This is a genomic window from Salinibacterium sp. SWN167 (assembly GCF_015864665.1).
In the GTDB taxonomy this organism is placed as follows: domain Bacteria; phylum Actinomycetota; class Actinomycetes; order Actinomycetales; family Microbacteriaceae; genus Rhodoglobus.
In genome coordinates, this window is record NZ_JADYWU010000002.1 from 57033 (window position 1) to 111477 (window position 54445).

General features: G+C 61.5%; 62 protein-coding genes, 3 tRNA genes and 1 riboswitch (2 of these 66 only partly in view). Of the genes, 37 read left to right on the plus strand and 28 right to left on the minus strand.

Features of this window, described 5'->3' with window-relative positions:
* On the minus strand, positions 1-298 hold the 5' portion of the coding sequence (locus I6E60_RS10145; protein WP_197180180.1) for a multidrug efflux SMR transporter. 26 nt of this gene lie to the left of the window's left edge; 298 of the gene's 324 nt are visible here — the first part of the coding sequence; it begins with the start codon at positions 296-298; its stop codon lies beyond the left edge, outside the window.
* 9 nt (positions 299-307) lie between these two features.
* Positions 308-372: riboswitch (guanidine-III (ykkC-III) riboswitch) on the minus strand.
* 113 nt (positions 373-485) lie between these two features.
* Between I6E60_RS10145 and I6E60_RS10150 the strand changes: the two genes are divergently transcribed.
* On the plus strand, positions 486-1175 hold the full coding sequence (locus tag I6E60_RS10150) for a hypothetical protein (protein WP_197180182.1): 690 nt from the start codon (positions 486-488) through the stop codon (positions 1173-1175).
* A gap of 79 nt (positions 1176-1254) precedes the next feature.
* Here the strand turns inward: I6E60_RS10150 and I6E60_RS10155 are convergent, their stop codons facing one another.
* From I6E60_RS10155 to upp, 3 genes are all read right to left on the minus strand, one after another.
* Complete coding sequence (locus I6E60_RS10155) at positions 1255-1881, minus strand: pyridoxamine 5'-phosphate oxidase family protein (RefSeq protein ID WP_231601498.1); 627 nt, start codon at positions 1879-1881, stop codon at positions 1255-1257.
* A gap of 86 nt (positions 1882-1967) precedes the next feature.
* A complete protein-coding gene (locus tag I6E60_RS10160) occupies positions 1968-2768 on the minus strand; it encodes a winged helix-turn-helix domain-containing protein (RefSeq protein WP_197180184.1) in 801 nt (266 codons plus the stop codon).
* A gap of 332 nt (positions 2769-3100) precedes the next feature.
* Positions 3101-3733: a uracil phosphoribosyltransferase gene (gene upp, locus I6E60_RS10165; RefSeq protein ID WP_197126253.1), complete on the minus strand. Its 633-nt coding sequence runs from the start codon at positions 3731-3733 to the stop codon at positions 3101-3103.
* 43 nt (positions 3734-3776) lie between these two features.
* Here upp and I6E60_RS10170 point away from each other — a divergent pair, with 43 nt between their 5' ends.
* Positions 3777-4229, plus strand: a complete 453-nt coding sequence (locus tag I6E60_RS10170; protein ID WP_307841817.1) for a nucleoside deaminase — start codon at positions 3777-3779, stop codon at positions 4227-4229.
* 15 nt (positions 4230-4244) lie between these two features.
* On the opposite strand, the gene I6E60_RS10175 is transcribed toward I6E60_RS10170, so the two are convergent.
* The gene (locus I6E60_RS10175) at positions 4245-4628 is read right to left on the minus strand and encodes a hypothetical protein (protein WP_197108368.1); all 384 of its coding nucleotides are present in this window, start codon (positions 4626-4628) and stop codon (positions 4245-4247) included.
* 17 nt (positions 4629-4645) lie between these two features.
* Positions 4646-5608 (minus strand): cation diffusion facilitator family transporter, encoded by a 963-nt coding sequence (locus I6E60_RS10180; protein ID WP_197126251.1) that lies wholly within the window; start codon positions 5606-5608, stop codon positions 4646-4648.
* A gap of 23 nt (positions 5609-5631) precedes the next feature.
* Between I6E60_RS10180 and proC the strand changes: the two genes are divergently transcribed.
* A complete protein-coding gene (gene proC / locus I6E60_RS10185; RefSeq protein WP_197180186.1) occupies positions 5632-6459 on the plus strand; it encodes a pyrroline-5-carboxylate reductase in 828 nt (275 codons plus the stop codon).
* Between the two features lie 64 nt (positions 6460-6523).
* Here proC and I6E60_RS10190 read toward each other — a convergent pair whose 3' ends face one another.
* The 6 genes from I6E60_RS10190 to I6E60_RS10215 form a co-directional block, all read right to left on the minus strand.
* Positions 6524-7771, minus strand: coding sequence for a sugar ABC transporter permease (locus I6E60_RS10190; RefSeq protein ID WP_197180188.1), 1248 nt, complete (start codon positions 7769-7771; stop codon positions 6524-6526).
* The gene (locus tag I6E60_RS10195) at positions 7768-8592 is read right to left on the minus strand and encodes an ATP-binding cassette domain-containing protein (protein ID WP_197126246.1); all 825 of its coding nucleotides are present in this window, start codon (positions 8590-8592) and stop codon (positions 7768-7770) included. The genes I6E60_RS10190 and I6E60_RS10195 overlap by 4 nt, the downstream gene beginning before the upstream one ends.
* A gap of 66 nt (positions 8593-8658) precedes the next feature.
* Positions 8659-9735, minus strand: coding sequence for a sugar ABC transporter substrate-binding protein (locus tag I6E60_RS10200; protein ID WP_307784476.1), 1077 nt, complete (start codon positions 9733-9735; stop codon positions 8659-8661).
* Complete coding sequence (locus I6E60_RS10205) at positions 9732-10940, minus strand: ROK family transcriptional regulator (protein ID WP_197180190.1); 1209 nt, start codon at positions 10938-10940, stop codon at positions 9732-9734. Before I6E60_RS10205 ends, I6E60_RS10200 begins: the two co-directional genes overlap by 4 nt.
* A gap of 50 nt (positions 10941-10990) precedes the next feature.
* Entirely contained in the window at positions 10991-11662 is a 672-nt protein-coding gene (locus I6E60_RS10210; RefSeq protein ID WP_197108335.1) for a TrkA family potassium uptake protein, read from the minus strand.
* Positions 11655-13094, minus strand: coding sequence for a TrkH family potassium uptake protein (locus I6E60_RS10215; RefSeq protein ID WP_231601500.1), 1440 nt, complete (start codon positions 13092-13094; stop codon positions 11655-11657). The genes I6E60_RS10210 and I6E60_RS10215 overlap by 8 nt, the downstream gene beginning before the upstream one ends.
* Before the next feature lie 64 nt (positions 13095-13158).
* Here I6E60_RS10215 and I6E60_RS10220 point away from each other — a divergent pair, with 64 nt between their 5' ends.
* From I6E60_RS10220 to I6E60_RS10230, 3 genes are all read left to right on the plus strand, one after another.
* Positions 13159-13641 (plus strand): helix-turn-helix transcriptional regulator, encoded by a 483-nt coding sequence (locus I6E60_RS10220; protein ID WP_197126244.1) that lies wholly within the window; start codon positions 13159-13161, stop codon positions 13639-13641.
* Between the two features lie 150 nt (positions 13642-13791).
* On the plus strand, positions 13792-13986 hold the full coding sequence (locus tag I6E60_RS10225) for a helix-turn-helix domain-containing protein (RefSeq protein WP_129072959.1): 195 nt from the start codon (positions 13792-13794) through the stop codon (positions 13984-13986).
* A gap of 138 nt (positions 13987-14124) precedes the next feature.
* Positions 14125-14223, plus strand: coding sequence for a 30S ribosomal protein bS22 (locus I6E60_RS10230; protein WP_003792170.1), 99 nt, complete (start codon positions 14125-14127; stop codon positions 14221-14223).
* Positions 14224-14308: 85 nt separating this feature from the next.
* Here the strand turns inward: I6E60_RS10230 and I6E60_RS10235 are convergent, their stop codons facing one another.
* On the minus strand, positions 14309-15073 hold the full coding sequence (locus I6E60_RS10235) for an HAD family phosphatase (RefSeq protein WP_197126243.1): 765 nt from the start codon (positions 15071-15073) through the stop codon (positions 14309-14311).
* 18 nt (positions 15074-15091) lie between these two features.
* Between I6E60_RS10235 and I6E60_RS10240 the strand changes: the two genes are divergently transcribed.
* The 3 genes from I6E60_RS10240 (at position 15092) to I6E60_RS10250 (ending at position 15940) form a co-directional block, all read left to right on the plus strand.
* Positions 15092-15355: a glutaredoxin family protein gene (locus I6E60_RS10240; protein WP_197126242.1), complete on the plus strand. Its 264-nt coding sequence runs from the start codon at positions 15092-15094 to the stop codon at positions 15353-15355.
* Complete coding sequence (locus I6E60_RS10245) at positions 15352-15651, plus strand: Dabb family protein (RefSeq protein WP_197108327.1); 300 nt, start codon at positions 15352-15354, stop codon at positions 15649-15651. The genes I6E60_RS10240 and I6E60_RS10245 overlap by 4 nt, the downstream gene beginning before the upstream one ends.
* A 109-nt stretch (positions 15652-15760) precedes the next feature.
* Positions 15761-15940 (plus strand): YegP family protein, encoded by a 180-nt coding sequence (locus tag I6E60_RS10250; protein WP_197126240.1) that lies wholly within the window; start codon positions 15761-15763, stop codon positions 15938-15940.
* A 53-nt stretch (positions 15941-15993) separates the two neighbouring features.
* Here the strand turns inward: I6E60_RS10250 and I6E60_RS10255 are convergent, their stop codons facing one another.
* Positions 15994-16284, minus strand: coding sequence for a hypothetical protein (locus I6E60_RS10255; RefSeq protein WP_197126239.1), 291 nt, complete (start codon positions 16282-16284; stop codon positions 15994-15996).
* An 85-nt stretch (positions 16285-16369) separates the two neighbouring features.
* Entirely contained in the window at positions 16370-17698 is a 1329-nt protein-coding gene (gene aspS, locus I6E60_RS10260; RefSeq protein WP_197126238.1) for an aspartate--tRNA(Asn) ligase, read from the minus strand.
* Between the two features lie 67 nt (positions 17699-17765).
* Between aspS and I6E60_RS10265 the strand changes: the two genes are divergently transcribed.
* From I6E60_RS10265 to ccsB, 5 genes are read left to right on the plus strand one after another with little or no spacing between them, the layout of a single operon-like run.
* Positions 17766-18401 (plus strand): histidine phosphatase family protein, encoded by a 636-nt coding sequence (locus I6E60_RS10265; protein ID WP_197180192.1) that lies wholly within the window; start codon positions 17766-17768, stop codon positions 18399-18401.
* Entirely contained in the window at positions 18398-18988 is a 591-nt protein-coding gene (locus I6E60_RS10270; RefSeq protein ID WP_197126236.1) for a TlpA disulfide reductase family protein, read from the plus strand. The genes I6E60_RS10265 and I6E60_RS10270 overlap by 4 nt, the downstream gene beginning before the upstream one ends.
* A complete protein-coding gene (locus tag I6E60_RS10275) occupies positions 18988-19731 on the plus strand; it encodes a cytochrome c biogenesis protein CcdA (RefSeq protein WP_197126235.1) in 744 nt (247 codons plus the stop codon). The genes I6E60_RS10270 and I6E60_RS10275 overlap by 1 nt, the downstream gene beginning before the upstream one ends.
* 55 nt (positions 19732-19786) lie before the next feature.
* Complete coding sequence (locus tag I6E60_RS10280; protein WP_197126422.1) at positions 19787-21361, plus strand: cytochrome c biogenesis protein ResB; 1575 nt, start codon at positions 19787-19789, stop codon at positions 21359-21361.
* Entirely contained in the window at positions 21358-22359 is a 1002-nt protein-coding gene (gene ccsB, locus I6E60_RS10285) for a c-type cytochrome biogenesis protein CcsB (RefSeq protein WP_307841818.1), read from the plus strand. The genes I6E60_RS10280 and ccsB overlap by 4 nt, the downstream gene beginning before the upstream one ends.
* 122 nt (positions 22360-22481) lie before the next feature.
* Here ccsB and I6E60_RS10290 read toward each other — a convergent pair whose 3' ends face one another.
* Both I6E60_RS10290 and I6E60_RS10295 read right to left on the minus strand, forming a co-directional pair.
* Positions 22482-23096, minus strand: coding sequence for a hypothetical protein (locus I6E60_RS10290; RefSeq protein ID WP_197180194.1), 615 nt, complete (start codon positions 23094-23096; stop codon positions 22482-22484).
* A 65-nt stretch (positions 23097-23161) separates the two neighbouring features.
* Positions 23162-24154: an o-succinylbenzoate synthase gene (locus tag I6E60_RS10295; protein ID WP_197180196.1), complete on the minus strand. Its 993-nt coding sequence runs from the start codon at positions 24152-24154 to the stop codon at positions 23162-23164.
* 42 nt (positions 24155-24196) lie between these two features.
* Here I6E60_RS10295 and I6E60_RS10300 point away from each other — a divergent pair, with 42 nt between their 5' ends.
* The 4 genes from I6E60_RS10300 (at position 24197) to I6E60_RS10315 (ending at position 27883) form a co-directional block, all read left to right on the plus strand.
* Entirely contained in the window at positions 24197-24622 is a 426-nt protein-coding gene (locus I6E60_RS10300; protein ID WP_197157163.1) for a 1,4-dihydroxy-6-naphthoate synthase, read from the plus strand.
* 82 nt (positions 24623-24704) lie between these two features.
* Positions 24705-25676, plus strand: a complete 972-nt coding sequence (locus I6E60_RS10305; protein ID WP_197180198.1) for a 1,4-dihydroxy-2-naphthoyl-CoA synthase — start codon at positions 24705-24707, stop codon at positions 25674-25676.
* 68 nt (positions 25677-25744) lie between these two features.
* Positions 25745-26875, plus strand: a complete 1131-nt coding sequence (locus tag I6E60_RS10310) for an AMP-binding protein (protein WP_197126227.1) — start codon at positions 25745-25747, stop codon at positions 26873-26875.
* Positions 26876-26884: 9 nt separating this feature from the next.
* Positions 26885-27883 carry a 1,4-dihydroxy-2-naphthoate polyprenyltransferase gene (locus I6E60_RS10315; RefSeq protein ID WP_197180200.1) on the plus strand — a complete coding sequence of 333 codons (999 nt, stop codon included), beginning with the start codon at positions 26885-26887 and terminating at the stop codon, positions 27881-27883.
* A gap of 6 nt (positions 27884-27889) precedes the next feature.
* On the opposite strand, the gene I6E60_RS10320 is transcribed toward I6E60_RS10315, so the two are convergent.
* Positions 27890-28240, minus strand: coding sequence for a DUF4229 domain-containing protein (locus I6E60_RS10320; RefSeq protein WP_197126224.1), 351 nt, complete (start codon positions 28238-28240; stop codon positions 27890-27892).
* A 54-nt stretch (positions 28241-28294) separates the two neighbouring features.
* On the opposite strand from I6E60_RS10320, the gene I6E60_RS10325 reads away from it, so the two are divergent.
* The 4 genes from I6E60_RS10325 (at position 28295) to I6E60_RS10340 (ending at position 31976) form a co-directional block, all read left to right on the plus strand.
* Positions 28295-28627 carry a PLD nuclease N-terminal domain-containing protein gene (locus I6E60_RS10325; protein ID WP_197126222.1) on the plus strand — a complete coding sequence of 111 codons (333 nt, stop codon included), beginning with the start codon at positions 28295-28297 and terminating at the stop codon, positions 28625-28627.
* Positions 28608-30323 (plus strand): 2-succinyl-5-enolpyruvyl-6-hydroxy-3-cyclohexene-1-carboxylic-acid synthase, encoded by a 1716-nt coding sequence (gene menD / locus I6E60_RS10330; protein WP_197157171.1) that lies wholly within the window; start codon positions 28608-28610, stop codon positions 30321-30323. The genes I6E60_RS10325 and menD overlap by 20 nt, the downstream gene beginning before the upstream one ends.
* A gap of 71 nt (positions 30324-30394) precedes the next feature.
* Positions 30395-31219 carry a polyphosphate kinase 2 family protein gene (locus I6E60_RS10335; RefSeq protein WP_197180201.1) on the plus strand — a complete coding sequence of 275 codons (825 nt, stop codon included), beginning with the start codon at positions 30395-30397 and terminating at the stop codon, positions 31217-31219.
* Between the two features lie 112 nt (positions 31220-31331).
* Entirely contained in the window at positions 31332-31976 is a 645-nt protein-coding gene (locus I6E60_RS10340) for an arsenate reductase ArsC (RefSeq protein ID WP_231601501.1), read from the plus strand.
* Positions 31977-32008: 32 nt separating this feature from the next.
* Here the strand turns inward: I6E60_RS10340 and I6E60_RS10345 are convergent, their stop codons facing one another.
* Positions 32009-33262 (minus strand): isochorismate synthase MenF, encoded by a 1254-nt coding sequence (locus I6E60_RS10345; protein WP_197180203.1) that lies wholly within the window; start codon positions 33260-33262, stop codon positions 32009-32011.
* Between the two features lie 127 nt (positions 33263-33389).
* Here I6E60_RS10345 and ubiE point away from each other — a divergent pair, with 127 nt between their 5' ends.
* Genes ubiE through I6E60_RS10360 form a run of 3 tightly spaced genes read left to right on the plus strand, consistent with a single transcriptional unit; the run spans position 33390 to position 36717 of the window.
* Complete coding sequence (gene ubiE, locus I6E60_RS10350; RefSeq protein WP_307784473.1) at positions 33390-34199, plus strand: bifunctional demethylmenaquinone methyltransferase/2-methoxy-6-polyprenyl-1,4-benzoquinol methylase UbiE; 810 nt, start codon at positions 33390-33392, stop codon at positions 34197-34199.
* A gap of 26 nt (positions 34200-34225) precedes the next feature.
* Positions 34226-35302, plus strand: coding sequence for a polyprenyl synthetase family protein (locus tag I6E60_RS10355; protein WP_197126214.1), 1077 nt, complete (start codon positions 34226-34228; stop codon positions 35300-35302).
* A 56-nt stretch (positions 35303-35358) separates the two neighbouring features.
* Positions 35359-36717, plus strand: a complete 1359-nt coding sequence (locus I6E60_RS10360; protein ID WP_197126212.1) for an FAD-dependent oxidoreductase — start codon at positions 35359-35361, stop codon at positions 36715-36717.
* 63 nt (positions 36718-36780) lie between these two features.
* Here the strand turns inward: I6E60_RS10360 and cls are convergent, their stop codons facing one another.
* The 3 genes from cls to I6E60_RS10375 are packed head-to-tail and all read right to left on the minus strand — an operon-like array spanning position 36781 to position 40016.
* Positions 36781-38256, minus strand: coding sequence for a cardiolipin synthase (cls, locus tag I6E60_RS10365; RefSeq protein WP_197180204.1), 1476 nt, complete (start codon positions 38254-38256; stop codon positions 36781-36783).
* A 59-nt stretch (positions 38257-38315) separates the two neighbouring features.
* Positions 38316-39515: a sodium:proton antiporter gene (locus I6E60_RS10370; RefSeq protein ID WP_197126202.1), complete on the minus strand. Its 1200-nt coding sequence runs from the start codon at positions 39513-39515 to the stop codon at positions 38316-38318.
* 12 nt (positions 39516-39527) lie between these two features.
* On the minus strand, positions 39528-40016 hold the full coding sequence (locus I6E60_RS10375; RefSeq protein ID WP_197108252.1) for a YajQ family cyclic di-GMP-binding protein: 489 nt from the start codon (positions 40014-40016) through the stop codon (positions 39528-39530).
* A gap of 134 nt (positions 40017-40150) precedes the next feature.
* On the opposite strand from I6E60_RS10375, the gene I6E60_RS10380 reads away from it, so the two are divergent.
* Both I6E60_RS10380 and I6E60_RS10385 read left to right on the plus strand, forming a co-directional pair.
* Positions 40151-40235 (plus strand) — tRNA-Tyr (locus I6E60_RS10380).
* A gap of 55 nt (positions 40236-40290) precedes the next feature.
* Positions 40291-41424, plus strand: coding sequence for an ion transporter (locus I6E60_RS10385; protein WP_197180206.1), 1134 nt, complete (start codon positions 40291-40293; stop codon positions 41422-41424).
* Positions 41425-41444: 20 nt separating this feature from the next.
* On the opposite strand, the gene I6E60_RS10390 is transcribed toward I6E60_RS10385, so the two are convergent.
* Positions 41445-42362, minus strand: a complete 918-nt coding sequence (locus I6E60_RS10390; protein ID WP_197180208.1) for a family 16 glycosylhydrolase — start codon at positions 42360-42362, stop codon at positions 41445-41447.
* A gap of 155 nt (positions 42363-42517) precedes the next feature.
* On the opposite strand from I6E60_RS10390, the gene I6E60_RS10395 reads away from it, so the two are divergent.
* The 4 genes from I6E60_RS10395 to I6E60_RS10410 all read left to right on the plus strand — a co-directional run bounded on the left by I6E60_RS10395 (position 42518) and on the right by I6E60_RS10410 (position 45426).
* A complete protein-coding gene (locus tag I6E60_RS10395; RefSeq protein WP_197180210.1) occupies positions 42518-43318 on the plus strand; it encodes an inositol monophosphatase family protein in 801 nt (266 codons plus the stop codon).
* A gap of 209 nt (positions 43319-43527) precedes the next feature.
* Complete coding sequence (locus I6E60_RS10400; protein ID WP_231601505.1) at positions 43528-45156, plus strand: M23 family metallopeptidase; 1629 nt, start codon at positions 43528-43530, stop codon at positions 45154-45156.
* A gap of 99 nt (positions 45157-45255) precedes the next feature.
* Positions 45256-45327 (plus strand) — tRNA-Thr (locus I6E60_RS10405).
* A 25-nt stretch (positions 45328-45352) separates the two neighbouring features.
* Positions 45353-45426 (plus strand) — tRNA-Met (locus tag I6E60_RS10410).
* Between the two features lie 3 nt (positions 45427-45429).
* Here I6E60_RS10410 and I6E60_RS10415 read toward each other — a convergent pair.
* Positions 45430-46428, minus strand: coding sequence for a site-specific integrase (locus tag I6E60_RS10415; RefSeq protein ID WP_197180211.1), 999 nt, complete (start codon positions 46426-46428; stop codon positions 45430-45432).
* A gap of 46 nt (positions 46429-46474) precedes the next feature.
* Positions 46475-46762, minus strand: coding sequence for a hypothetical protein (locus I6E60_RS10420; RefSeq protein ID WP_197180213.1), 288 nt, complete (start codon positions 46760-46762; stop codon positions 46475-46477).
* Positions 46763-47005: 243 nt separating this feature from the next.
* Between I6E60_RS10420 and I6E60_RS10425 the strand changes: the two genes are divergently transcribed.
* Complete coding sequence (locus I6E60_RS10425; RefSeq protein WP_197180215.1) at positions 47006-47872, plus strand: TIR domain-containing protein; 867 nt, start codon at positions 47006-47008, stop codon at positions 47870-47872.
* A 331-nt stretch (positions 47873-48203) separates the two neighbouring features.
* Here the strand turns inward: I6E60_RS10425 and I6E60_RS10430 are convergent, their stop codons facing one another.
* Positions 48204-49277: a replication initiator gene (locus I6E60_RS10430; protein ID WP_197180217.1), complete on the minus strand. Its 1074-nt coding sequence runs from the start codon at positions 49275-49277 to the stop codon at positions 48204-48206.
* Positions 49278-49603: 326 nt separating this feature from the next.
* Between I6E60_RS10430 and I6E60_RS10435 the strand changes: the two genes are divergently transcribed.
* The 4 genes from I6E60_RS10435 (at position 49604) to heR (ending at position 52183) form a co-directional block, all read left to right on the plus strand.
* A complete protein-coding gene (locus I6E60_RS10435) occupies positions 49604-50173 on the plus strand; it encodes a GNAT family N-acetyltransferase (protein WP_197180218.1) in 570 nt (189 codons plus the stop codon).
* Positions 50174-50224: 51 nt separating this feature from the next.
* Positions 50225-50572: a LysR family transcriptional regulator gene (locus I6E60_RS10440; protein ID WP_197126183.1), complete on the plus strand. Its 348-nt coding sequence runs from the start codon at positions 50225-50227 to the stop codon at positions 50570-50572.
* 159 nt (positions 50573-50731) lie between these two features.
* Entirely contained in the window at positions 50732-51295 is a 564-nt protein-coding gene (locus tag I6E60_RS10445) for a GNAT family N-acetyltransferase (RefSeq protein WP_197126181.1), read from the plus strand.
* A gap of 84 nt (positions 51296-51379) precedes the next feature.
* On the plus strand, positions 51380-52183 hold the full coding sequence (heR, locus tag I6E60_RS10450) for a heliorhodopsin HeR (protein ID WP_197180228.1): 804 nt from the start codon (positions 51380-51382) through the stop codon (positions 52181-52183).
* 110 nt (positions 52184-52293) lie between these two features.
* On the opposite strand, the gene I6E60_RS10455 is transcribed toward heR, so the two are convergent.
* Positions 52294-53298 carry an NADP-dependent oxidoreductase gene (locus I6E60_RS10455; RefSeq protein ID WP_197126172.1) on the minus strand — a complete coding sequence of 335 codons (1005 nt, stop codon included), beginning with the start codon at positions 53296-53298 and terminating at the stop codon, positions 52294-52296.
* 51 nt (positions 53299-53349) lie between these two features.
* Positions 53350-54054 (minus strand): type 1 glutamine amidotransferase domain-containing protein, encoded by a 705-nt coding sequence (locus I6E60_RS10460; protein WP_197126170.1) that lies wholly within the window; start codon positions 54052-54054, stop codon positions 53350-53352.
* A 125-nt stretch (positions 54055-54179) separates the two neighbouring features.
* Here I6E60_RS10460 and I6E60_RS10465 point away from each other — a divergent pair, with 125 nt between their 5' ends.
* Positions 54180-54445: the 5' end (the start) of a TetR/AcrR family transcriptional regulator gene (locus tag I6E60_RS10465; protein WP_197126168.1), read on the plus strand. It continues 340 nt past the right edge of the window; only the first 266 of its 606 coding nucleotides appear in the window; its start codon is at positions 54180-54182; its stop codon lies beyond the right edge, outside the window.

The following is a 54445-nucleotide window of genomic DNA, read 5'->3' on the forward strand; positions in this document are numbered from 1 at the left end:
GCCCGACAACGCACCCCACAAGCCCCATGAGTAGCAGGATCTTGATCCAGGAGACGGGCTCGCCGCCGAAGATCATGGCGTAGGCCACGGTCAGCGCTGCGCCGATGCCGACCCAGATGGCGTAGGCGGTGCCGATGGGGATCTCGCGCATGGCGTAGCCGAGGCCACCCATGCTGGCGAGAATCGCGACGCCGAACACAACGGTCGGCCAGAGCTTCGTGAAGCCCTCCGACTTGCCGAGGGCAGTGGCCCAGACAGCTTCGAGCACACCAGAAAGAATCAAAACAAGCCAGTACACAACAGTCTTCTTGGCCAGTCTTGTCGCGTACCCGGTACTGATCCGTCGTCGGGAGCCGACTATTGCGGCTACTCCGCCACACTATCAAATCCCCCACGTCAGGCCGGAACCGCAACGGGGCATCGGCCGTCTCGCGCGGCCCGTTAGTGGGGTAGCGCCGCCGTGATTACTCAGCAATGCTCAGTTAGTGAGAATCAATTCGTTTGTTGATGCGAGGCCAGTCCAGATCGGCTACGTGATCGGTTCGGGGGGCTTCGCCGCGTTCGCCGTCTACTTTGTCGATTTCCGCACCAGCTTCTGGATGCTCGGAGCCCTGGTTCTTCTCTATCTGGGGCCTGTGGGGCTCGCGACGGTGCTCACTCTAGGGGTCGCGCTGTACGCCACCGCTCTTTTTCTCGGGGACGCTGGACCACTCGTTGTGGTTGTCGTCGCGGTCGCGGTTGCGGCCGTGAATGTGTTGATCGTGCGGCGCTTTCGGTCGGAGGCAGCACGTTACTCCACCGTTGTCGCCCTGCTCGACACCAAGGAAGTGAGGGAGCGAGCGCTGGGTTTCATAGTGTTTGCGTATGCGGGTTGCGCCTTCATCGTCCTCTGCTACGTTGCGGGGCTCACCGCACTGGACGGCCTTGCTTCCGGCTCGCACAACTGGTGGATCACCGGAATCGACCGCCAGACGCTGAGCTCCGACTACCTTTCGTTCTCCTCGATCGTGATCTGGCTAAGCGCGCTTGGCGTGGCACTTGCTGGCCTCGCAGCGTGGGTGTTTCTAGGGGTGCAGCGCAAACCGCTGCTGCGATGGGCGATCGCCGATCTCGCTGTCATGCTCGCCTCCATCGCGAGCGTCTCTCTAGCTAGTGCGCTGTGGAGCATTAACTAGCTTCGCCGCTCAGCGTCTTCTTTGGTGCCCCGGCTAGGTTTCCGCGCCCGGATCCGTCTGGGAGAACCGACGACGAGGCCTACTCGAACGCCTGAACAGACCTAGGCACGCGGATGCCGGAGCGCAGGTCGGGCGTGGCAACAACCTCAACGGCTCGAGCTCCCCACCGCACCTGCCCGCCCCACGCGTCGCCCGCGATATCGGCGTCGGTGTCATCGGGCCAGTCGTCGGAGGTGCGCAACGACCATTCCGCGATCGGCAACGCAAGCACGAGGGTTGCGGCAAGTTCTTTCTTGCTATTCGGGCGCACTTCGGTCAAGCGACCGGGGATCAGCTTCTCGGTGATGGCATTGACCGCGGCAGCTTTCTCCTCGCCCTCCAGCACGCGGAACGAACCGAACAGTACGGCGCTGCTGTAGATCAACGAGGACTCAAAGGCGGAGCGCGCGACGACAATGCCGCCGACTGCCGTGACCGAGATCGCGACGGGCGCACCAGAAACGAGTCGCATCCAGCGTGAACCGCTCGAGCCGTGCACGATCAGCTCATCGCCGAGGCGTGCGACCCCGGTCGGCAGAACACCGGGCGTTCCGTCTTCTTGGACATAAGCGACGTTGCCGACAATCTCCGAGTCGAGAAGAGCGTCAAGGGCCGCCCGATCCCGTGACATCTTCTCGGGCATCCGGGTGGCATCAGTCGTTGTCATCCGGTCAGTGTGACACGCGCCAGCGCTGAACCTCTACGCCGAGCGAGAGTGGTTCTGCGCGCACGCGAGGGCCGTGTGAGCTGCCGTTAGATGAAGTCGGGGCTGGGGGTTGAGGCGAAGCGCACCGAAACATCAGGATGACGGTCGTAGCGGTAGCCGATGCCGCGAACTGTACGAACTACATCTTCGTACGCGCCGAGCTTGGAGCGCAGGCGTCGGATGTGCACGTCGATGGTGCGCTCGTTGGGGGCTTCGTCGTCTTCGGCGGACCAGAGAGTCGCGATGAGCTGCGCGCGGTCAATGGTCTGCGATTCGCGCAGAATCAAGAACTGCAGCAACTCGAACTCTTTGTACGTGAGGGCAGCGGGCTCGTCATCAATGAGCACGCGCTTGCGGGAGAGGTCAACGACCACGCCGCTCGCGGGCTTCTCTTCGGGCTCCTCGGCCTGGCGGTGCTTGGCGAGAGCCGAAGGGTCCTGCAGGGCGAGGCGCACGACGTCAACGTCTCGTCCACCAGCGCCGACGGGGGCGAGCGCCACGGCGGCGTGAGTTTCGGAGTTCGGCACGAGCTGCTGCGTGAGCTGCTTGAGCTGTTCCACAATCGCGCTCAGATCGGTGCCAGCGGCGGCGGCCTTCAGCTCGTCGATGCCGACGTAAAGCACGAAGCCGCGGGCTTCGGTTCCCTGAGGAACAGCGCGCAAGTGCGGCGCGTCAGCAGCGGGGGCTGCGGGAGCAGCGACCGGAGTGGCCGGGCGTGTGTCTCGCGCCGGCTGCACGGCGAGCGAAAGCTCGCGAGCAGTGTGGGGTGCGGCGTGCGGTGCCCGGCGTGCGGGAGCCGCTGCGGCGAAAGAGGTGCGAGTGGTGCGTTCGATTGTTGCAAGTGACATGGGTCCAGAAATCCTTGGAGAAGGGGTGAAGGGCCTCTGATGATGAGGGTGTGATCCTTCGGAATAAAACAAGTGTGACGAGCTAGATAGACGCCGTTATGAGGACGAAGATCTGGGGACATTCATTCTGGTGAGAATGTCCGGCGCAAGGTTGGCCGACTAGGCACACATTCGACAACACGAAACGTCGCTAGCCACCGCAGTGCTCGTAAGCATCGCGTTAGCGGTCCTGGAAGCCACGAGGGCGGTCAGGTCGCGAGTTTGTACAGTCATGGTTGCAATGATGTTTCATGCAGCGCGCCCCTGTCAAGTTGCGCGCGAAAATTGTGCTGCTAGACGAGACCGTACAGGCGGTCGCCAGCATCGCCGAGGCCGGGCACGATGTAGCCGTTCTCGTTGAGGCGTTCGTCGAGTGCGCCGAGCACGATCGTGACGTCTTTGTCGCCCATGGCCTTCTCGAGGGCAGCAAGGCCTTCAGGGGCGCCGAGGATGCAGACCGCGGTGACGTCAGTGGCACCACGGTCGAGCAGGTACTGAATCGCTGCGATGAGCGAGCCTCCGGTTGCCAGCATGGGGTCGAGCACGAAGCACTGGCGGTTCGACAGATCGTCGGGCAGGCGCTCGGCGTAGGTGTCTGGCTGCAGCGTCTCTTCGTTGCGCACCATGCCCAAGAAGCCGACTTCGGCGGTGGGTACGAGCTTGACCATTCCCTCGAGCATTCCGAGCCCGGCCCGAAGAATCGGCACCACGAGAGGCTTGGGTGAGCTGATTGCCACACCCTTCGTCGCGGTGACGGGGGTCTCAATGTCGACCTCTTCAACGCGCACCGAACGGGTCGCTTCGTACGCCAAAAGCGTGACTAGCTCCTCCGTCAGCGCCCGAAAAGTGGGGGCGGCGGTGTTCTTGTCGCGCAGCACGGTGAGCTTGTGCGTGATGAGCGGGTGGTCGGCAACGTGAACTCGCATAGGCTAAATCTACTTGAGGTACGGACCACTTGGAGAACCGATCGTGACAAAGTTCGATCAATGGATGACGCGGGCCATCGCCGAGGCGAAGCTCACGGCCGATTCTGCCGACGTTCCAGTCGCCGCTCTCGTCTTCGATCAGAACGACAATCTCGTCTCCGTTGGGCGCAATGAGCGGGAGCTCACGGGCGACCCCACGGCGCACGCCGAGGTAGTGGCAATCCGGGCCGCGGCCGCGGCCACCGGTTCGTGGCGCCTCGACGAGATGACTCTCGTGGTCACCCTTGAGCCGTGCACGATGTGTGCTGGCGCGATTCTGCAGGCCCGCATCCCGCGCGTGGTGTTTGGGGCGTGGGACGAAAAAGCCGGCGCATCAGGCAGCGTGAATGATCTACTGCGTGACCGCCGGCTTCCGCACAAGGTCGAGGTGGTGGCGGGCATCCAAGAGGCTGAATGCGCTGCGCTGCTGACGGACTTCTTCGAAGCCCGTCGCTAGCCCGCTAGGCCCGGCTTAGTGCCAGAGCACCGCAACGAACACGTTGATGAGCGCGCCCATGCCTGCAAGGTGCAGGAACGGCAGGGTGGCTTTCTTTTCGCTGGTGCCCGCGCTGAGGGCCTTGGCCTGGCGTGAGCGCGCGATCATGACGGCGACGAGCACGACGATCGCGAAGATCAGCTTCACGGCGATCTTGGCGTTGTTGACGTCTTCGTCGTTCATCTGCACGAGGCCAACAAGGATGAGTCCGGTGACGAGCTGCGTGATGGCACCGATCAGCATCGTGCCCAGTTCAAAGCCTTCTTTGCGGCGCAGCTGAAGAGCGAATGATCCGATGATGAGCGCAAGCCCCAGAATGTGCAGCGCGAGCACGGTGTGAATGATTGGTTCGAAGTTCATGGTTTCGGGATCCTTCTTTAGTCGTTGCCCACGATGACAATGGCATCGGTGGGTGGTGCCGCTTCGGCTGGGCGGCGGTAAACGTCGGGTTCGATGTAGATCACGCGCGCCATCGGTTCAGCTGTACGAATGTCTTGTTCGACACTATCGATACTCGCCGCCACATCGCTCAAGCGAGTTTGCGCTCCGAAGTCGACCTTGGCAGCGACCAGGAGCTCTTCCGGGCCGAGGTAGAGCGTCTTCATGTGGATGAGCGAGCGAACGTCAGGGTGGGCGTTGATGGTGTCGCGAATGAGGTTGCGCTGCTTGGTGGTTGCACCCTCGCCGACGAGCAGGCTCTTGGTCTCGATGCCCAGAATGATCGCGACGATGATCAGCAGAATACCGATGGCAATCGTGCCGATGGCATCCCAGGTCGAGTCGCCCGTAATGACGGTGAGACCGACGCCGAACAGAGCGAGCACGAGACCGAGTTCAGCGGCAACGTCTTCGAGTAGCACTACGGGAAGCTCGGGAGCTTTCGCGTGACGAATAAACGCGATCCAGCCCTGCTTGCCGCGCACGAGATTCGACTCTTTCACGGCGGTGCGCAGCGAGAAGCCTTCGAGCACGATCGCGATGAGCAGAACGGTAATGGGCAGCCACGCTTGCTCAAGCTTGTGCGGATCTTGCAGCTTATGAATGCCCTCGTAGAGCGAGAACACGCCACCGACCGAGAACAGGATGATCGAAACGACGAAGGCGTACACGTAGCGCTCGCGGCCATAACCGAACGGATGCTCGGCATCCGCGTTCTTCTTGGCTTGCTTGCCACCGAGCAACAGCAGCGCCTGGTTGCTCGTGTCTGCCACGGAGTGCACGCTCTCCGCGAGCATCGAACTGGACCCCGAAATCAGAAACGCAATGAATTTGGTGACAGCGATTCCGCCGTTCGCCACCATTGCAGCGATGATTGCCTTAGTTCCGCCTGACGCGCTCATACGATCGATTCTAGGATGTTCACGTGACTACTTCTCTTCCTAGCATTGCAATTGTCGGCGCCGGATCAATGGGAGGTGCCATCCTGTCGGGTTTGCTTGACCCCTCGGTGACTGTAAGCGGGGGAATCCGCGTCACAAATCGCACCGAAGCTAAGGCTGCTGTGGTGCGTTCTGAGGGCGTGGAGTCCTTTGCGCTGGAGAATACTCCTGATGGCAATGCGCGCGCTGTGAAGGGGGCGAAGGTCGTGATGCTGGGGGTAAAGCCCGCCATGATCCCCGACACCCTTACCGCCCTTGCCCCATTCTTAGAACCCGATGCGATCATCATCAGCGTTGCTGCGGGTGTAACAACCGCACGGATGGAAGGCATCGTCGACAACGTTGTGTTGCGTGCCATGCCCAACACTCCCGCTATCGTCGGCAAGGCCGTGACGGGACTCAGCGCTGGGTCGCGCGCCACCGCGGATGACCTCGCCCTCGGCCGCGCCGTGTTTGAGACGGTCGGCACCGTCGTCGAAACGCCGGAATCGCAGATTGATGCGCTCAGCACCATCTCGGGTTCCGGCCCGGCCTACGTGTTCTTGATTCTCGAAGAGTTTGCTCGCACCGCCGTCGACATGGGCTTCACGCCCGAGCAGGCACTGACCCTGGTTGCCGGAACGTTTGAAGGATCGCTCGCACTGCTGGCGTCATCCGATAGTTCACCGGCGCAACTGCGTAAGCAGGTTACGAGCCCTAAGGGCACGACCGAGCGTGCGGTTGAACAGCTGCAGGCTGCCGATCTGAAGGCAATTTTTGACAAGGCGACCGCTGCGGCGCTCGCTCGGGCCACGGAGCTCGCTGCCGGCTAATCGCTCTTACCCGTTCGTGCGGCCCCATTCGTGCCGCCTCGCGCATGCGGCTGCGCGACCGCTTTTAGAAGCGGCCGTGCAGCGCGCGCGAACGACGAGACATCGAGTCGATGATCACGGCGAGCAGTAGCACCGCTCCCGTGACCATGTAGCGCACCGAGGAGTCGAGGCTCAGCAGCGTGAGGCCGCTCGAGATCGACTGAATGACGACAATGCCCAGCAGGGCAGACCAGGCGCTTCCGCGACCGCCGAAGAGGCTTGCACCGCCGATCACGGCTGCTGCGATGGCAGTGAGGTTGGTGTCGCCCCCGCCGCTGCTCTGGTTGGCGGCGGCCAGTCGTGATGCCGCCAGAATGCCACCGAGCGCTGCAAGTGTCGCACTCACTACGAACACCGAAATGTAGACCCGATCAACCCGGATGCCTGCCCGCCGGGCTGCTTCGACGTTGCCGCCGACCGCATAGATGGAGCGCCCCCAGCGCGTGCGCTTGAGCGCAAAGTTGACGGCCATCACGAGCACAACGAAGAGCAGGAACATGAGGCCGATGCCGCGGTCGGTGTTGAGGTACCAGGCGCCGAACAGCAGAGCGACGATCATGAGTGCGCCGCGAAGCAGGATCGCGGTGCGCGACTCGGGCAGCAGGCCAGCGCGGATGCGGCGGTTCGCTAATGACAGATGTGTTCCAACGTAGGCGAGAGTCGCAAGCCCGGCGAGCACGTACGAGAGCCACGCAGGCAAGAACATGAGCTGGGCGAATTGCACGATCCCTGAGTCGAAGGGGATGTTGATCGAGCCGAGCTTGCCGAGCACCCACAGTTGGAGCCCGAGCACGCCGAGCAGGCCCGCGAGGGTGATGACGAAGCTGGGAACGCCGAAGCGGGTCAGCAAGAACCCGTAGAACCATCCGAAGAGTGCACCAGCGGCGAGCGCGGCAAGAATCGCGAACGGCAGCGGCCAGTTCAGCTGGGTGAACGTGACCGCCAGAATCGCGGCCGCGAGTCCCGAAAGCGACCCGACCGAGAGGTCGATTTGGGCGAGCAGCAATACGAGCACTACACCGAGCGCGATCGTGCCGAGCGCGGCGGACTGCATCGCGAGGTTCACGAGGTTGGCGCTCGACAGGAACGTGGGGTTCAGGATCTGGAAGATGGTCCAGATGAGGGCAAGACCCACGACAACGGGAATCGCCCCGAGGTCGCCCCCTCTGACGCGTGACCGGAACGCGGCCCAGGATTCTGCGAGTCCTGACGCGGGCGGAAGTTCGACCGCGGGGGTGTTGTTCGTGGGCGGTTGCGTGTCGGAGGTGCTCATGAGCTGAGTCCTTCCTTGATGCGGGTGAAGGTCGCGCCGGTGAGGCCAGCGCGCCGGCTCACCGCGTTATCCGTTGCGCCCGTAATCGCCGCGATGATGTCTTCGTACGTCACGTCGACCACCGCAAAGTCACCGTTATTGCGTCCAAGACGCAACACCACAACGCGGTCAGCGACGGCCTGCACGTCAGCCATGTTGTGGCTCACTAAGACGATGCCGTGACCGCGCTCGCGGAGGTGCTCAATAAGGTTCAGCACCTCAGCAGTTTGAGCGACGCCGAGGGCAGCGGTGGGCTCATCCAACACCACAATCGACGGATTACCAATGAGCGAACGCGCAATGGCAACGGTCTGGCGTTGCCCGCCCGAGAGCCCCGCAACGGGAGTGCGCACGGAAGGAATCTTGGCTGATAGCTGCCGCAAGAGCGCCCAGGTCTGCTGCTCCATCTCGACCTCGTCGAGCGCCCGAGTGCCCAGCTCGCGGCCCAAGAACAGGTTCGACACCACATCGAGGTTGTCGCATAGCGCCAAATCCTGAAACACCGTCGCGATGCCGAGATCGCGGGCATCCGTCGGGTTCGACAATGACACTTCGTCACCGCGATACGAAATAGTGCCCGAGCTGGCCGGATGCACGCCCGCGAGCACCTTCACGAGCGTCGACTTTCCCGCACCGTTGTCGCCGACGATCGCCACAACCTCGCCGGGATAAATGTCGAGCGACACATCGCTCAGCGCCTCGATCGCGCCGAACTGCTTGCTGATTCCACGCAGCGAAAGGATCGGCTCATCGTCTGAGGTGGCCGGAGTGACATCAGTCATAGTGGCTCTCTTCCCTGAGTTCATTGACCGTACTGAGTTCGTTGACCGCTCTGGTGTCGTTGGGCATTACTGAATCCCCGCCGCCGCACAGGCTTGGGCGTATTCGGCCGTGCAAATCTGCTCAACGCTATAAAAACCATCAGCGACGACGGTCTCCATGATGTTGTCGATTGTCACGATCACGGGAGTCAGCAGCGTTGTCGGAACGCCGTTGGTTTCTTCGCTTTGCCCCACAAGTTGCTTGCCGTCGAGCAGCGCCACCGCGTGCGTCGCCGCGATCTCAGCTTCTCGCTTCAGATCCTTGTAGACGGTCATGTACTGGTCGCCACTCACGATGCGTTGGATGGCGGTGAGTTCGGCATCCTGACCGGTGACGGGAGGCAACGGGGTCACCCCGCCAGCCTTGAGCGCAGCGATCGCACCCCCGGCCGTTGCGTCGTTGGCGGCATAGACGCCGATGAGGCTGTCGCCGAACTGGGTGACTTGGCTTGCCATCCACTCCTGGGCCTTGTCTGGGCTCCAGTCGGGAGTGTCGAATTCGGCGACGACGGTATAGGCGCTGCCATCGATCACGCTGTGCGCGCCCTTCTTGAACAGGCGCGAATTGTTGTCGGTGGGGGAGCCGTTGATCATCACAATGTTGCCCTCGGAGTAGCCCTCCTCGGCGAGGCGCTCGACGAGAGCTTTGCCCTGCAGCGCTCCGACCTTTTCGTTATCGAACGACACCCAGAAGGCCAACTCGGGGCTGCCAATCAGGCGGTCGTACGAAATCACGGGAACCTTGTAGGACTGGGCCGTCGCCACGATTGTCACCGCAGCCGAAGAATCAACGGGGTCGAGCACGAGCACGCTAATGCCCTGAGCAAAAGCCGACTCCGCCTGCTGTTGCTGCTTCGCCGGGTCCTGATCGGCATTCGCATAAATCACGTCGCACTCGGGGCACAGCTCAGCAACTTTGGCCTCGAAGAAAGGGCGATCGTAAGCCTCGTACCGCGCCGTCTTCGACTCCGGCAGCAGCAGAGCAATCGTGCGCGAACCATCATTCGAAGCGCCGGGCTCCATCAAGGCGCAGCCCCCCAGAGCGAGCACCGCCACAAGCGCAAGAGCGATCAGTCGCATCATTCGCGCACGGACGGAGGTCACGAAGCCTCCGCCTCTGCAGGTTCAGCACTCAACGTGGCATCAGCACCAATCGTGATCTGATCAATCGCAAAAGCGATCGACCCCAACAGCTCACTGCGCGGCCCCAGTTGGCTCTGCACCAGATCGGCAGCCTGCCCAGACCCCACGATGACCGAACGCTCCATCGCGTGCCGCATCGGGCCCAATAAGAGTTCGCCCGCCTGCGAGAGCTCGCCGCCCACCGCAATGCGCTCCGGATCGAAAACGTTACTGAGGTTGCCCGCGGCGATGCCGAGATGCCGTCCGGCGTCGGCAATGGCCCGGATGCACGCGTTATCCCCAGCGATTGCGCGAACAACCACATCGTGAAGCTTGAGACCGCGACGGCCAGTGCGCACCGACTCAACGATGGCCTGACCACCGGCGAGAGTTTCGAGGCATCCACGATTGCCGCAGCGGCAGAGCGCGCCATCTTCGTCGAGAACCATGTGACCGAATTCACCGGCTGTGCCGTGGTGGCCGCGGAACACCGCCCCGTTCAGGATGAGGCCCGCGCCAATACCGTCGTCGATGCTGACATAGAGAGAGTTGGGCTTGCCCCGCAGTGCGCCCGAACGGTACTCGGCCAGCGCGCCCATGTTGGCGTTGTTGTCGACATACACCGGGCTGTTGAGGCGGATGCCGAGAGACTCTGCGACAGGAACGCCGTCCCAGCCGCGCAAGATTCCTGTGCGCGAAATGATGCCGGTTGACTGATCCATGGGCGCGGGCATCGCGAGGCCAACCGCGAGGATCTCGTCGTGAGTGGCGTCGACCGACTCGAGCATGTCGGTGATGAGTTGGGCGGCCCGGTTGAGTTCGTTGTCGGCGCGATGGTCTTTCGCGAGCGGCATGTGGTGCTCAGCAACGACGGTGTGCGCAACATCGGAAAGGGCAACGCGCATGTGGCGTTCGGAGAAGTGAACGCCGGCGACGAGGCCAAGCGCGCGAGCAAGCGTGACCTGATGGGCGCGACGACCACTGCGCGTGCTCATCGTGGTCGCGAGCACCCCGGCGGTGACGAGCTCTTTAACAATGTTGGAGACCGTCGCGGGCGAAAGACCCGTTACCCCGGCCAATTCGATCTGCGTGAGGCCACCATGGTGCTTCACCGCGTCGACGATGCGAGCGCGGTTAGCTTCGCGGAGCGAAGTTTGCGACCCCGGGGTCGCCCGTTTTTTGCTCACGGAATCAAGATACAGGTAGCCGGTGCGCGCGGATCAGTCCACGAACGGGGCTACGTTGCGAGTGTCGCGAACTTTTCGATGTCGACGGAGTTGCCGCTGACGATCACGAGGTCGTGGTTCGAGATCACCGTCTCGGGGGTTGCGTAGGTAAATTCCTTGCCGGGCGACTTCACTCCGACCACCGTGATGCCGTACTTGCGGCGCACTTGCGACTCACTCAGCGGGAGCCCGCGGATGGGCTTCGGCGGATACATCTTCACGATGGCGAAGTCATCATCGAACTCGATGAAGTCGATCATCCGGCCCGAAACCAGGTGAGCAACGCGCTCGCCGGCTTCTGCCTCGGGGTAGATCACGTGGTTGGCGCCGATGCGGTTGAGGATTTTGCCGTGGGAGCGGCTGATCGCTTTCGCCCAGATTTGCGGAATCTTGAGGTCAACGAGGTTGGCCGTGATGAGCACGCTGGCTTCGATCGACGAGCCGACAGCCACGACGGCGATCGAGAAGTCTTGCGCGCCGATCTGCTGGAGAGCGTCGAGGCTGCGAGCGTCCGTCTGCACGGCGTGAGTGACGCGTTCCGACCATTTTTGTACGAGGCTGAGGTCAGCATCGATCGCTAAAACTTCGCGGTCGAGGCGCTGAAGCTGACCGGCAGTGGCCGCACCGAAGCGACCGAGCCCGATTACTAGCACCGGGGCATTGTGGGCGATCTTGTCAACCAACGATGGGCCTCTCTTCTGCTCTCGTGAACAATTGACGGCGCTGACTGGCCGCAAGGGCTGCCGCCAGCGTAACCGTTCCCACTCGTCCAGCCCACATTGTGGCGGCGAGGATGTACTTGCCGCCGTCGGGCAGCGTTTCGGTGAGCCCCGTAGAGAGCCCACACGTGGCAAAGGCCGAAATCACGTCAAAAAGCACCCTGTCGAGGGGCTCCTTGGTTATCTGCAAGATGGCGATGGTCGATATGGCGACGATCGTTGCGCCCCACAGCGTGACGCTGACGGCGAGGCGAAGTACGTCGGTGGGGATACGACGCTCGAAGGCGTGCATGTCGTTGTCACCGCGAGCTTCCGCAAGGGCAGCCAAGAACAGCACAGCGAGAGTCGTGACTTTGATGCCACCCGCGGTGGAGGCAGAGCCGCCGCCCACAAACATCAGCATGTCGAAGACGAGCAGCGTCGACCCATTCAGCTCATTGATGTCGATGGTGGAGAACCCACCCGAGCGTGTCATGGTCGATAAGAAAGTGGATGTCAGGGGGCGCGAGATCAGGCTTTGCCCACCGATGGTGTTGGTGTTGTTCCATTCCAGAATGAGCACTGCTAGTGCCCCGAGGAAGATCAGCAGCACCGTCGTGAAGAGGGTGAGGCGTGCGTGAACCGAGAGGCGGGCGCCGTCTTTGAGGTTGCGGACTACAGCGAAGATCACGGGGAAGCCGAGGCTTCCTAGGAACACACCGACGCCAATCGCGCCGAGCATCCAAGGATCTTGAGCGAAGGCTTCCATGCCACTGACCGCCGGCACAAAACCGGTGTTTGTGAAGGCCGATGCCGCGAAGTAGAAGCCCTGCCAAATGGCGGGCCACACGTCGAAACCTTCCACAAGCAGGCGCGGGATGATCACGAGCGAGAGCACGACCTCGATGGCCAGCGCGCTGATGGCTACGGTCGCGAGGAGCCCACCAATTTCGCCAAGACGAATAGCTTGGGATTCAGAAACAGGGCCGACGTGGATGCGCGAGGGGTTCGAGTCGCTCGCGGCGATGAGTCGTTGGCGCAGCCCGAGGCGGCGCGACACGACGAGGCCCAGCATGCTGGCCAGAGTGAGCACGCCGATTCCGCCGACTTGCAGACCGATGAGGATCGCGGAGTTGCCGAAGGCTGACCAGTGCGTCGACATGTCGACGGTGGTGAGGCCGGTCACGCAGATGGCGGAGACGGCGGTGAAGAGTGCATCCACGAGGGGGGTGGCTTGGCCATCCCGAGCCGATATGGGCAACACGAGAATGGTCGTGAGCACCACAACGAGCGCCGAGAAGATGGCGATAGCGAAGCGCGCGGGAGTCGCAGCGGCGAAACGATCGATCACATCACGGACGCGGGCGAGGATGCTGCGTTCACGCGGGTGCGCACGCATAGGTGCCCAAGAGCTCATAAATTTATCTCCCCACGCACAGGAGGCCATGGTACTCCTCAGAAACGCCCGGTACCCTATTGCAATGGCCGACATCTTTGACGTAGTAGCCGATTCAACGCGGCGTAGCCTTCTGACCGTGCTGCTTGAGCAGTACATCGCCTCTGATTCTCCGAGCGGCGAGCTGAGCGTAAGTGAGATTGTCGAAAAACTCGATTTGAGTCAGCCGACGGTCTCCAAGCACCTGAAGGTGCTGCGCGATCACGGGTTGGTGTCGGTGCGTGAAGACGGCCAACACCGCTATTACCGCCTCGATTCTTCTCCTCTTGAAGAGATTGAAGACTGGCTGATCCCGTTCTTGAGCGCGGACTTCCAAGAAGACTTTGACGAGGAGCTGCTCGCCTCGACCGGCGCTTTCTCGGCCTGGTCGGGAGCAGATGTCGGAGACAACTTGGGCCGCCAGGTTGCGGATCGCGCCTACCGGGCTCGCACCGCGCTGCACGACGTCGCGGAGGCTGCAAAGCACCTGCCGAGCAGCGTTCGCTCTCGCATCTTCCGCAAGGATTAAGCGGGAGGCGCGCCGGGCGCGCACCTTGAGGGGTGGACAGCGAGTCACACCAGCCCCTATTGTTACCGTTTAGCACTTCAGTCACATGCTGGGTGCTTTGTGCAGTCGTTTCGTGCGTTCTGCAGTTGGTGAAACTAAGGGGCTGGTCCGATGTCACGGGATCTATCTGAGATGCGTTTTCTCACCGTCGCTGAGGTGGCGGACATGATGCGCGTCTCAAACATGACCGTGTATCGTCTGGTTCACTCCGGTGAACTCCCGGCTGTTCGTTTTGGCCGTTCATTCCGCATCCCGGAATCGGCTGTAGCGAGCGCCGTTGCACCCCCAATCTCTGAGGTTGGATAGCGGCGAATCGTCGCTGAGGGTTCATTCCCAGTTCATCGAGACTTTTAAACCCGCCCGGTGCGGTAAACTCTTCCGGTATGTCTTTCCGCGGTTCTGAATCGGACCGGGTCGGTTCGTTCAGAAATCAGTGAGGTTCCTATGGGTTCAGTCATCAAAAAGCGTCGCAAGCGTATGGCAAAGAAGAAGCACCGCAAGCTGCTTCGTAAGACACGCCACCAGCGTCGCAACAAGAAGTAACTAGTCCCAATGACTAGGGGCCGTCTTCCGAGACGGTCACAACTCGAACACCCGAACGTTCATCTGAACGATCGGGTGTTCGGCGTTAACGAGCGTTTTTGCGCACAATCTTGGCTTGCTGCTTCACGCGGCGCCGGGCTTCTTTGAGGCCGGCGCGGCTGAGCGGCAGTACTGGCCAGCCCATTTTTTGGGCATAGTGGGTGAGTTTCACATCCGCGTTCACGGCCACACGATTGCCTACGGCGCTCAGTAGCGGGATGTCGTTGCTGGAATCGGAGTATGCCCAGCAGTCTGCCAGGTTGGCCCCGAGCCGCCCAGCGAGCTCTGTGGCGACGGCAGCCTTCTCTGGCCCGTGAAGCACGTGGCCGTCGAGTTCTCCCGTGAGAAAGCCGTCTTCGGCGCGCACGCGGGTTCCGAGCGCGCCCGTAAGGCCGAGTCGCTCGGCGATCACTTGCGCCACAAACTGGGGCGTTGCGGTGATGAGCCACACTTCGTGGCCCTTCGCGAGGTGCTCTTTGGCCAGATCGACGGTTTCGGGCCACAGGTTGGGCAGAATGTCTCGCTCGTAGATGGTCTCGGCGAGATCGATGAGCGTCTGCAGGGAATGTCCGCCCACGATCTCAAGCGCCCGTTCCCGCGCGGAGGTCATGTGCTTGTGGTTTTCTCCCACAGCGACGAACCGAAACTGGTGCCAGGCAAAGCGAGCAATATCTCGCCAGCCCACGATTCCGCGCCGCCAGGCTTCCTTGCTCAAATAGAAAGCACTCGCACCACGCATGAGCGTGTTGTCCACGTCAAAGAAAGCCACAACGGCGTTCTGGCTGGGCGGGGGCGACGTTACCTCGTGCATTCGCATTATTCTAGGGTCGTGCCCACGAAACGTCTCACTTTAATTGGCAAACCCGGTTGTCATCTTTGTGACGATGCCCGCGAAACGATCAATCAGGTCGTCGCGGCACTGGCCTCAACCATCGAGATCGAACTCACTGAGCAGTCGATTCTGGAGGATGAGCAGTTGAACGCGAAGTACTGGGACGAGATTCCTGTTGTGCTCATCAACGACCGCGTACACACCATTTGGCGTGTCGAACCCGAGCGCCTCAGCGCTGCTCTTCTGGAGGAAACAGAATGATCCGTCACGTTGTTATGTGGAAGCTCATCGCCGAAGATCCCGCAGACCAGAAGATCGCAGCGGATGCGATGGCTGCTGCGCTGGAACCTCTCGTCGGCAAGATCGATGGTCTCGAAGCGCTAACCGTGCGCCCGGATGTGGCAACCGTCGCCGGAAATTGGGACGTCATCCTTGTGTCTGATCACACTTCGGTTGAGGCCCTTGCGGCGTACGGAACTCATCCGTTGCACGTGGAAGCGGGTGCTGTGGTGAAGGCAAACACTCGTGAACGGGCCTGCGTCGACTTCGAGCTTTAAGCGGGGGAACGACGCCGCCTCTTGTCGGCTGCTCATGCGCCCGCATTAGGATGTGGGGCACTTACCGCGCTCTCGCGTGGTCCCGAAACGAGGATCGAAAGAGGAAACTATGAAGTTTCAAATCGTCAAAGGCAAGAGCGAGACGCAGCCATTCTTCTGGCGCATCGTTGCGAGCAATGGCCAAACTCTCGCGGTGAGCGAGAATTACGTGGCGAAAGCATCAGCGAAGAGTGCTGTGGAGTCGGTCATCAAGAGCGCCGGTGGAGCCAGCATCGAAGACCTTACGTAACACAGGCGTTCAGTGATCGCGGGGGATCCTCGCGAGCACGACTGTGTGGCCTGCTACTTACTAACTTCGATCGGGCCCGTCATGTGGTTCTTGATCGAGTCGCGTTCAGCGGCCAGTGATGCCAGCGTTCCGCTGTCGAGGCCTGGCTGCAGCATGTCATCGAAGGGATTGCCCATTCCACTCTTGGAGTGCACTGCTTCGGCGTAGGCCGTTGCTGCTGCCGCTACCTTTGCGCTCGCGCGTTGAGCCTTCTTGAGCGAGACAGCACTGCTGCCCACAACCTCAGCATGCTTATTCAGTGCCTTCTTCAGGTCTTTGAGTGCCGAATCAATTTTCTTTGACATGAGGTCATCCTGTCCTAATTGGCTATGCGCTGGCTATGGGTTCGGTGTGTCGAACTGTGAGGCCCTCGCGAGCCCCACAGGGCGGCTACGGAGTGAGGCGGGTTGGTCCGCGGAACAGATACGTCGCTTCGCGCAGGTTGGGCAGACCGAGGAGCAACATCAGCACGCGCCCGAGGCCCATGCCGAATCCACCGTGCGGCGGTACGCCGTAGCGGAAGAAGTCGAGGTAGAAATCGAGCTCGGCCGGGTCCATGCCCTTGTCGCGAATCTGTGCTTCCAGCACGTCAACGCGGTGCTCGCGCTGGGCGCCAGTGGAGATCTCGACGCCGTTGAACACGAGGTCGTAGCTGTTCGTGAGGCCCGCATCATCCGCGTGACGCATGTGATAAAACGGGCGGATGCTGGCGGCGTAGTCGGTCAAGAACACGAAATCATGGTCGTACGTTTCTTTCACGTAGGCGGCGATCTGGCGCTCGCCCTCCGGGTCCATGTCGGCGTCGGCGCGCGGCACCGTGTAGCCGCGGTCGCTGACGATCTGCTTAGCCTCGGCAAGCGGGATGCGGGGGAAGGGGCGAGTCGGCACCGTCATTTCGATGCCGAACAGCTTCTCGATCTCTTCGCCGTGCTTGTCTTTGACAGCCTGGAAGCCGGCAACCATGAGCTCTTCGTGCAGGTTCATGACGTCTTCGTGGCTGGAGATCCAGCTGATCTCGCTGTCGACCATCGTGAACTCGGTGGCGTGACGCGACGTGAAGCTGGGGTCGGCACGGAAGCTGGGGGCGATCTCGAAGATCTTGCCGAAGCCAGCGGACTGCGCCATCTGCTTGAAGAACTGGGGGCTCTGCGCCAAGTAAGCCTTGGTGTCGAAGTAGTCGACCTCAAACAGTTCAGCCTTCGACTCGCTGGCGCTGGCCATGAGCTTGGGGGTGTGAACCTCGATGAAGTCGTTCTCGACCCAGTAGGTGCGCCAGGCGTGCTCGAGCGTGGTCTGGATGCGGAAGATCAGGTTGTTGCGCGGCACGCGAAGGTCGAGGAAGCGCCAGTCCATGCGCTTGTCGACGCTGGTGTCTTCAGCGATCGGGGTTTCAGCGATTGCCTCGCCAGCAAGTTCGATGCCGTCGAGCTTGATCTCAACGCCGCCGAGCTTCACGCGCTCGTCGTGCTTCAACTCACCGGTTGCGGTGAGGAAGGTGCCCTGAGCGAGGCCCGAAATGATCTCGGCGAGGGGATCCTCTGCCGCGGTGCCGTCGTCGTTGAACGAGCGGGGGTGAACAAGCTGCACCGCACCCGACTCATCGCGCAGCACGACAAACTGCACCTTCTTTTGATCTCGAACAGTGTCGACCCACCCCGAAACGGAGGTTGCTCCATCGCTTGCGGCGGCCAGGTTCTTAGTGAGGGTGCGTGTAGTCACAGCGCCGAGTTTACAAGGGATCACGCAAGAGAAAGTGCGGCAGGGCAGCAGACGTAGACTGAATACCGTGCCAGCAGACCTCATCCATCTCGTTCGCCATGGTGAAGTGCACAATCCCGACCGCATTCTCTATGGCCGTCTCCCCGGGTATCACCTCAGTGAACTCGGTCATAAAATGGCGGATGTCGCCGCCGCAAGCTTCGCGAAGCGGCCCCTCACAGCGCTCTATGCGAGCCCCCTGCAGCGCGCTCAAGAGTCAGCGCGACCCTGGTCGGAACGCTACGGCCTCCCCATCACGACCGAAGAGCGCATCATCGAACCCCACAACTGGTTTGAGGGCGGTCGCTTGCAGTTTCCGAAAGTTCTCACGCAGCCACGCGCGTGGCCGCACCTGATCAACCCGCTCAAGCCCAGTTGGGGTGAGGCATACGTGAGCATCGAAGCGCGCATGCTTGCCGCTATTGATGAGGCGTGGGCCGCTGCCGAGGGCGGCGAAGTCGTCATGGTCAGCCACCAGCTGCCGATCGTGATGGTCGCGCGTTCCGCCAAGAAGATGCGGCTCGCCCACGACCCCCGCCACCGTCGCTGCACGCTGTCGAGCATCACGACTCTCGCTCGCGAGGGAGACCATTTCGTCGAGGTTGACTATCAGGAACCTGCGGGAGACTTGCTCGCAGCATCCATCGATCTAGGAGCAGTGTGAACCGCCGTCTTATCGCCGCTGTTGTGGCGAGTCTCGCCCTGTTTACTGTGTCGTGCTCCGGCACCACCGAAAGTCTCGCGCAGCAGTACGAGAACGGATCAGAAGAGGGCTATATCTCCGGCGACGGTTCGACGGTCGAGATTCCAGCCGACAGTCGCGACGAACCCGTCACTTACGAGGCAACTCTCGACACCGGCGAGACCGTGTCGAGCGATGACTTCGCCGGTTCCGTTTATGTCGTGAACTTTTGGTACTCGAGTTGCCCGCCGTGCCGCCTCGAAGCGCCCGACCTCGCCGCGCTGAGCGAGCAGTACACCGAGGTTCCCTTCTTGGGCGTTAACGTATCCGACACTGCCGAAACGTCGCTCACCTTCGCTGACGAGTTCGGCATCCCGTACGCCTCCGTCGTGGATGCCACGACAGCGGGCGTGCAGCTGGCGTTCGCCGGTTCCGTGCCACCGAACGCGGTGCCCACCACTCTCGTGGTCGACCGTGAAGGGCGCGTTGCCGCACGCATCAGCGGTCTGGTGCGCGACCCCAGCATCCTCGCAGCGATGATGGACTCCGTCATCGCTGAGGAACAGTAGTGTCGAGTCCGGTCGGGGAGCTCATTCTCGGCGGCAACCTCCTTCTCGCGATTCCGATTGCGCTCCTTGCAGGCCTAGTCTCGTTTGCCTCACCCTGTGTTCTGCCTCTCGTGCCTGGCTACCTTGGTTACATCGGCGGGTTCACGAGCGCAGAGGAGAAGGGCAGCACGAAGCGCCTTGTTCTCGGCGTGAGCCTCTTCATCCTGGGTTTCACCGTGGTCTTCGTGGCCTTCACGGTACTGTTTGGCACCGCCGGTCTTCTGCTGCGGCCCTGGCTTGATCTGATCACCCGCATCGCCGGGGCGCTCGTGATCGTGATGGGTGTCGTGTTCATTGGGCAGGTCACCTTCGCGCAGCGCACGATCAAGCCGAAGTTCAAGGTCGCAACCGGCCTCGCTGGTGCACCGCTGCTTGGCGTCGTTTTCGCCCTCGGCTGGACCCCGTGCGTTGGTCCCACCCTCATCGCCGTCGGAAGCATGGTCTTGGATGGCGGAGACCCCGGCCGGGCCGCTATCGTCGGCATCGCCTACAGTCTCGGTCTCGGCATCCCGTTCCTGCTGGTGGCTCTTGGATTGAACTGGGCGACCGGTTCGGTGGCGTGGATGCGCCGCCACATCCGTCTTATTAATCTGATCGGCGGAGCACTGCTCGTGTTGATCGGTCTACTCATGGTCACCGGTGTGTGGCGTGCAATCGTGACAAGTTTGGGGGCGGTAATCGGTGGCTTCGACACACTCCTCTGATTCAGAAGCTGGCGATTCGGTAACGGGCGGGGATGCCACGCGTCCCAGCGACCACATGGACGCGCCAACGCCTGCGCCGGAAAGCAAGATCACGCAGCCGAAGCTCGGGCTTGCGGGCTACGGTCGCTTTTTCTGGCGCCAGCTCACGAGCATGCGCACGGCGTTGTTCCTGCTGCTTCTCTTGGCCGTTGCGGCAATCCCGGGCTCTCTCGTGCCGCAAATCACGTCGGACCCTAACGGCGTTATTGCCTATCGCAACAACTATCCAGACACCGCAGCGATTCTCGACTTCTTTCAAGTCTTCAACACCTACTCCTCGGTGTGGTTCTCGTCGATCTACCTCCTGCTCTTCATCTCCCTCATCGGCTGTGTGCTGCCGCGCACCAAACATCACTTCGATGCGCTTCGTGCTCGCCCACCCAAGACTCCAGCGCGTCTCTCGCGGTTGCAGGGTTTCACCACCCGCACGACAGAGGCGGATGTCACAACGACGATCGATTCAGCACGTGGCCTGCTGCGCTCGCAGCGGTACCGCACCGAGCTGTATGGCGATTCGGTCAGCGCTGAACGCGGCTACCTGCGCGAAACGGGAAACCTCGTCTTTCACGCCGCTCTCGTCGGCGTTCTCGTGACAGTGGGGATCGGCGGCGGCTTCGGCTACACCGGGCAGCGCGTAGTCGTAGAGGGCTATGCATTCAGTAACTCGCTCGCCAGCTATGACTCGTTCAACCCGGGCCGGTTCTTCAGCGATGACGCTCTCGACCCGTACACCGTCGCGCTTGACTCTTTCGAGCCGGTCTACGAAATCGAGAACCAACAGGCGATCGGTCAAGCGATTGACTTCACCGCCAACGTCACGACCACGGTGCGCGGCGACGAGCCTCAGCAGTCTCAAATCAAGGTCAATGAGCCTCTCAGCCTGAGCGGCACCAACCTGTATTTGCTCGGCAACGGCTATGCCCCGGTTATCACCGTGCGCGATGCGGACGACAAAGTCATCTGGTCGCAACCAACGCCGTGCCTGCCGTTCGACGCCAACCTCGGCAGCACCTGCATCATTAAAGTGCCCGACGGACTCGATCAGCAGATCGGGATGCTCGGCTTCCTGTATCCGACCGCCGGAACCCTCAGCTCCGGAGCACTAGCTTCCGTGTATCCCGACCTGGTGTCACCCGTGCTCACGTTGGAGGTGTACGAGGGCGACCTCGGTCTCGACAACGGGCAGGGCACCAACGCCTATTCGCTCAACACTGACTCTCTCGAGCAAATCGCGGGCCGGAGTTCCGACGCTGAAACCTTGCGCCTCACTCCCGGCGACCGGCTCGAACTGCCCAACGGTTTGGGCAGTGTCGAGTTGACGAGCATCCCGCGCTTCGTCTCCCTCGATGTGCACCATGATCCGTCGCAACTGCCGGTGCTGTTGTTCGCCATGCTGCTCTTTGGCGGCCTCATTACGAGCCTCTTCGTGCCCCGTCGCCGCATGTGGGTGGCCGCCACGACTGACGCCGCTGGCGTGACAACAGTTGAGTATGCCGCGCTGGCTCGTGGCGACGACCCTAACCTCGAAGCGGCAGTCGCCGACTTTGCCGATAAGCATTCCCAGCAACTGAGAGTTAGGGTGGAATCGTGACTGAGACCCTCGTGTCGTATTCGCTGATTGCGGTTTATTCAGCGATGGCGATCTATACCTTTGCGTTCATAATGTTCGCCGTCGATTTGGCACGCCGCTCGGCGGAGTCGAGCGATGCTTCCGCAGCGAGTGCAACCGGGTTGGCTGCGGCATCCGCCCAGCAGGCATCTGTCATGCAAGCGGCAAGTTCTGGCGGTACGGCAACGCTAACCGCGAGCCCCGCTTCGACGGGTGATGCCGCTATTGTTCACTCGCCCAAGTCGTTGCGAATCGCCATGGCGCTGACCGTAATCGCGTGGGTGCTGCACGTGAGTGCCGTCATTTTCCGCGGGGTTGCCGCGGGCCGCGTTCCGTGGGCGAATATGTTTGAGTTCACGCTCACCGCAACAGCCCTGATCGTCGGCGTTTTCTTGCTGGTGCAGTTCTGGCAAGACCTGCGCTTCCTCGGCTCATTTATTACCGGGTTCGCATTGCTCGCGCTCGGCGTCGGCACCTCAAGCTTCTATGTGGATGTTGTGCCCCTGCCGCCAGCGCTGCAGTCGGCCTGGTTGGTTATTCACGTCTTCGTCGCAAGCCTCAGCACCGGGTTCTTTGCCCTCGCCGCCGGACTTTCGGTGGTGCAGCTCATGCAGTCGCGTCGCGAAGCGGGCAAGGCGCTCAAGTTGCGCTTCCTTGACACTCTGCCTGCGGCCGACCGCCTCGAGACTCTCGCCTACCGCCTGACCGTGGTCGGCTTTGTGATGTGGACCTTCACTCTCATCGCTGGCGCTGTTTGGGCCGAGCGGGCCTGGGGTCGTTACTGGGGCTGGGACACCAAAGAGGTCTGGACCTTCATCATTTGGACCATCTATGCCGGTTACATTCACGCCCGGGCAACCCGCGGCTGGCGCGGATCGCGGTCAGCATGGCTTGCGATCGTGGGCTTTGCAGCCGTTATCTTCAACTTCACCGTCGTGAACCTCTTCTTCAAAGGACTTCACGCCTACTCCGGCCTGTAAACGACTGCTGCGGGCGGCGCCGATCGCGGCGCGCCCGTGGCGAAGAAAAACGCTGGGGCCGCACCGAGCTGCACCCCAGCGTTTGATTGGGGAGAGCCCCTTCGGGCTCACGGTAGTAGTGACTAGCCGGCGGGCGTGAGTTGCATCGGCACGGTGGGGTTTCCCTCTCCCGTGGAGAAGTGGATGATCGGGCCATCGTCACCGCATTCATACGGTGCTGAGTTGATCGGGGCATCCGCCAAGAAGCTGTTTGTGAGATCAGCGCCATCCATGGTGACCCCCGAGACCGTCACGCTGACGGCGATGTCGCTCACCTCTTGTGAAGTCGTAATCACGGTGTCAGTGGCGGTGTAATCGCCGCTGATGCCGCCAGTGATGGCTCCCGTGCCCTCAGTGCCGGCAACCTGCAAGAGGATCTCGAAGTCGGGAGTGTAGGTGTAGGTCGCGTCGGTGAAAGCGAGCCCGGTTCCACCCTCGACTGAGATGTCGAGTCCGTCGTTAGAGCCACTGACAGCGGAGTAGAAGCCCTGCATCTGATCCTCGGCGATGTACCAGTCTCCGATGAGGCACTCGGGGCCGGTGGCAGCGTCCTCTTCGACTTCCTCGGGGGCTGCGGCATCCGTCTCCACCGTGGGAGTGCTTGGTTCGTCGGCCGGCGCCGAGCACCCGGTGAGTACGGCGAGGCTGAGCAGACTCACGGCGGCGATGGCACCTAGACGGCGCGATTCAAGACTCATGTGTACTCCTCGGAAGTGATTGCCCTCGGAGACAACCAGTTCGTCCACCCTACTGAGCGGCCGCGTTACTGTGCTGAGTAGTTTTTACCTAGTTCGTGACAGCGGACGAGGCGATCTCGCCACCACTGCGTACGTTCGGGATTAGCGGCCCAGCGAGTGAGCAGCGCCTCGTCGGCCTCGATGCGGCGCACTTCGAGGTGCCCGTCGCGAGCGCGCAGGGGAGCAGCGGTAACGTCGGCGGCGAGCAAGGATGCCGTGGCGAGTCCGCAGTCATAGTCGAGGGGATCGATGGCGGCAGCCAAGTGCGCGCCCATCGCGAGCCCCACCGAGGTCTCGAGGGCGCTGGAGACCACAACGGGCAGCCCGGCATCCTTCACGATCTCCAGAGCGCGAGAGACGCCACCCAGAGGCTGTGCCTTGATGACGAGGAGGTCGGCGGCGCCCGCGCGGGCGACCGCGAGCGGGTCGGCGGCTTTGCGCACACTCTCGTCAGCCGCGACGGGGATGCCCATATAGGCAATGCGCGTGTGCAGCTCACCGAGTTCTTCCACTGTCGCGCACGGCTGCTCGACATACTCAAGGTCGAATCCGGCAAGGGCATGCACAGCACGCTCGGCCTCATCGACCGTCCACGCGCCATTCGCATCAATGCGGATGCGGCCAGTCGGCCCCATGACGCGGCGCACTTCGGCGACGCGGGCAATGTCATCCTCGAGGGTCTGATCGGGCTCGGCAACCTTCACCTTGGCGGTGCGGCAGCCATGGAAACGTTCGAGAACCGCTTCGACCAGCTCGGCGGGAACAGCGGGCACGGTGGCGTTAACCCAAATACGATCGCGCACGAGGGGTGGCATCTCGTTGTAGGCATAATCGATCGCGGCCAAGAGCCACGGGGTTGCTTCGACATCGTCGTACTCGACGAATGGTGAGAACTCGCTCCACCCCTGCGGGCCGCGAAACAGGAGTGCTTCGCGTTGATCGATGCCGCGAAAACGGGAGGTCAGGGGCAGGGACACCACGTGAGCGGTGTCGAGAATGTCGTTCGCTGAAGGGAACATGTTCCCAGTCTGACAAGTTCCACTGTCAGTTAGGGTAATTGCGTGACTAATCCGGGGGATATCGAGCGCATTGCGACCAAAGTGGTGCCCTATTACGTCGTAGGTGTTGTCGACGACGAAGAAACTGAGCTGCCCGCCGACGGCGAGCACGAGCCAACCCCCGACGCCGAAGAGGTGCCAGTCGCGCGGAGATCACGCCCGCGGTGGCTGGGCTTTGTTGCCGCAGCACTCGGCGTCGCCACTCTCGTCTTGTTCATCATCGCGATGATCGTCTCTGCTGGCGGGGACTACCCGAACGGCACTGCTCTGGCGTATGCCGCGATCGTGGTGTCAATCTCGGCCGCCATTACCGCCATGCTGTGTCTCATTTTCGGCCTGCAGCGCCGCTGGGCAGCATTTGGGCTTGCCGTCGCCGTTCTCTCGAACCCACTCATCGTGTTGTACGTGTTCCGCTTCTTTGGCAGCTAAAGGGTTCGTCGCGACGAACGAAAGCCGAACATCCCCGGTTCGGCATCAGCCTGCTCTGCACCCCGATGGTTAGGGTGGAGCCATGGCGCCTGTTTCTGAAATTTTCGACGAGAAGTTGTGGCGATCGGTCGCCGGGTTCGATGACCTCACCGACATCACGTACCACCACGATGCGAGCGGAACGATTGCGCGCATCGCCTTCGATCGTCCCGAAGTGCGCAACGCCTTCCGGCCACACACCGTCGACGAGTTGTATCAAACACTGGATGACGTGCGCCAGAATCCTCGCATCGGCGTCGTGCTGCTCACGGGCAACGGCCCGAGCGAGAAAGATGGCGGCTGGGCGTTCTGCTCTGGCGGCGATCAGCGCATCCGTGGCCGTGCTGGTTATGAGTACGAAGGCCAAGAGGGCGCAACGAATCCGACCGCTGCCGCCGGGCTCTCCGCGGCTGAGGCCGAGGCCGATGCTGCCGCCGCTGCGGGAAAGCGCCGCGCCGCCGCCGGACGCCTGCACATTCTTGAAGTCCAGCGCCTCATCCGCTTCATGCCCAAGGTCGTTATCGCGGTCGTTCCCGGCTGGGCTGCCGGGGGAGGGCACTCGCTGCACGTGGTCTGTGACCTCACGATTGCTAGCGCCGAGCATGCCCGCTTCAAACAGACGGATGTCGACGTCGGCTCCTTCGACGCCGGTTACGGCAGTGCCTACTTCGCTCGCCAAGTAGGCCAAAAGTTTGCCCGTGAAGTGTTCTTCCTGGCCCGCGAGTACGACGCGCAACGCGCCCTCGACGCGGGAGCGATCAACGCTGCCGTGCCCCACGCCGAGCTCGAAGCCACCGCCTACGAGTGGGCGCAAACCATCATGACGAAATCGCCGACCGCTATTCGCATGGTCAAGTTTGCCCTCAACGCGGTTGACGACGGCCTTGTTGGTCAGCAAGTTTTTGCGGGCGAAGCGACGCGCCTCGCCTACGGCACCGACGAAGCTGTCGAAGGCCGCGATTCGTTCCTGCAGAAGCGCGAACCCGACTGGTCGCCCTTCCCCTGGCAGTACTAACGCCTAGGCAGCTCTAACGCCCAGACAGCCCTAACGCTCCCGCAGTTCTAACCCAGAGAGGTTTACCCGTGACCGCTGACACCACTTCGACCCGAGAACTCTGGTCTATCGACGCCCGCGATCCCCGCAAAGTCTGGGCGGCGCTGAAGCCGGCACTCGACGGAACGGGAGCCGCGATTCTGCCGCACCCGGCCTCCCCCTCTGGCCTGCCAGAAACCGTGCCCGCGAACGTCGCGGTGATCGTAGAAACGAGCGGATCGACCGGCCGACCCAAGCGCGTGATGCTGAGTGCTGACGCCCTGAAGGCGAGTGCTGCGGCATCCGATGAGCTGCTGGGTGGCCAGGGGCAGTGGCTTCTCGCCGTGCCCGCGCACTACATTGCCGGTATCAATGTGCTGGCTCGCTCCTATTTTGCGGGCACCGAGCCGATCATGATGTCGACGCGTGACTTCACCGCGACCACCTTCGTGGAGGCGGCAGCTCAGCTCACGGGGGAACGGCGTTTCGTGTCACTCGTGCCCGTGCAATTGGCGCGTCTTCTCGAATCGGAAGAGTCCATTGCGGCGCTTTCCACCTTCCAGCAGATTCTGGTCGGCGGCCAGTCGATCCCCGTAGCGTTGTTGGCGGCAGCCCGCGCTCGCGGTCTCGCCGTCTCGACCACGTATGGGTCGAGCGAAACCAGTGGCGGCGCTGTCTGGGACGGCATACCGCTGCCCACCGCGCAGGTGCGCCTCGTTGATGACCGCATCGAAATCGCTGGACCCATGCTCGCCGAGGGCTACCTTGACGACCTGCGGCGCAGTGCATTCTCCTTCCGCGTGCAGGATGGCGTGCGGTGGTACCGCACCGACGATGTCGGCGAGCTCGTCGACGGCGTGCTGCGCGTGCGCGGACGAGCCGACGACATGATCATTTCCGGTGGAGTGAAGGTCTCCATTGCCGAGGTGGAGACCGCTGTGCGCACGCTACCCGGCCAAGACTCAGCCGTTGTCGTTGCCGCTCCCCACCCCGAGTGGGGTGAAGCCCCCGTGGTGATCACGACGCGGGCGATCGCTCTCGATGTGGTGCGCCAAGCGGTGGCAACTCAGTTGGCTTCGGCTGCTGCCGCACCTGCGCGCGTGATGCTGATCGATGAGATTCCTCTGCTTTCGACAGGAAAACCCGATCGACTCGCCTTAGCCACAGTCGTGCTTAAGTAGAATCCCTCCGTGGCCTCTCCTAAAAAGCAACGCATTGACCCCGCAACCGTTTCGACCGCTGCGGCGAAGAAAAAGAGCGGACGTCCCGGTGGGCGACCGCCCAAGGCGCCCAAGATTGCGAAAGCCACCGCGCGCGACTGGATCAGTGGCGCCCGCATCCAAACCCTGCCGTTAGCTTTTGCGCCTGTCGCGCTCGGCACAGCGGCGGCCTACGTGCTTCCGCACGACGTTGATGGGGCCGGCTGGCACTGGGTCCGCGCGCTGCTCTGCCTCGTCGTTGCGGTCTCGCTGCAAATTGGCGTGAACTTTGCCAACGACTACTCCGACGGAGTGCGGGGAACGGATGACCACCGCGTCGGCCCTCGTCGCCTCACCGCTTCGGGTGCCGCTCGCCCGCGCACCGTCATCACTGTTGCCTTTGCCTGGTTCGGTCTCGCCGCCATCGCCGGACTCGTCATCGTCGTGCGAACCGGACACTGGTGGATGCTTGCCGTCGGCGCCGCGGCCATCATCGCCGCCTACTTCTACACGGGAGGCAAGCGCCCCTACGGCTACCTCGGCCTCGGTGAAGTGTTCGTCTTCATCTTCTTCGGCCTCGTCGCCACCGCCGGCACCACGTTCGTGCTCGCCGGCACCGTAAACCTCGAGTCGTGGCTGGCAGCCGTTGCTGTCGGGTTATTTGCTGTTGCAACTCTCATGGTCAACAACATCCGTGATATCGCCCAAGACAAGATCGCCGGAAAGCGCACCTTGGCCGTGCGGATGGGCAATCTACCATCGCGTATTTTCTACGTCGTCGCGATGCTCGTGCCGTTCGTCATCCTGGGCGTCTACTCGTTGCTGTACTTCAACGCCTATCTCGTGAACTTCGTCTTGCTCGTGGCACTGCCCGCCTGCGTGATTGTGCTCACCGCAAAAACGCCAGCCGAACTGATCTTGGCGTTGCGCCTCACCGGGCTCACCGCGCTGCTGTTCGGCCTAGGGCTCGCGGCAGCAATCGCGTTCTAATCGTTGTTACTGGGCGTCGTTACGAGGCGCAGGTGTAGTGCTCTGATCGGCGGATGACGCGCTAGTTTCCGCTTCTGCGTCAGCACCGGCATCCGCTTGCTCCTCGGCAGCATCGTGGTCGACAGCGGCATCCTCGGCGTCACGGTCAGGATCGTGGCTGGGGCGCCCGCGACGCGAAGCAAGGTCGAGCGCCACCGCATCCCGAAGCTTCGAGAAAAACACGTACGAAATGGCAAATCCCAGAATTGCGGCGATGAGGGCGGCGATCCACGGCTCAACGTTCGCGATCATCAGCACGGTGAAGGCTGCGGCGAAGACTCCGACGCGGAGAAGGGAGTAGGAGATCCAAGGTTTCACGGCAACAGTCTAGGCTCGCAACCCGCGTGCAGACTGCGAGCGTAGAATGGTCGCATGCCTCGCCTATTGGTAGTCCTCGCTTTCGCGCTCGTTGCGGTAGACGTGTTCTCCATTGTGGATGTGATCCTTACCGAACGCAGCCGGGTTCGCGCGATGCCGAAGGTGTTGTGGATCATTGTGATTCTGCTGCTACCGGTCATCGGTGTTGTGCTCTGGTTCATGCTCGGCAAGGCACGTAGTGCCAGTTCTGGCCACACACGCAGCGTTGCCCCCGACGATGACCCTGACTTCTTGCGCAAGATGCGCCGTCAGGAAGAACAAGATGAGCGCATTCGCCGCCTCGAACAGGAACTAGCAGATCTCGACGATGACGATAAGACCAACTAACTCTCCAGCCACCAACTACTCGGTAGCCCTTCTCGAAGAGTTTGTTCGTCTCGGCGTTCGAGATGTTGTGCTGAGCCCCGGCTCGCGCTCGCAGGCTCTCGCGTTGGCGGCTGCCGAATTCGAGAAGCAGGGACTGCTGCGGTTGCGCGTGCGCATCGATGAGCGCGTTGGCGCCTTCCTCGCGCTGGGCCTTGCCGTCGAAACAGGTTCGCCCGTGCTGGTTATCACCACCTCGGGCACTGCCGTCGCCAACCTGCACCCTGCGGTTCTTGAAGCGCACCACTCGGCCGTTCCGCTGATCATTATTAGCGCTGATCGCCCTGACTCGTTGCGCGGTATTGGCTCTAACCAGACCACCCAGCAGCCCGGTATTTTCGGCACCGCTGTGCACAAGACGTGGGACGTTGAGGCGCCGACCGGTGCTGCTGGCGAAATGGATGCCGCAGCGCAACTCGCTCGCGATGCGATCGCCGCGGTCGATGGCCCCGTGCACCTCAATCTCTCGTTTGACGATCCGCTGTCGGCCCCGTTCGTGTGGGAGCCCACTGCAGCAGACGTGGCCCCCGAGCCGGCAGGCACTCGCGAACCCGTCTTCCCTGACCTTTTTAGTGACCTCGACCCCGTCGTGGAGAACACCACTCACCAGTCGCCGGGTGCGCCTACGACTCTCGCTATCTCACCGTCGCCCGCCACCGTCGTTATCGCGGGCACCGGCGCTGGTCCCCGTGCTGAGCAAGTGGCCCGCGAACTCGGTGCACCGCTCATCGCGGAGGTCGCGAGTGGGGCCCACTTCGGGCCCAACTTGGTGGTCGCCTACCGCGAGCTGCTGAACGCCGCCAACTTCGGCGACCGAGTCGCACGGGTGATCGTGTTTGGGCATCCGACTCTCAGCCGAGAGATTCCCGCGCTCATTCAGCGTCGTGGGGTGCAAACCATTGTGGTGCGGCATCCTTCGGCCGACGACTACAACCCTGGCCGTTGCGTTCGCCTCTTCGTTGACGAGGTTTCGGTCTCGGGCGAAGCCACCGATCGCGCGTGGTTGGGTCGCTGGGTGATGTCGAGCCGTCAGTTGCTCGAAACCGAGAGCATCGCTCCTGATATCGAGGCGGATGCCGGAACCCACGCCAAGTCAGAACTCGCCATCGTGCGCACCCCCGTTGACCGGCGGATGCTCGCCGAAGCCGTTTGGCGCGCCACCTGGCCGCACGACCGTCTGGTCCTTGGCGCGTCACGGTTGATCCGCGAGGTCGACCGTGTGGTGCCGGGCAAGAAGATTTCGGTGCACTCCAATCGTGGCCTCGCCGGTATTGACGGCACGATCTCGACCGCTCTCGGAATCGCGCTCGCGAGCCAAGCCGAAGTCGGCAATGAGGGCGTCACTCGGGTGCTCCTTGGCGATCTGGCGATCTTCCATGACGTGGGCGCGCTGATGTTTGGCGTCGGCGAACCCCGACCGCGCATCCAAGTCATTGTCGGCAACGACAACGGCGGCACCATCTTCGACGGCCTCGAGGTGGCGAGCCAGGCTGGCGACAGCTTCGACCGGGTGTTGCTCACGCAACAGAATGCCTCCATCGAGGCGCTCGCTGTCGCGTACGGCTGGCGGTATGTTTCTGCGGCAACGCGAGGAGAACTCGATCAGGCATTGTCTGCTCACCCCGAGCCGACCATCATCGAGGTTCCGCTCGGGCGCTAACGCCCGAGGTCCTGTCTGCAGTCGAGCACGGTTTCGGTGGTGAATAGAAGCGTGCCGAGTAGCCTTGGGGCATGAGCACACTCACGCCTGTCACCGCCGATTTCGAGCTTGCCAGCATCGATCCGTCCTCCACTCCTGAGTTTGATGGCAGCAAAAAGGATGCCGAAAAAGCTCTCGAGAAGAACGGCGAACGTCTCGCTGCGCTTCAAGAGCGGCTCTTCGCCGAGAGCAAGTTCGGCGGCGAGCGCCGCGTTTTGCTCGTGTTGCAAGCGATGGATACCGCGGGCAAGGGCGGCATCCTGCGTCACGTGATCGGTGGGGTTGATCCGCAGGGCGTGCAGATTCATGCTTTCAAAGCGCCGACCGATGAGGAGAAGTCACACGACTTCTTGTGGCGCATTCGCAAGGAGCTTCCTGAGGCCGGGTTCATCGGTGTCTTTGACCGTTCGCACTATGAGGACGTGTTGATCCACCGCGTGCGTGGCTTCTCGACGCCCGAGACGGTCGAGGAGCGCTACGGCATCATTCAGGAGTTCGAGAAAGAATTGATCGCGCAGGGCACGACGATCATCAAGGTCATGTTGCACATCGGCGCCGACGAGCAGAAGGACCGCCTGCAGGAGCGCCTCGATCGCCCCGAGAAGCACTGGAAGTACAACCCGGGAGACGTGGACGAGCGACTGCTGTGGGATGACTATCAGGAGGCTTACGAGATCGCGTTGCGCCGTACGACGACCGAGAACGCTCCCTGGTACGTGATTCCGGCGAACCACAAGTGGTACGCGCGCTGGGCTGTTCAGCAGCTTTTGCTTGAGGCGTTGGAGAGCCTTGACCTGCAGTGGCCGAGCGCCGACTACGACGTTGAGGCGGAGAAAGTGCGACTCGCGAATAGCTAGTCGGCAGGCGTGAGGCTGGCGGTTCGTGAACAGGAAATGAATCTGCTCGCGAACACTCGAAAATACATAGACGTTCATCTATGCTTTGAGTGTTCAATCGAAACGAGGAATCATGCGCACCCCACCTTCTGGTCAAATGCCGCTTACTGACCCCAACGACGTTCTTCGCCGCGGCGCTGAACGTCTTGCGGTGCAGTACGGCGGCCTCGTGAGTGAGGAAACCATCGAGCGAGTTCTCTTCGAGTCTTACGCTGCGCTCGCGCGCACCGCGAAAGTCTCGACGCACCTCGCGAGCCTCTCCTACCGCTTTGCGCACGACCGTCTCGCTGCTCTCGCTCAGGCTAAGGGCGTGATTCCGAAGACGGTGCCCGAGGTGCTCTTTGTCTGTGTGCAGAACTCCGGGCGCTCGCAGATGGCCGCAGCGTGGCTGCGCGAGCTCGGCAAGGGGCGCGTTCATGTGCGCTCCGCCGGATCAGAGCCGGGCGCGAGCATCCTGTCTCTTGTCGTGGACGCCATGGCAGAAGAGGGCATCGCCCTTACCGACGATTTTCCCAAACCACTCACCGACGATGTCGTGCGTGCTGCGGATGCCGTGATCACGATGGGCTGCGGCGACGCCTGCCCGATTTACCCGGGCAAGCGCTACCTCGATTGGCAGCTCACTGACCCTGCCGACCTCGACCTCGACGGAGTTCGACGGGTGCGCGATGAGATCCGCGCGCGTGTGGAAGAACTGCTGCGCGAGATCGCGCCGTAGCTTTCGGCAGCGGCAGCGGGTTGTCCGCGTCGCTACCCGAAGGCTTCGACGATGGGGCGGAACTTCAGTTCAGTCTCCGCAAGCTCTTTCTTGGCGTCAGAGCCCGCCACGATTCCCGCTCCGGCGTAGGCCGTGATGCGCCTGTCAGTCACTTGGGCACAGCGCAACGCAACAGCCCATTCGCCGTTGCCGTGGGCATCCACCCAGCCAACCGGGCCGGCGTAGCGCCCGCGATCGAAGCCTTCGAGTTGATCGATGATGCGGATGGCGTCGGGTGTTGGGGTGCCTGCGACGGCCGCGGTCGGATGCAGAATCTCGATCAGGTCGAGCGCGCTCGCGTGCTCCCGGAGCCGGCCATCGATGTCAGTCGCAAGGTGCCACAGGTTGGGCAGCTGAAGTGTGAAGGGCGCGGATGCCGCATGCAGTTCGCTGCTGAGCGGTGCGAGCGCATCCATAACGCTGGCAAGAGCGAGCGCATGTTCTTTCTGATCTTTGGGGGAGTTCATGAGGCTTCCGGCGGCTCGCCCGTCGGAGATGCGGTCCCCGCCGCGCGCGGCACTGCCAGCGAGCACGCGCGCACTGACGGCACCGTTCTGCACTCGCACGAGGGTTTCGGGGCTGGAGCCGATGAGGCCGTCGACGGCAAACGTGAAGGTATCGGGGTAGCGTGCGGCAAGGGCGCTGAGGGGGATTCGCAGATCGGCGTTCTCGGGCAGCTCAGCATGCTGGTCTCGCGCAATGACGATCTTCGCTGCCGCGCCGTGGGAGATTTCGCGCAGTGCCGCTTTGACGGTCTTGGTGAAGCCTTTTGCGCTCATCTCACCGGGGGTGAAAACGATGTGCACGGGGTCCCCGGCGGCCGCTCGAGGATCAGAGGGCAGACCATCGGAGGTCACGGGCAGGCCGCTGGCTTCTCCGGCGGTAATGGTGGTGACCCACTGGATGCCGTCGCGGCTCCCGACAACAATGCGGGGAATGATCAGCACACTCACGGCATCCGAAGAATCGGCGAATGCGAAGCTGCCGAGGGCGATCAGGCCGGTGCCAGCGCGCTTCACGCTGTCGTGAATGATTGCGGTGCGCGAGAGTTCGTTCCAGGCGGCCGCGGCGTCGGTGAATCGGGTGGCACCTCGGAACTCGAGTCGCAGCAATTCGCCAATGCCGACAAGGCCTTCGCCGTCGCGAATGAAGCCGAGAGGATGCTGCGGGGTGATCCAGTCGAGTAGTCGATCGACGGATGCGGTTGGGCGCGTAACACTGCTCAGGACGGCATGGGTGCTAGCCATGGCACCTTCTCCGATTCTGCCCGTGACCGGACGGCTTTTGCCCCAACAATGTCTCCCAAGTATCAGAGTACCTGTCAGTTGCGGGCAGGAAAGTGAGCATCCGCTCTGAGCGCCCTAGACTAGAGGCGTGGGTAAGGCTGACATGAACAAGCGACCGGAAGACGTAGCCGGAATGTTCGATGGTGTCGCAAAACACTACGATCGCACCAATAACGTCCTTTCCGCCGGAAATGCGCTGCTGTGGCGCGCTGCTACGGTGCGTGCGGTTGCCCCAGAAGCGGGCGAACGCATCCTCGATATTGCGGCTGGCACGGGCACAAGCTCGGCAGCTTTGCACCGCAATGGTGCTCGCGTTGTTGGTCTCGATTTCTCGACCGGCATGGTCGAGCAGGCGCGCAAGCGTCACAAGAAGATCGAGTTCATTCAGGGCGACGCTCAGCAGTTGCCGTTTGGCGACAATGAGTTTGACGCCGTCACGATCAGCTTCGGTCTGCGCAACATTAACGATCCGCGCGCAGCGCTCTCGGAGATGTACCGCGTTCTCAAGCCTGGTGGCCGTCTGGTGATCACCGAATTCTCTAAGCCTCCCGTCGCGATCGTTCGTGCCGGTTACTTCACCTACTTGAACCGCGTCATGCCGATCATTGCTGATCGCTCAAGCTCGAACCCTGAGGCCTACACCTACCTCGCCGAGTCGATTCGCGAGTGGCCCGACCAGGGCGAACTCAGCCAGTGGATTCGAGCTGCCGGATTCACTCGCGTTGCGTACCGCAATCTCACCGCAGGCATCGTTGCCATGCACCGTGGCCAGAAGCCTGTTGATGAAACAGTGCTGGCCTCCGTCGCTAAGCGCAAGGGCAATGCCACTCGTCCGATCAAGACGATCACTATGCCCAAGACGCCCAAGACCTCTTCTGATAGCACACCGAAGCCGTAGCGCTTCGCAAAAGAAACCGGTTGATAGTGAACCCGAGTGTTCCGTCTGCTCGCCGCAGCAACACCCTGAGCTCCTCTCTGGGCTTGGGCGAGAAGCTCTTTGCCTCGAGCGATGAGCGTCGTTTCGCTGCCGCGATCGAGGAAGGTCTCAATCAGGTAGAGGTCGGCTTGCTCGATCAGATGGCCTTTGCCGACGAAGTTGCGGATGCCACGAGCCGCTACTTGCTCGAAGCTGGCGGCAAGCGCGTGCGCCCGGTGCTGGCACTGCTCACTGCTCAGCTGGGTGACGGCAATAACGCTGACGTCGTCACGGCGGCTCAGGCTGTAGAGATCACTCACCTCGCGTCGCTTTACCACGACGATGTCATGGACGAAGCGCAGTTGCGCCGCGGTGTTCCGAGCGCTCAGAGTGTGTGGGGCAATTCCGTGGCGATCCTCACGGGCGATCTGTTGTTTGCCCGGGCCAGCAAGCTTGTAGCGGGTCTCGGCGAAGAGGCGCTTCTCTTGCAGGCGAACACGTTTGAGCGGTTGTGTCTCGGGCAGTTGCACGAAACTCTCGGCCCGAAGCCGGGCGAGAATCCCGTTGAGCACTACTTGCAGGTATTGGCTGACAAGACGGGCTCGCTTATTGCGACCGCTGCCGAGGTTGGCGTGATGTTCTCGAATGCCCCGGCGGAATACACGAAGCCGGTTCGCGAGTTCGGCGAAAAGGTGGGCATCGCGTTCCAGCTCATCGATGACGTGATTGATCTGTCTGATGAGACTGGCAAGACGGGCAAGCAGGCAGGAACCGATCTGCGCAGTGGCGTTGCCACGCTGCCGTTGCTGTACTTGCGCGAGCTCGCCGTCACCAACAGCGATGCTGCCGAGTTGTTGACCCGCATTGAGCGCGACGTGAATGCCAACTTCTATGGTGAAGGCGACGAAGAGGCTCTCGATGCCGCAGTGACCGAGCTCCGCGAGCATCCCGTCACGAAGAAGACTCTCGACGAAGCCCGTCGTTGGGGTCGCGAAGCTGTTGACGCGCTTGCGCCGCTTCCCGATGGTCCCGTCAAGAAGGCACTCACGCGCTTCGCCGAAAACGTCGTCGAACGCTCGAACTAACTACTCCCCACTCGCCCGCGCCCCGGGCGCCCCGAGATGAACGGAAACGACAACTGATGAGCAAACTGCGACTCGCCATTGTTGGTGCAGGACCTGCCGGAATCTATGCCGCCGACATCCTGCTGAAGGCAGAGCGACAGTTCGAAGTGTCGATTGACCTCTTTGAGCAACTGCCGGCACCGTACGGTCTTGTTCGCTATGGCGTTGCGCCCGATCATCCGCGTATCAAGGGCATCGTGAATGCGCTGCGCGACGTGCTCGACACGGGCAACATCCGCCTCTTCGGCAACGTCACGTATGGCCGCGACATCACGCTCGACGACCTCAAGAAGCACTACAACGCGGTGATTTTCTCGACCGGTGCTGTGCGGGATGCCCCGCTGCCGATTCCCGGAATCGAGCTGCCAGGCAGCCACGGCGCCGCCGACTTCGTCAGCTGGTACGACGGTCACCCTGACGTGCCGCGCGAGTGGACCCTCGATGCGAAAGAGACCGCCGTCATCGGCAATGGAAACGTCGCGCTCGACGTCGCCAGAATGCTCGCTAAGCACGCGGATGACCTGCTGCCGACAGAGATCCCCGCCAACGTCTACGAGGGCCTCACAGCGAGCCCTGTGACTGACGTGCACGTCTTCGGTCGCCGTGGACCGATGCAGGTGAAGTTCACCCCGCTCGAACTGCGGGAACTCGGCGAACTCAACGACGTCGACCTCGTCGTCTACGAAGAAGATTTTGACTATGACGCTGCCTCCAAAGCGGCCATCGAATCCAATAAGCAGATCATGGTGCTCGACCGCATCTTCACGAAGTGGCGCGGCGAAGAAAAGGGCACGGCGTCACGTCGCCTGCACTTGCACTTCTACGCTGGCCCCGTTGAGGTGCTCGGCACCGATCGCGTTGAAGGCTTCCGGTACGAACGTACGAAGCCCGATGGTGAAGGCGGAGTTGTCGGCACCGGCGAGTTCCGTGAGGTTGCGGTGCAAAGCCTGTATCGCGCTGTCGGCTACTTCGGGTCGCCGCTTGACGGCATCCCGTTCGATGACCGCCGAGGCGTGATCCCCAACCGCGAGGGTCAAGTCATCGACGACAACGACGAACAGGTCAATGGTGTGTACGCGACCGGCTGGATCAAGCGCGGGCCCGTCGGTCTCATCGGTCACACCAAGTCAGACGCGATGGAAACCATCAGCCACGTCATGAATGACCAAGCCAACTGGTGGGCTCCCGAGCATCCCGACGAGCAGTCCGTCATCGACCTGCTGAAGAGCCGGGGCATTGACTACACCAACCTGGCCGGCTGGCAGTCACTGGATGCCCACGAGATCGCTCTGGGCGAGTCTGAAGGCCGCGCGCGCATCAAGCTGGTTGATCGCGACGAAATGATTGCGGCATCCAAGAAAGCCGACGCCAGCTAACAGCAAGCTTCGTGCTGCTCGTTGCGGGTTGCAAGCGACGGGCGGTTAGCTGCAGATGCTGAGCTACTGAACCGCTGCGGTGAGCCGCGCGATATTGTCGAGCACTTTGGAACGTCGGGGCCGCTGCATCCACTCATCGAGAGTGAGTTCGCGGCTGACGGCTCGGTACTCGGATTCGAGTTCGCGCATGTCGGCGATGAACTCGGCGCCGTGCACCATCACCGAAATCTCAAGGTTGAGGCTGAACGAACGCATATCCATGTTGCTCGAACCGATGACCGCGATCTCGTCGTCAATCGTGAAGTGCTTCGCGTGCAGCACGGTCGGTGTGGGGAACAACCAAATCTTCACGCCGGCCCGCAGCAGGGTTTCGTAGTAGCTGCGCTGGGCGTGATACACCATCGCCTGGTCGCCGACCTCTGAGACGAAGAGTTGCACGTCGAGGCCGCTCTGGGCTGCCGTTGTGATGGCATAGAGCATCGAGTCATCCGGCACAAAATAGGGGCTCGTGATGATCACGCGTTCTTGGGCGGCATAGAGAAGCGAGTTGAACAGCCGCAGATTGTTTTCGCCCTCGAACCCGGGGCCGCTCGGAACAACTTGGGCATCGAGAACGGCGTCGGGAGCAGTGGGCTGCGCGAGTGCCCCCTCGCGCACGAGAAGCTCATCGGTTTCGCTGTACCAGTCGGTGATGAAAAGGGCGTTGATTCCCGCCACGATGGGCCCCTCAAAGCGCACCATGAGGTCTTTCCACTTCAGCCCTCGCTTGAGGTTGGAGCTCTTGTTATACGAGGCATCCACCATATTTTGTGACCCCGTGTAGGCGACCAAGCCGTCGATGATCAGTAACTTGCGGTGGTTGCGAAGGTCGGGGCGCTGGAACTTCCACTTGAGCGGTTGAAAGGGCAACATGACTTGCCATTCGACGCCAATTTTCTTGAGATGCCGAATGGTTGTGAAATAGCCGGGGGCACGCAGAGACGCAAGGTGATCAAGAAGCACGCGCACGCGAACGCCGCGCTCGACCGCGTGCTCGAGGGCGTCGAAGAACGGTGTCGTTGTGGCGTCGAGGCTCAGAATGTAAAACTCGACATGAACATAGTTTTGGGCGGTGCCAACCTCGGCGGTCATGGCATCCAGCGACTCTTGGTACTCCGAGTACAGTTTCGCGGAGTTGCCGCCCACGAGCGGCATCGCGCCGAGCGTGCGGTTGAGCTCAACAACTGGTTTGAGCCAGACCGGCCACGGTTGCTCCGCGCTCACCTGGTCCATCCCCTCAGTGGTGTCGAGGATGAAGTTGTTGATCTCGCTCTGCTTGTCGCGGCGGCCCTTCGGCAACTTTCTGCTGCCCAGAATCAGGAAAAGCAGGATGCCGACATACGGAATGAAGAAAATGGCCAGCAACCACGCCATGGCGGTCTGCGGTCGCCGGTTACGCGGCACGTAGATAAGAGCGAGCACGCGAATTACAAAGTCGAGCAGCACCAAAAACGCGGCAAGCACTGCCGTAAAGCTGAAGTCAATGCCGCTCAGGTCCATGGGCGAAGTCTACCGAGTTCTCGCTACTCGCCCGCTGCAGGGCTGCTCTGACGAGAGGGCTACCAGCGCGGGGGAGGGCCCTGCCAAGCGGGGGTCTCATCGGGCTTCACGAACGATCGAGCGACCACGACATCCGTGGACGAATGGGCGACGATCGACATCGCAATTGTGAGCGCCACGATGTGGAAAATCAGGTCGCCAGCGGGGATGTCGGCCGAGACCACGACGAGCACGTACACGACCGATGCGAATCCCTTGGGCCCGAACCACATCGCCGCAACCTGTTCGCGCATCGACAAGCCGGAGCCGAGGAACGAGAAGTACAGCGCGATCGGGCGAGCAGCGATGAGTGCGAGCACGGCGAAGAGCCAGCCCGTCCACGCGATTTCGCCCAAGAACTTGAACGACAAGAGGGCGCCGAACACCATGAGCGCGAGTAGCTTGAGCAACTCGGAAATGATCTCGCCGAACTCCTCGAAGGCTTCGCGTTCCTTCTGACCGATTGTTGCCACCATCACGCCAGCAGCAAACGCCGCCAGGAAGAGGTTGGCGTTGGTGTAGCTCGCCAATGCGAACACGAGCAACCCGATAGCGATCGGCACAATCGGCTCAAAGACGCCGGCAGCGGCAAAGAGGCGGGTGTGGAGCGCCTTGATGACGATCCACGGCACAGCGACGCCGATGGCGGTGCCCGCGAGAAGCTCTATTCCTAGCTCGCCCAAGTGCAACTCATCCGAGCCCGAACTGACGGCCAAGAACACGACAACGAAAGGCAACGCCAATCCGTCGTTGACGCCCGACTCCACATTGAGCAGCTGACGCAACCGCTCCGGCACCTGTTTGTTGCCGACGAGAGCCGCCGCGAACACCGGGTCAGTGGGAGCCAGGATGGCGCCGATCAGTAACGCTTCAGGCCAATCCAGCCCGAGCATGAAATGCGCCAACACCGCGGTGATAGCGAGAGTGAGAGGCAATCCCCACCCGAGAGCGCGACCGGGAAGACGCCACGCCTTGCGCAGGTCGGCCCAGCCCATCTTCATGCCATCCGTGAAGAGCACCACAAAGAGGGCGATCTCGGCAATCGTCGAGACCTCAGTCGACGACGAATCGAGATCGAGGATGCCCGTGGTCTCCGAGCCGATCGCAAAGCCGACAGCCAAGAACAGCACAGCCGCCGACAACACTGTTCGCCCCGCGAGCGCAGAGAACAGCACCGCGACTAGCAGGGTCGCAGCAAAGATCAGCAGGAAGACATCCATGCCGGGGGAGTCTTAGCGGAAGTTCACAAACTGGAGAGCGACTTCGATGTCTTTGCCCTTCAGCAGTGCCATCGTGGCCTGAAGGTCATCGCGGCTCTTTGACTGCACGCGCAGCTCATCGCCCTGAATCTGCGACTTCACGCTCTTGGGGGCCTCGTCGCGGATGATCTTGGAGATCTTCTTGGCATCCTCAGACGAGATGCCGTTCTTCAGACTGATCTCGATGCGGTACTCCTTGCCGCTGGGGAACGGCTCGCCCGCGTCGAGGCTGCGCAGTGAAATGCCGCGCTTGATGAACTTGGCCTCGAGCACCTCGAGAACCGCCTTCACGCGCTCTTCAGCGCTTGCCTTGAGGAGCAGGCTCTCGCCGGTCCACTCCACCGAAGCTCCTACGCCCTTGAAGTCGTAGCGCTGAGCAAGCTCCTTTTGCGCCTGGTTGACGGCGTTTTCCGCCTCCATTTGGTCAACTTTGCTCACAATGTCAAACGAAGAATCAGCCATGCGCCCATGTTACCCGGGCTCACCCCTGAACTCCCACAGGGCAGTTTTCGGGAAGTGGTCACGTGAGCCCCAGATTCCTTGTATTCTGGTTCAGCGCGTTCGGTCAGATGAATACATGTGGCCGGAGGCGTCTTGGCGAGTTACCCAAGTGGCCAAAGGGATCTGACTGTAAATCAGACTGCTTCGCATTCGGGGGTTCGAATCCCTCACTCGCCACCACTTATCCGAAAGGCCCCGTGCGCACAGCATGGGGCCTTTCGTGAATAATGGGCGCGTGAATCTATCTACTCCACCCGAGAGTCCATCGTTTCGTCGCCGGCTGGCTCAGTTTGTTGACTCAGCCCTCGTTCAGAATTTCGTTCTCGCGGTCATCGTGATCAACGCCGTCATTATTGCCCTGATGACGGCAGCGGAACAGGGAACAGCGACCTACGACGTCTTGCACGCTCTCGACTCGATTGCTCTCGTAATCTTCGTCATTGAGTTGGTTCTCAAGCTTGTTTCCTACGGACCGAAGCGGTTCTTCACCGACGGCTGGTCTGTCTTCGATTTCATTGTTGTGGGCATTGCCCTTGTGCCCAGTGCTGGACCACTTTCGGTTCTTCGTGCGCTCCGGGTGCTGCGTATTTTGCGAGTTATCAAGTTCATGCCGCAGGTGCGGATGGTCGTTGAAGCCCTCATCCGTTCATTTCCGGGCATCGGCGCCATCGCCCTGCTGATGTCTCTTGTCTTCTTTGTAGCCTCAGTGATGTCGACGGAACTCTTCGGCGATCAGTTCCCGGAGTGGTTCGGCAGCATTGGAAAGTCGACGTATTCGCTATTCCAAATCATGACCCTCGAAAGCTGGTCGATGGGGATCGTGCGCCCGATCATGGAAGTGATGCCGTTGGCGTGGCTGTTCTTCGTGCCGTTCATCCTGATCGCCGCGTTCATCACCCTGAACTTGTTTATTGCCGTCATCGTCGACACGATGTCATCGCTGCGTGTTGAGCGCGAAGAGGCAGATCACGCCGAGCAAGAGCGTCTCGCTCCCTCCGTTCAGTTAGATCTGAGCGACGACGAGCAATCGCTGCTCTCGCTCGGGCTCAGTCGACTACTCGCGCCAGCAGCTGCCCAACCAGACCTGCTGCGGATGTGGGGCGTTGACACTGCCGAAGCATTGCACGAGGACATCCAACGCCTTCAGATCGCCCTCGCCGCTGGGGGCGAGCACTCCCCAGCAGATTGGGCTCGCATCGTGTTCGCGGCAGACTTAGCGTTGATGCGGAGTCAACCCGGCGGTGCGACTAGCGACGAGCTGGCTTCAAGCGACGCGAAAGCCCTAGCGATCTCACGCTCCCTTCGGGCGCGACTCGACGCGCATGAGGGAATGTCCGCCGGCGCATCCGTCGTCACCGTTGAAGCGTGATCGCTTGGGCTGGGAACGCGTCAGGCTGAGAGCTCGTACGCCCTGATGTAATCGAGGCGGTATTCCTGCGGCTGCCTGATGCCATCGGAGATGTCGCCTCCGAAGCTGCCGCCGACCGCCAGGTTGACGAGGAGGAAGAAGGGTTGATCGAAGACCCAGGGGTTCGGTGCCACATCCGCCGGCACAGCCTCGTGGTACACGGTGCCATCGACTTCCCACACGATTCGCCCGGGGGACCACTCCACCGCGACCTCGTGCCACTCGTCGGCAACCGGGGTGCCGAGGTCGTAGACGCCACCGAAAGACTCTTCGCCGGAATAACCGGGACCGTGAAGCGTTCCGAAAATCTGGGTCGGTGAATTTCCCACGAACTCCATGACGTCGATCTCGCCCGACTGCGGCCAATCGACATCGGAGAGGTCTTCGCCGAGCATCCAGAACGCCGGCCACACGCCGCCCGCTCCAGGAACCTGGATGCGCGCCTCTACTCGCCCGAACTCCACGGTCACCTTGTCAGCCGTGATGAGACGAGCCGAGGTGAAAGAGCACGGTCCGTACCAGCACGTCTGATCTGACGAGAGGGGATCGAGAGCCCGAGCGGTGAGGACGAGATTGCCCGCTCCATCAAGCGCGGCGTTCTCTGCGCCCTCCGTGTAGAACTGCAACTCCTCGTTGCCCCAGCCGTCGCCTCCGACTTCGTTGCTCCAGTTGTCGGGGTTGGGCGGCGAGCCCTCCGGTCCATCGAACTCGTCACTCCACACGAGGGATCGATCCGGCGGCAGGGGGCTGGGTGGCGAGGGCACGAGGCCATCAGACTCGTCACTTGTTACGGGGGAACGGCCCGCAGAATCACCCGTCTGGGAAACCAGCAGCACACTCACGAGCAATGCGACGGCGAGCAGTGTGAAGGCGAGAAGGATGACTCGTTTGCGGTTCATCCTGCACCTTGGTCTCCCCACCGAATCGACCTCGGACGGAATGTCATGTTACAGGCGCAGGCGGGACCTGCACCACGATTCGCTGCTCGCATCGGCCTCGCCGAAAAGGCTCTGCTCCGGAGCTTGCTTCCCCTGCCGCACCCTAGGCTTGAGTAATGCCTCACGACGAACTTCTTGACCTTGCTCGTTCTGTTGCGACCCAGGCTGCAGAGCTTGCCGCGCGACGCCGCATCGAAGGTGTTGCCATTGCCGATCGCAAAACGTCGTCAGTGGATGTCGTGACCTACGCCGACCGGGAGAGCGAAGAACTCATCCGCAGCCTGATTGCTGCTGCGCGGCCCAACGACGGATTCCTGGGCGAAGAGGGCGAAGCCAACACGGGCACGAGTGGACTGACCTGGGTCGTCGATCCCATCGACGGCACCGTGAACTACCTCTACGGCATCCCGCACTATGCCATCAGTGTCGCCGTTGTTGAAGGCGAACCTGACCCCACGACTTGGCGGGCGCTCGCCGGAGCCGTCGTGAATCTTGGAGCCCAGGAGACCTACACCGCCACTGCTGGAGGAGGTTCGCACCTCAATGCAAATCCCCTGCGCGTGGCCGAATCGGTAGACCTCTCGCAGGCGCTAGTGGCAACAGGATTCTCCTATTTGCAGGAGTTGCGGGTGAAACAGGGGCGAGTGGTTGCCGGCCTGCTTCCACAAATTCGGGACATTCGCAGAATGGGCACCGCATCCCTCGACCTCTGCATGGTGGCCTCGGGACGCGTGAACGCGTACTACGAAGAAAGCCTGAACCCGTGGGATCATGCGGCTGGTGCGTTGATTGCTCGGGAGGCTGGGGCCACAGTGAAAGGCCGCGGAGATCAGGCAGAGGGAAAGGACTTCATCCTTGCTGCGGAACCAGCTGTTGCCCAGAAACTTGAGGCAGCATTGATGCAGCTGGACGCGTGAACTAGACCACTTTGAAAAGGTGTGGCAACTAGACCACTTGCGCGCTAGCCTTTATGAATCTGTTACCTGCGTGCAACCCGTACGCGCGTGGGTTCATGCCCGAATTATGCATTCACACCTAGCAGGTGAATCGCGTGGAGGAGAAGAATGTCACTGACGAGCGCCTGCGCCGCAGCGACTTTCTCCTCCCGCCCCACAGGTCTGGCCCTATGAGCCACGATCACCTGTTCCCACAGCAACCGGGAACCACCGGCAACGTTCCGCTCACACGCAAGCAGCTGCGTGAGCTCGAACGTGTGGCCCAACTGGAGGCAAAGCAGAAGCGCGGTTCGAAGCAGCGCGGCACCAAGCAGTCCGCTGCGACTCAGTCGGTGGAGGCGCCGACTGTTCCCGTGCTCGCTGATCTGTTTACGCCCCACTCGGCAGAGGAGCCTGCAAGCGACCACGTCGCGGTAGTCGAGCCCGCGCCACCGATCGAGCAGGTAGCAGCCGTCGACGTGATCCGCGTCGTTGAAGCGGCTCGCGTTGAAGAAGCGGCTCGCGTTGAAGAATCGGCTCAGGTCGCGGACGTGGCCCTGGTGGCAGAAGCCGCCCCCGTTGTCATAGCAACTCCGGTAGCTGAAGCGACTCCTGTGGTCGAAGCGTCGTTGCCGAGCAGGCGCTCATTGCGTGCCCAACAGGCACACGCAGCCCCCGCAATTCCTGCGGCACCCGCCACAATGCCAACGTCTGCGCTCGGCACCACTGCACCGGCAGCGGGGGCACCAACGGTTTCCGAACGACTCTTTACGGCTCCCATCGCGACGGTGCCAGCATCCGCGGCCGCCGCCGCGTCTGATTCTGTTTCTCAGGAGGCGTCGGCCGACGAGCCGCTCAGCATCTTCGGCATCACCCCTGATCCCGCTGTCGTTACCCAAGCGGTTTCGGTTTCCCCGGCTGCACATGTCGCAGACGAGCGTCCGCGCACAAAGTCGGGCAAAGCGGCCAAGAGTGCTCGTGCGCTCAAGCCGGCGAAAGCAGCGAAGGCTGCCACGGCGCCAGCCTCGCGCGCACCCCGTGGCTCCGCCGTAAAGTCGAAGCGTGTCTGGGTGTCGAGCGCAGCATTCGCGCCCAGTGGAACACCCCGCCGCCGCACGAAAGCCGCGGCATCCAAAGCCCTGTCGCTCGTCGCCATGCTCTTTGCCGGTGCGATCCTCGTGGGGGTCTCAGTGCCCTCAAATGTGTTCGTCAATGAGAACTCGGTGGCCATAGCCGCGATCGCCCCTGAGGGGGATCTTGCCGACGTCGGTTCGGCCCGCACCGCCCAATCTCTTGCTGTCTCTGACGATGTGAGCGGCGAGGTCACCGCCCACGATGACCTCAAAGTAGTTTCGTCCGCTGAAGTGCTCGCGTTGAAGTACGCCGGTGCGGACTACGAATACATCGCGACCACTGGTGCAGTGCGGTGGCCGTTCCCGTACGAGGTGCCGATCACAGACGGTTTCGGGTACCGCGCGAGTGGATTCCACAAGGGAACAGACTTTGCGGCCGCATCCGGTACGCCCATCTACGCAATCGCCGACGGCACTGTCGATCTCATCCAGGCCGACTGGTCGGGCTACGGCTACCATGCGGTAATCAGCCACGTGATCAATGGTCAGCAGGTTGAAAGCCTCTACGCCCACATGATCACCGACTCCAGCCCCCTCGTGGTTGGGCAACAGATTAGCGCCGGCGATTTCATCGGACTTGTCGGCGAAACTGGCATTGCCTATGGCGCACATCTGCACTTCGAAGTACACCTCGATGGTGTTCCCGTTGACCCATATGCGTGGCTCACAGTGAATGCTGTCGACTAATATTCTTGAAGGGTCGATTTTGGCCCGAAAGCGTACTGAGAGGCCCTAAACGGGTGCTAGTCTCTTACGGTGCCAATTGCGCGTTCAGCGCTTTTGTGTGCCCCCTTAGCTCATTGGTAGAGCACTTCCTTGGTAAGGAAGAGGTAGTGGGTCCGATTCCCACAGGGGGCTCGCTTATCCAGTAATTGGATGATGCGGCTGAGTAGCTCAGTTGGTGAGAGCGCACGACTCATAATCGTGAGGTCGCGGGTTCGAATCCCGCCTCAGCTACAACTAAAGATGCCCGAGAATCCGCAGATTTGCCGCGTTCTCACCCCCTCGAAATGTGACCTCACGATTCGAGGGGTTCATCTTCTCTCGCACTGCTAGTGCTGCATCCGTTGACGACGAGCGCGTATAAAGCTCGGTAGTCGTGATGGACGCGTGACCAGCTACGCGCTGGATGTTCTGGGGCGAGTTTCCCGCCCGCGCGAGCCGCGTCAGGAACGTGTGCCTGAGGTCATGGAACCGAAGCTCGCGCCCGTCAGAGAAGGTCGCGATCTGTTCGCGAATCTGTGGCCACTTCACGGCCCGTGAAAGGTTTCCACTATCGAACGGTCCGCCGCGCACGCCCGTGAAAACATGGTCGAATCCGGCTTCCTGTGCCTGCTCGAGCCACGGCAGCAGTTCATTGAGGATTGGCACGCTTCGGATGTGCCCGCTCTTTGTGGGGCGAATCTCGAGCTTGCCGCTGCCGTTGGGGGAGTACGTCCGGCGAACCGTAATGAGGCCTTGTTCGGCGTCAATGTCCTCCCAGCGCAGCCCAACAAGTTCCCCTAGGCGCAGGCCGGTGAAGGCAAGCCCGGCGAGCGAGCGTTGCCCGAACGGGTGGAAGTCTGCGAGCGTGAGCATTCGTGCGACCTGAACGTCGCTCAGTGCGCGGCTCACGGGGTCGGCATCGTGAGCCTTGCCGCGTGATGCACGGAGCGACTTGCAGGGGTTCGCGAGAATGAGGCCTTCCATCACGGCGAGGCCCAGTAGACGGGAGAGCAGTGCGAGCGCGTCCTGTTTTGTGGAGGCGCTGCCACTCCACGAGGCGCGAGCGCGAGAGATGGTGAGCGGCGTCAGTCTGTCGAGCGCCAATCCGCCAAGGGACGGTTCAACGCGCAGTCGCCAAGCACGGGAGTACGCCGCGACAGCGTTAGAGACAAGTTCCTCTGCCACGACGGAGTGAAACTCGTCGTAGAAGTCGGTAAGCGTCACCGGGGTGCGCTTGTTGGCGGGAAGTCTCATAGTGTGAGACTACGACACTAGGCGCGGCTAGTGCAACATTGTGGGACTAGCTTTTATTCTGACGTTCTCCCATGCCCTTGAGAAACGCCTCCACGTCTACTTCGATGCCGGGGAATTCGTAGACGTCGGGATGCTCTCCAAACGCAGCACGGAACTGCGAGATGCGCCGGTAGACGCTTGACCTGCTCATGCCGAGGTTCTCCTGCATGCCCTCAAAGCCGCCGACGAGTCGCCAGAGAATCCAGAAGCCGAAGAGATCGAACATGGTCGAGTTGATGTAGCCACGCATGAGCGTCTTGATGCCGGGAAATGCGGCAAGAAGAGGTTTGTTCACCGTCTGATTCGCTGAATGGTAGGAGTCCCAAGCCGTCTCGAGGGCGCTCCTTGCTCGGCCTTCACCTTCGGGTGATGGCATGCGATCAGCTCTGAAATCAGCCACTTCGTATCGTCTCCTAGTTTCGTATTCCGCGACTACAAGACTACGGCCAACGACCGTCAGGGGCTATCTCTAATGGTTCTCCCGAAATCTTCTATACAAGATCAAGACGCAAGCGATTCTGGAGATAACCTCTCACGTATGAAGATTTTCGTCAGTTGGTCAAAACCTCTTAGCCAATCAATCGCAGAGTCCTTCGGTGCTTGGGTGCCGAAAGTGATACAAGAGTGCCGTGACCCGTACGTATCGAGTGACACAGACAAGGGTGAGGCGTGGTTTCAAACCATCACCACGCAGTTGAGGGAATCGAAAGTCGGCATAGTCTTCATCACGCCACAAAATGTGAGGGAAGAGTGGATACACCTCGAGTCGGGAGCAATTTATGCCGCGTTGGACAAGCGGCTTTGTCCAATCCTCGTAGGTCTGAAGAAGACTGATTATGACGGGCCGCTCAGAAACATTCAGATGACCGAACTCGACGACAAGCCCGACATGCTGAAGCTGATGAAGACGCTTAACAAGAACTGCGACACACCTCTTGACGACGCCGTACTTGAAGACTCTTTCGATAGGTGGTGGCCAGACCTCGAGACAGCCGTGGCGCAAGCATTCGCCGATAACCCAGAGACAGCACCTGTTTCCACGCGTAGTGAAGCCGAAAAAATCGACGAGATTCTCTTGATGGTGAGGAATCTGAATGTGCGGGTTTCCGGCGCGGGGGAATCAGCTCCAGATGGCGACTCGAAACGCGATGCGAAGTCCATCAGCAACGACCGACGACTCCGAGAAGAGCGAGACGAACAGGACATGGCAGAGTTCATAGCTACCCAACGCGGAAAATTTGTCTTAGAAAACGGTGAAGTCATAGGAAGGGTGGTCAGGGTACGAAAACGGGGGGATGATTTTAGGGTTCAAGTGCGATCCTTGCGGAACAGTGATTCAGAGGACTCTCCCGCGTCGTGGGTGGCGAGTGCCTCAGAACTTGAGCTCTCGGAAGTACCCTTCTAGCTGCCGCCCTACGCGCTTCGCGCTACGGTTGCCCTTGGATTCGCGGTTGGCTCCCCAGCGTGGCCGGGTTGATGGCCCGGCGTGCAGGCAGGTGGCCGTGCGGGGCCGTGCGTTCGCCCCTCCGGGGCTGCCACGCACGACACCCGCCCAGCCCGCCACCTTCATGGCCGGCTACATCCACCAGTCAGACGCAGTAAGCGCACAACTCGCGTCCAAACGCATCACGCCCGCGATCAATCGTGGGGTTGCCGCACTCGTCGCAAGCTAGAAGTCCCATAAGGGCACACATCTCACAATTTGGCTTTGCCATAGTCATCACCTCCCTTCCCGCTCACGGAACCGCCGCCGCGCACGGGGCAAGTTCTCGCCGGACACGCAGCGAGCGGCCCTCGACGGCCTCGACCTTCTCCGCTGGATGCGCCGCAGCTGCCGATGCTTCGACGTTCGCTAGAAACCACTCGAGCCGCAGCCGACGCTGCACCGTGCGAGTCAGGCCAGTGAACGACCAGCCGGGGCGGCGCTTTGTGCGGCGGGACGCGCTCACCACTTGAGAGCGCGCGCCGTAACGTTCGTGCACGCGCCCACGGCAGAACTCAGGTTCGCAGTCGGGCGCGCAGCGCATGGCCCGTGCTGCATGCTCGAGCGCGAGCAAATGCGACCAGACACGAGGGTGGACGGTTTCGCCCTGGTGGACGACATCCTTCATGACATAGTTCAGCGCTTTGGAGAGATACCAGATCGTTTTCGCGCCGTCACCGTCAGCCCGGAACGCGTCACACTTCGCTTGTGCGCCCCACTCAACTCGCGCGCCGTCGATCTTGGAGAAAGCGACAGCGGAGCGCGCAGCGTCACGGAGTACGGCAGCGTCGGGAGCTTCAGAGCGTTCGATGCGCACCAGTACGTGAACGTGCAGCACGCCCCGGTCTTGCCACTCCCGCACGATGAAGTACTCCACCGAGTCCCAGCGATCCCGCAGCCGCCGCCGCGTGCGATCCCACAGCAGGCCCGCGTCACGGTTCCAAGCAGCCTGCCCCGCGTAGTCATAACTCGACGGGCGAAGCGGCACACCGCGCAAGCCCGCATCCTGCACCAAGTGCTGCACGCCACAACCGCACACCGGCGCGGCTTTCGTCTCGCTACGCGGTACGCGGTGAACGGCACCGAAAGAAGGAGCGGTCAGGGTCAACAGGTAGAAGCGGTAGTTCTGTACTGGCCCGTCGAAAACGCCGGAACGAGCGATGGATGCCCAGTCGCCCCGGTACAGTTCCGCGCACGAGCCGCAGCTGCTCTTGATGCGAGAACCGCAGCGCACCCAGATGCCCGTGGAGGTCTTGATGGGGCGCACGCAGCCGCGCGCGATAACCTCAGCTGCGCCGGTTTCGGTGGTGGAAGTGTCTGCTCGCATAACGAGCGGCTACAACGGATACACGTCTCATAATCGTGAGGTCGCGGGTTCGAATCCCGCCTCAGCTACAACCGAGGCCCCCGGAATTCCGGGGGTTTTGCAGTTAAGCGGTGGTGGAGAAATCTCCCCCGTTAGCTCATCGGCGAAGGAGTACGAATACGATTCTTCGTGATGTTTGCCATTACTCCCTGTAATTGCGAACAGGGCAGCACAATGGCGTTTTGCAGGTTATCGCGCAAACCGGTGCTGTTAGGTTAAACGTCAGTACACAATTCAATCGGACGCGTGGTCTCGCGACCGCGAAACGTCAACCGAGGTCGATGACTATGTTCGGCATCACACGTCCACGACTGATGCGTGGAGCTTCACTTCCTGTTCCGGTGGAAGCCCCGATCATCCACACAGAACGGCTCACGCTGCGCCCCTTCTCGATGGCCGACAGCGGCCGCTGGTTCGAGATCCAATCTGACCCTCAAGTGCGGGCATTCACCTCGTGGCCGGAGCGGAATCGTGAAGAATCCCGCCGCCACCTCAAGAACCGAACACACCATGTGCTGCTGAAGCAGGCAGACGACTTTCTGGCGCTGGCCGTCGAACACGATGGCATCCTGATCGGTGATGTTTCCCTGCACCTCAGGTCTGTCGAAACAGTCACTCGCTCGGCTGAAATTAGTTGGATTCTGCACCCAGACTCCCAGGGGCATGGTTACGCGTTTGAGGCCGCCCGAGCGATGCTGGAGCTGGCATTTACGCGCCTCGAAGCCCGAGTGATTTTCGCGCTCGTGCACCCCACAAACACCGCGTCAATGGCTCTGGCGCAGAAGCTCGGGTTCACGCCATTCGATGGCAGCGATGGCGAAATAATCTTCGTCTCTACAGGCCTGCTGGCTCAATAACGCACGGCGGCAATGACGCTGCGGGCAGCGTGATCGCCTACTCTGAGGGTAATGGATCCTTCCCTGCTCAGACAGTTCGTCGCCGCTGGGCGACTCCTCCACTTTGCCCACGCGGCTCGAGAATGTGGTGTGCCACGCTCGAGCCTGATTGCGGCCGTTAGATCTCTGGAAGCACAGCTCGGTTATGAGCTGTTTGATAACACCGCGAGTACGACCCAACTCACGCCGAAAGGCGAAGCGTATCTTCTTGACGCCGAGAGGCAATTAGAGAAGTCCGCGAAATCAGCGGCACAGTCCGTCGCAAAACCCGGTGGCAAAGCGAAGGCATCCAAGGGCAGAGGTCGGGCACCCGCAGCCAAGGGCAAGTCGACGCCTGGCCGCCGACGCCAAGCGCGGTAGTCACCCGCGCTCTGTGCTCGACGCTGAAGCGCATCCGGCGTAATTTACCTCCTGCTTACAGGAGCGGAACCCCGCGACCGAATAGTGTCAGCCGTTGTGTCAGACTGCTGCGAACACCATGATTGGCACGCTCGACGGATACATCGGTTCGGTAGGTTCATGCCCAGAAGTGATGCTCGGCCCACGCTCGGATCGCCTCTGCGCGTGCCGATCATCCATACCGATCGCTTGCTGCTGCGACCGCATCGGTTGGCAGACGCCGAACGGTGGCACGAAATCCAATCGAGCCCGCACGTGCGCCAGTACACGACGTGGCCGCAGCGTACCGTGCGATCGTCCTTGCGGCAGCTGAAATTGAGAACACGGCAAACGCAGATGCGCCGCGTGGATGACGTGCTGGCGTTGGCCATTGAACACGACGGCGAGCTGGTGGGCGAGATCACCCTGCAGCTGCGGTCGCTCACAGCCGCTGCGCGGTGTCTCGAGGTGAGCTGGATTGTTCATCCCGCGTATCAGGGCCAAGGAATCGCGTACGAAGCGATGCGTCCCCTTCTCGCCTATATGAGAACCACGATTGAGGCCTTACTGCTCGTGGCGGTCGTGCACCCCGCCAATGCTGCTTCGGTTGCGCTCGCTCACAAACTGCACCTTCACCCTTTGCCGGGCACTGCGGATCGCACGGTGTTTGTCGGCAGAAATGGGCCGCTCGCCGCGCTGCCGTAAGGGGAAGAGAACGACCGCGCTAGAGGACTCGTTCGCTGGGGTGGCCGGTGCTAACGTGGCAGCCACCGTCGAAGGGAATATCCCGTGTCAAAGAAGACCTATTCATCGGAACAACAAGTCGACCGACTACGCGTCTACAACGTTGTGGCGGGCAGCCTGCACCTGCTGCAGGCCATCGGCTTTGCGATTGTTCTCACAATGCTCAGCACTCAAGTGTTGTTCGCCGTTACGGCCGACTACTTGGCTGGCCCTCCTGGAGCGCCCATTCCGCCCGAGCGGGTGACCGTTTTTGAGGTCAATATCGGCGTCGGCGTTGTGGCCTTTCTCGCGCTGAGCGCGTTCTTCCACTTTTTGGTTTCGAGCCCGTGGTTCTTCGGGCGCTACAAGACGGGTCTGTTGGAGAGTCGCAACTACTTCCGCTGGACGGAGTACTCGCTCAGCTCCTCGATCATGATCTGGCTCATTCTCGCGATCAACGGCGTCACCGATATCGCCGCCCTCTTCGCGGTCTTCGCTGTGAACGCCGCGATGATTCTGTTCGGCGCCTTGCAAGAGAAATACGAGAAGCCAGGCTCCGGCGGGATGCTGCCCTTTATTTTCGGATCAATGGTCGGCGTCGTGCCGTGGATTCTCATCCTCATCTACTTCTTGCGACCGGGCAGTGCGAACGAAGTAGCGGCCCCCAGCTTTGTCGTCGGCATCGTGATTTCGCTCTTCGTGTTCTTCAACACGTTCGCGCTCAACCAGTGGCTGCAATACAAGCAAGTGGGAAAGTGGAAGAGCTACCTGCAAGGGGAGCGCACCTACATCACGCTCAGCTTGGTCGCGAAGACCGCGCTCGCGTGGCAGGTGTTCTCGGGTGCGATCATCCCGGCGCTCACGAGTTGATGAACGCAACTTAGGCAAGAGAAATGCCCCGCAGCTGATGCTGTGGGGCATTTCTTTTTCACACTAGGTGCGGCCGGTGCGTGCCGTTCGGGTCGGCAGTCGCGAAACGGTTAGAGGCGAACGATCGCCTTGCCGGTGTTTGCACCGTTCATCATGCCGTTGAAGGCGTCGAGCGCGTTGTCGATGCCATCGGTGATGGTTTCGTCGTAGGCGATCTTGCCTTCGGAGAGCCATCCCTGCATTGCCGCACCGAACTCGGGGGCGAGGTGGAAGTAGCTGCCCATGGTGAAGCCCTTGATGGTCAAGCCACGGGTCACTATGTTGGCGCTGTTCTTGATGCCCTCATCCTTGCCGTTGATCAAGGACATGACGCCGCAGACTGCCACGCGGCCGCCATCCTTGAACGCGCCGAGGGCTGCCGAGAGGTGCTCGCCACCCACGTTGTCGAAGTAGACGTCGATGCCGTCGGGGGCCGCAGCATCCAGCTGGCCAGCAATGTCACCATTCTTATAGTTGAAGGCGGCGTCGTAGCCGTACTTGCTCGTGAGCAGTGCAACCTTCTCGTCGGTGCCAGCGGAACCGACGACGCGCGCTGCGCCGAGGAGGCGGGCGATCTGGCCAACCATGGTGCCGACCCCACCTGCTGCGCCAGAAACGAAGACGGTGTCGCCTTCCTTGATGTGCGCGATCTGGGTGAGTCCGGTCCAGGCGGTGATTCCGGTGATGCCGAGAACGCTGAGGAACAGCGAAGGCGAGATGCCGGGAACGTTGGGGAGCGCCGTGAACTGGCCAGCAGGAGCCTGCGCGATGTCGCGCCATCCGAGCTGGTGCTGAACAAGAGTGCCAACAGGCAGTGATGCGTCGTTCGACTCGATAACTTCACCAACGGCTGCGCCGCCCATTGTCTCGCCGAGGTTGAAGGGAGCAACGTACGAGCGGCCCTCGTTCATGCGACCACGCATGTAGGGGTCGACAGAGAGGAAGGTGTTGCGTACGCGAACGTCGCCGTCAGCGAGCTCGGGGAGCTCGATGTGAACCTTCACTACGTTGTCGGTGGTCGGAACGCCGGTGGGGCGTGAGGCTAGCTGCCATTGGGTGCTTGTAACAGTTGTCATGAAAATCTCCTTGAAATTGATGAAGTGTGAAAAGTGGGAAGTGTGTGCTGGTTATGACTTGTCGGCGACGATGCGCTCAGCAACGGCGACGGATGATGCGGGGTTCTGACCGGTGTACAGCGCGCCATCAACGACGACGTACGGGGCGAAAGGTTCTGCTGCCTTCGAGTAGTCGGCACCCAGCTCAACGAGGCGGGTTTCGACGAGCCACTTGACCTTGTCGGCGAGACCGCCAAGCTCTTCTTCAGTGTTCGCGAAGCCGGTCATCTTGCGACCCTTGAGGGCCCATTCGCCGGTTGCCTTGTCGTTCGCGGCGAGCAGTGCTGCGGGGGCGTGGCAGAGCACACCGAGTGTCGTGTTCGATTTCACGGCTTCAACAATGAGCTGGCCGGAGTTGTCGTCGACGGCGAGGTCTTCCATGGGGCCGTGGCCTCCGGGGTAGAAGATCACGTCATAGTCGCTGGCGTTGACGGCATCCAAGCGGAGCGGATGCTGCAGCACCGGCTGGAGTTCCGCGATGCGGGCCTCAAAGTCAGCGAGGCGTTCGGCGGAACCGACGCCACCTTCGCTGAGGCTGATCGCATCAAAAGTGGGGGCCACTCCTGCGGGGCTGGCGACCTGAACCTTCCAGCCGGCTTCGGTGAAGATGCGGTACGGCTCAAGGAACTCTTCTGCCCAGACTCCAGTGGGGTGCTGCGTTTCGTCAGCGAGCGTCAGGTAGGACGCTGCCGAGAGGACCATCAATACGTTTGTCATGCTGACTCCTAACAAAACCATGGTGCTCGTTTCCGAGCCCGTTGGTTCTTATCAAACCAATTGGTTCGACAGTACGTTGGCGTGTAGGCTAAGTCAAACCAACCGGTTCGATTAGGAGGTGTTTGGTGGTTTCGACAGAAATGCCGCGTGATCAACTCCGCGGCCGCGAAACAAAACAGCGCGTAATTGAGGCTGCAGCAGCCGAATTTGCGGAGTACGGCGTCGCTGGCGCCCGTATCAATCGCATCGCAGAAACAGCGAAGGCGAGCAAGGAACGTATTTACGCCTGGTTTGGCGACAAAGACGCTCTCTTCGATCACGTCATGCAGACCGGGCTCGACCGTCTCGCTCATGCCGTGCCGATCGATGCTGATCTCGTGGAATATACCGT

Excerpts from the sequence above, each read along its gene's own strand:
- I6E60_RS10155 (WP_231601498.1), bottom strand. The coding sequence starts at position 1,881 with ATGACAACGACTGATGCCACCCGGATGCCCGAGAAGATGTCACGGGAT.
- I6E60_RS10160 (WP_197180184.1), bottom strand. The coding sequence starts at position 2,768 with ATGTCACTTGCAACAATCGAACGCACCACTCGCACCTCTTTCGCCGCA.
- upp (WP_197126253.1), bottom strand. The coding sequence starts at position 3,733 with ATGCGAGTTCACGTTGCCGACCACCCGCTCATCACGCACAAGCTCACC.
- I6E60_RS10175 (WP_197108368.1), bottom strand. The coding sequence starts at position 4,628 with ATGAACTTCGAACCAATCATTCACACCGTGCTCGCGCTGCACATTCTG.
- I6E60_RS10180 (WP_197126251.1), bottom strand. The coding sequence starts at position 5,608 with ATGAGCGCGTCAGGCGGAACTAAGGCAATCATCGCTGCAATGGTGGCG.
- I6E60_RS10190 (WP_197180188.1), bottom strand. The coding sequence starts at position 7,771 with ATGAGCACCTCCGACACGCAACCGCCCACGAACAACACCCCCGCGGTC.
- I6E60_RS10195 (WP_197126246.1), bottom strand. The coding sequence starts at position 8,592 with ATGACTGATGTCACTCCGGCCACCTCAGACGATGAGCCGATCCTTTCG.
- I6E60_RS10215 (WP_231601500.1), bottom strand. The coding sequence starts at position 13,094 with ATGAGCTCTTGGGCACCTATGCGTGCGCACCCGCGTGAACGCAGCATC.
- I6E60_RS10220 (WP_197126244.1), top strand. The coding sequence starts at position 13,159 with ATGGCCGACATCTTTGACGTAGTAGCCGATTCAACGCGGCGTAGCCTT.
- I6E60_RS10225 (WP_129072959.1), top strand. The coding sequence starts at position 13,792 with ATGTCACGGGATCTATCTGAGATGCGTTTTCTCACCGTCGCTGAGGTG.
- I6E60_RS10230 (WP_003792170.1), top strand. The coding sequence starts at position 14,125 with ATGGGTTCAGTCATCAAAAAGCGTCGCAAGCGTATGGCAAAGAAGAAG.
- I6E60_RS10235 (WP_197126243.1), bottom strand. The coding sequence starts at position 15,073 with ATGCACGAGGTAACGTCGCCCCCGCCCAGCCAGAACGCCGTTGTGGCT.
- I6E60_RS10245 (WP_197108327.1), top strand. The coding sequence starts at position 15,352 with ATGATCCGTCACGTTGTTATGTGGAAGCTCATCGCCGAAGATCCCGCA.
- I6E60_RS10250 (WP_197126240.1), top strand. The coding sequence starts at position 15,761 with ATGAAGTTTCAAATCGTCAAAGGCAAGAGCGAGACGCAGCCATTCTTC.
- I6E60_RS10255 (WP_197126239.1), bottom strand. The coding sequence starts at position 16,284 with ATGTCAAAGAAAATTGATTCGGCACTCAAAGACCTGAAGAAGGCACTG.
- I6E60_RS10280 (WP_197126422.1), top strand. The coding sequence starts at position 19,787 with ATGGACGCGCCAACGCCTGCGCCGGAAAGCAAGATCACGCAGCCGAAG.
- I6E60_RS10290 (WP_197180194.1), bottom strand. The coding sequence starts at position 23,096 with ATGAGTCTTGAATCGCGCCGTCTAGGTGCCATCGCCGCCGTGAGTCTG.
- I6E60_RS10295 (WP_197180196.1), bottom strand. The coding sequence starts at position 24,154 with ATGTTCCCTTCAGCGAACGACATTCTCGACACCGCTCACGTGGTGTCC.
- I6E60_RS10305 (WP_197180198.1), top strand. The coding sequence starts at position 24,705 with ATGGCGCCTGTTTCTGAAATTTTCGACGAGAAGTTGTGGCGATCGGTC.
- I6E60_RS10325 (WP_197126222.1), top strand. The coding sequence starts at position 28,295 with ATGCCTCGCCTATTGGTAGTCCTCGCTTTCGCGCTCGTTGCGGTAGAC.
- menD (WP_197157171.1), top strand. The coding sequence starts at position 28,608 with ATGACGATAAGACCAACTAACTCTCCAGCCACCAACTACTCGGTAGCC.
- I6E60_RS10335 (WP_197180201.1), top strand. The coding sequence starts at position 30,395 with ATGAGCACACTCACGCCTGTCACCGCCGATTTCGAGCTTGCCAGCATC.
- I6E60_RS10340 (WP_231601501.1), top strand. The coding sequence starts at position 31,332 with ATGCGCACCCCACCTTCTGGTCAAATGCCGCTTACTGACCCCAACGAC.
- I6E60_RS10345 (WP_197180203.1), bottom strand. The coding sequence starts at position 33,262 with ATGGCTAGCACCCATGCCGTCCTGAGCAGTGTTACGCGCCCAACCGCA.
- I6E60_RS10360 (WP_197126212.1), top strand. The coding sequence starts at position 35,359 with ATGAGCAAACTGCGACTCGCCATTGTTGGTGCAGGACCTGCCGGAATC.
- cls (WP_197180204.1), bottom strand. The coding sequence starts at position 38,256 with ATGGACCTGAGCGGCATTGACTTCAGCTTTACGGCAGTGCTTGCCGCG.
- I6E60_RS10370 (WP_197126202.1), bottom strand. The coding sequence starts at position 39,515 with ATGGATGTCTTCCTGCTGATCTTTGCTGCGACCCTGCTAGTCGCGGTG.
- I6E60_RS10375 (WP_197108252.1), bottom strand. The coding sequence starts at position 40,016 with ATGGCTGATTCTTCGTTTGACATTGTGAGCAAAGTTGACCAAATGGAG.
- I6E60_RS10390 (WP_197180208.1), bottom strand. The coding sequence starts at position 42,362 with ATGAACCGCAAACGAGTCATCCTTCTCGCCTTCACACTGCTCGCCGTC.
- I6E60_RS10395 (WP_197180210.1), top strand. The coding sequence starts at position 42,518 with ATGCCTCACGACGAACTTCTTGACCTTGCTCGTTCTGTTGCGACCCAG.
- I6E60_RS10400 (WP_231601505.1), top strand. The coding sequence starts at position 43,528 with ATGAGCCACGATCACCTGTTCCCACAGCAACCGGGAACCACCGGCAAC.
- I6E60_RS10415 (WP_197180211.1), bottom strand. The coding sequence starts at position 46,428 with ATGAGACTTCCCGCCAACAAGCGCACCCCGGTGACGCTTACCGACTTC.
- I6E60_RS10425 (WP_197180215.1), top strand. The coding sequence starts at position 47,006 with ATGAAGATTTTCGTCAGTTGGTCAAAACCTCTTAGCCAATCAATCGCA.
- I6E60_RS10430 (WP_197180217.1), bottom strand. The coding sequence starts at position 49,277 with ATGCGAGCAGACACTTCCACCACCGAAACCGGCGCAGCTGAGGTTATC.
- I6E60_RS10435 (WP_197180218.1), top strand. The coding sequence starts at position 49,604 with ATGTTCGGCATCACACGTCCACGACTGATGCGTGGAGCTTCACTTCCT.
- I6E60_RS10440 (WP_197126183.1), top strand. The coding sequence starts at position 50,225 with ATGGATCCTTCCCTGCTCAGACAGTTCGTCGCCGCTGGGCGACTCCTC.
- I6E60_RS10445 (WP_197126181.1), top strand. The coding sequence starts at position 50,732 with ATGCCCAGAAGTGATGCTCGGCCCACGCTCGGATCGCCTCTGCGCGTG.
- I6E60_RS10455 (WP_197126172.1), bottom strand. The coding sequence starts at position 53,298 with ATGACAACTGTTACAAGCACCCAATGGCAGCTAGCCTCACGCCCCACC.
- I6E60_RS10460 (WP_197126170.1), bottom strand. The coding sequence starts at position 54,054 with ATGACAAACGTATTGATGGTCCTCTCGGCAGCGTCCTACCTGACGCTC.